Annotated in this window: 48 protein-coding genes and 1 tRNA gene (2 of these 49 cut by a window edge); 39 read left to right on the plus strand and 10 right to left on the minus strand. The window is 58.3% G+C overall.

Annotation, left to right across the window (positions count from 1 at the left end; all coding sequences use genetic code 11):
- Positions 1–2,351, plus strand: the 3' portion of a protein-coding gene (locus I7X13_RS06110; RefSeq protein WP_198074786.1) for a PAS domain S-box protein. Its footprint begins 844 nt before the window's first position; 2,351 of the gene's 3,195 nt are visible here — the last part of the coding sequence; the start codon falls outside the window, past its left edge; it ends in the stop codon at positions 2,349–2,351.
- 112 nt (positions 2,352–2,463) lie between these two features.
- Here I7X13_RS06110 and I7X13_RS06115 read toward each other — a convergent pair whose 3' ends face one another.
- Entirely contained in the window at positions 2,464–2,808 is a 345-nt protein-coding gene (locus tag I7X13_RS06115) for a cupin domain-containing protein (protein WP_198066927.1), read from the minus strand.
- Between the two features lie 163 nt (positions 2,809–2,971).
- Here I7X13_RS06115 and I7X13_RS06120 point away from each other — a divergent pair, with 163 nt between their 5' ends.
- On the plus strand, positions 2,972–3,820 hold the full coding sequence (locus tag I7X13_RS06120) for a serine O-acetyltransferase (RefSeq protein ID WP_198074787.1): 849 nt from the start codon (positions 2,972–2,974) through the stop codon (positions 3,818–3,820).
- 123 nt (positions 3,821–3,943) lie between these two features.
- Entirely contained in the window at positions 3,944–4,867 is a 924-nt protein-coding gene (gene cysK / locus I7X13_RS06125) for a cysteine synthase A (protein ID WP_198074788.1), read from the plus strand.
- 128 nt (positions 4,868–4,995) lie between these two features.
- On the opposite strand, the gene I7X13_RS06130 is transcribed toward cysK, so the two are convergent.
- The 4 genes from I7X13_RS06130 to I7X13_RS06145 form a co-directional block, all read right to left on the minus strand.
- A tRNA-Ala gene (locus I7X13_RS06130) sits at positions 4,996–5,069 on the minus strand.
- A 210-nt stretch (positions 5,070–5,279) separates the two neighbouring features.
- A complete protein-coding gene (locus tag I7X13_RS06135) occupies positions 5,280–5,813 on the minus strand; it encodes a hypothetical protein (RefSeq protein WP_198066924.1) in 534 nt (177 codons plus the stop codon).
- Positions 5,814–5,846: 33 nt separating this feature from the next.
- Positions 5,847–9,344 carry a TonB-dependent receptor gene (locus I7X13_RS06140; RefSeq protein WP_198074789.1) on the minus strand — a complete coding sequence of 1,166 codons (3,498 nt, stop codon included), beginning with the start codon at positions 9,342–9,344 and terminating at the stop codon, positions 5,847–5,849.
- Between the two features lie 148 nt (positions 9,345–9,492).
- The gene (locus I7X13_RS06145; protein ID WP_233454692.1) at positions 9,493–10,074 is read right to left on the minus strand and encodes a C40 family peptidase; all 582 of its coding nucleotides are present in this window, start codon (positions 10,072–10,074) and stop codon (positions 9,493–9,495) included.
- A gap of 89 nt (positions 10,075–10,163) precedes the next feature.
- On the opposite strand from I7X13_RS06145, the gene I7X13_RS06150 reads away from it, so the two are divergent.
- Positions 10,164–11,585, plus strand: coding sequence for an FAD-binding oxidoreductase (locus tag I7X13_RS06150; RefSeq protein WP_198074790.1), 1,422 nt, complete (start codon positions 10,164–10,166; stop codon positions 11,583–11,585).
- Between the two features lie 56 nt (positions 11,586–11,641).
- Here the strand turns inward: I7X13_RS06150 and I7X13_RS06155 are convergent, their stop codons facing one another.
- A complete protein-coding gene (locus I7X13_RS06155) occupies positions 11,642–13,297 on the minus strand; it encodes an amidase (protein WP_198074791.1) in 1,656 nt (551 codons plus the stop codon).
- A 203-nt stretch (positions 13,298–13,500) separates the two neighbouring features.
- On the minus strand, positions 13,501–13,932 hold the full coding sequence (locus I7X13_RS06160) for an acyl-CoA-binding protein (protein WP_198074792.1): 432 nt from the start codon (positions 13,930–13,932) through the stop codon (positions 13,501–13,503).
- A 138-nt stretch (positions 13,933–14,070) separates the two neighbouring features.
- Here I7X13_RS06160 and asnB point away from each other — a divergent pair, with 138 nt between their 5' ends.
- The 27 genes from asnB to I7X13_RS06295 all read left to right on the plus strand — a co-directional run bounded on the left by asnB (position 14,071) and on the right by I7X13_RS06295 (position 45,700).
- Positions 14,071–15,975, plus strand: a complete 1,905-nt coding sequence (asnB, locus tag I7X13_RS06165) for an asparagine synthase (glutamine-hydrolyzing) (RefSeq protein ID WP_198074793.1) — start codon at positions 14,071–14,073, stop codon at positions 15,973–15,975.
- A gap of 28 nt (positions 15,976–16,003) precedes the next feature.
- Positions 16,004–17,554, plus strand: coding sequence for a hypothetical protein (locus I7X13_RS06170; protein WP_198074794.1), 1,551 nt, complete (start codon positions 16,004–16,006; stop codon positions 17,552–17,554).
- Positions 17,555–17,697: 143 nt separating this feature from the next.
- Positions 17,698–19,035, plus strand: coding sequence for a UDP-glucose dehydrogenase family protein (locus I7X13_RS06175; RefSeq protein ID WP_198066917.1), 1,338 nt, complete (start codon positions 17,698–17,700; stop codon positions 19,033–19,035).
- A 128-nt stretch (positions 19,036–19,163) separates the two neighbouring features.
- The gene (locus I7X13_RS06180; RefSeq protein WP_198066916.1) at positions 19,164–20,120 is read left to right on the plus strand and encodes a UDP-glucuronic acid decarboxylase family protein; all 957 of its coding nucleotides are present in this window, start codon (positions 19,164–19,166) and stop codon (positions 20,118–20,120) included.
- Between the two features lie 6 nt (positions 20,121–20,126).
- Positions 20,127–20,549 (plus strand): sugar 3,4-ketoisomerase, encoded by a 423-nt coding sequence (locus I7X13_RS06185; RefSeq protein WP_198066915.1) that lies wholly within the window; start codon positions 20,127–20,129, stop codon positions 20,547–20,549.
- Positions 20,531–21,490: a GNAT family protein gene (locus I7X13_RS06190; RefSeq protein WP_198074795.1), complete on the plus strand. Its 960-nt coding sequence runs from the start codon at positions 20,531–20,533 to the stop codon at positions 21,488–21,490. Before I7X13_RS06185 ends, I7X13_RS06190 begins: the two co-directional genes overlap by 19 nt.
- A gap of 25 nt (positions 21,491–21,515) precedes the next feature.
- The gene (locus I7X13_RS06195) at positions 21,516–22,616 is read left to right on the plus strand and encodes a DegT/DnrJ/EryC1/StrS family aminotransferase (RefSeq protein WP_198066913.1); all 1,101 of its coding nucleotides are present in this window, start codon (positions 21,516–21,518) and stop codon (positions 22,614–22,616) included.
- A 65-nt stretch (positions 22,617–22,681) separates the two neighbouring features.
- Positions 22,682–23,611, plus strand: a complete 930-nt coding sequence (locus tag I7X13_RS06200) for a glycosyltransferase family 2 protein (protein ID WP_198066912.1) — start codon at positions 22,682–22,684, stop codon at positions 23,609–23,611.
- 175 nt (positions 23,612–23,786) lie between these two features.
- Positions 23,787–24,515: a WbqC family protein gene (locus tag I7X13_RS06205; RefSeq protein WP_232342234.1), complete on the plus strand. Its 729-nt coding sequence runs from the start codon at positions 23,787–23,789 to the stop codon at positions 24,513–24,515.
- Positions 24,515–25,453, plus strand: coding sequence for a glycosyltransferase family 2 protein (locus I7X13_RS06210; protein WP_198066911.1), 939 nt, complete (start codon positions 24,515–24,517; stop codon positions 25,451–25,453). The genes I7X13_RS06205 and I7X13_RS06210 overlap by 1 nt, the downstream gene beginning before the upstream one ends.
- The gene (locus tag I7X13_RS06215) at positions 25,446–26,120 is read left to right on the plus strand and encodes an acetyltransferase (protein WP_198066910.1); all 675 of its coding nucleotides are present in this window, start codon (positions 25,446–25,448) and stop codon (positions 26,118–26,120) included. Before I7X13_RS06210 ends, I7X13_RS06215 begins: the two co-directional genes overlap by 8 nt.
- 108 nt (positions 26,121–26,228) lie before the next feature.
- Entirely contained in the window at positions 26,229–27,365 is a 1,137-nt protein-coding gene (rffA, locus tag I7X13_RS06220; protein WP_198066909.1) for a dTDP-4-amino-4,6-dideoxygalactose transaminase, read from the plus strand.
- Between the two features lie 11 nt (positions 27,366–27,376).
- Entirely contained in the window at positions 27,377–29,230 is a 1,854-nt protein-coding gene (locus I7X13_RS06225) for a hypothetical protein (RefSeq protein ID WP_198066908.1), read from the plus strand.
- Between the two features lie 159 nt (positions 29,231–29,389).
- Entirely contained in the window at positions 29,390–31,165 is a 1,776-nt protein-coding gene (locus I7X13_RS06230) for an ABC transporter ATP-binding protein (RefSeq protein ID WP_198066907.1), read from the plus strand.
- Between the two features lie 33 nt (positions 31,166–31,198).
- Positions 31,199–32,275, plus strand: a complete 1,077-nt coding sequence (locus tag I7X13_RS06235) for a DegT/DnrJ/EryC1/StrS family aminotransferase (RefSeq protein WP_198066906.1) — start codon at positions 31,199–31,201, stop codon at positions 32,273–32,275.
- Positions 32,276–32,278: 3 nt separating this feature from the next.
- The gene (locus tag I7X13_RS06240; protein ID WP_198074796.1) at positions 32,279–32,908 is read left to right on the plus strand and encodes a NeuD/PglB/VioB family sugar acetyltransferase; all 630 of its coding nucleotides are present in this window, start codon (positions 32,279–32,281) and stop codon (positions 32,906–32,908) included.
- Between the two features lie 140 nt (positions 32,909–33,048).
- Positions 33,049–34,020: a glycosyltransferase family 2 protein gene (locus I7X13_RS06245; protein WP_198066904.1), complete on the plus strand. Its 972-nt coding sequence runs from the start codon at positions 33,049–33,051 to the stop codon at positions 34,018–34,020.
- A 125-nt stretch (positions 34,021–34,145) separates the two neighbouring features.
- The gene (locus I7X13_RS06250) at positions 34,146–35,144 is read left to right on the plus strand and encodes an NAD-dependent epimerase/dehydratase family protein (protein ID WP_198066903.1); all 999 of its coding nucleotides are present in this window, start codon (positions 34,146–34,148) and stop codon (positions 35,142–35,144) included.
- Between the two features lie 75 nt (positions 35,145–35,219).
- The gene (locus I7X13_RS06255) at positions 35,220–36,296 is read left to right on the plus strand and encodes an acyltransferase family protein (protein ID WP_233454707.1); all 1,077 of its coding nucleotides are present in this window, start codon (positions 35,220–35,222) and stop codon (positions 36,294–36,296) included.
- Between the two features lie 250 nt (positions 36,297–36,546).
- Complete coding sequence (locus I7X13_RS06260) at positions 36,547–37,353, plus strand: glycosyltransferase family 25 protein (RefSeq protein WP_198066901.1); 807 nt, start codon at positions 36,547–36,549, stop codon at positions 37,351–37,353.
- 40 nt (positions 37,354–37,393) lie between these two features.
- Positions 37,394–38,596, plus strand: coding sequence for a glycosyltransferase family 4 protein (locus tag I7X13_RS06265; protein WP_198066900.1), 1,203 nt, complete (start codon positions 37,394–37,396; stop codon positions 38,594–38,596).
- Between the two features lie 36 nt (positions 38,597–38,632).
- Positions 38,633–39,901, plus strand: coding sequence for a glycosyltransferase (locus I7X13_RS06270; RefSeq protein ID WP_198074798.1), 1,269 nt, complete (start codon positions 38,633–38,635; stop codon positions 39,899–39,901).
- Positions 39,902–39,971: 70 nt separating this feature from the next.
- Positions 39,972–41,072, plus strand: coding sequence for a glycosyltransferase family 4 protein (locus tag I7X13_RS06275; RefSeq protein WP_198074799.1), 1,101 nt, complete (start codon positions 39,972–39,974; stop codon positions 41,070–41,072).
- An 8-nt stretch (positions 41,073–41,080) separates the two neighbouring features.
- Positions 41,081–42,601 carry a glycosyltransferase family 39 protein gene (locus I7X13_RS06280; protein ID WP_198074800.1) on the plus strand — a complete coding sequence of 507 codons (1,521 nt, stop codon included), beginning with the start codon at positions 41,081–41,083 and terminating at the stop codon, positions 42,599–42,601.
- A 29-nt stretch (positions 42,602–42,630) separates the two neighbouring features.
- Positions 42,631–43,557, plus strand: a complete 927-nt coding sequence (locus I7X13_RS06285; RefSeq protein WP_198074801.1) for a glycosyltransferase family 2 protein — start codon at positions 42,631–42,633, stop codon at positions 43,555–43,557.
- 60 nt (positions 43,558–43,617) lie between these two features.
- The gene (locus I7X13_RS06290) at positions 43,618–44,469 is read left to right on the plus strand and encodes a methionyl-tRNA formyltransferase (RefSeq protein ID WP_198074802.1); all 852 of its coding nucleotides are present in this window, start codon (positions 43,618–43,620) and stop codon (positions 44,467–44,469) included.
- A 160-nt stretch (positions 44,470–44,629) separates the two neighbouring features.
- Entirely contained in the window at positions 44,630–45,700 is a 1,071-nt protein-coding gene (locus I7X13_RS06295) for a glycosyltransferase family 4 protein (RefSeq protein ID WP_198074803.1), read from the plus strand.
- Positions 45,701–45,711: 11 nt separating this feature from the next.
- Here the strand turns inward: I7X13_RS06295 and I7X13_RS06300 are convergent, their stop codons facing one another.
- Positions 45,712–47,073, minus strand: a complete 1,362-nt coding sequence (locus I7X13_RS06300) for a hypothetical protein (RefSeq protein ID WP_198066893.1) — start codon at positions 47,071–47,073, stop codon at positions 45,712–45,714.
- Between the two features lie 10 nt (positions 47,074–47,083).
- Entirely contained in the window at positions 47,084–48,298 is a 1,215-nt protein-coding gene (locus I7X13_RS06305) for a tetratricopeptide repeat protein (protein WP_211531829.1), read from the minus strand.
- A 159-nt stretch (positions 48,299–48,457) separates the two neighbouring features.
- Here I7X13_RS06305 and I7X13_RS06310 point away from each other — a divergent pair, with 159 nt between their 5' ends.
- From I7X13_RS06310 to obgE, 6 genes are all read left to right on the plus strand, one after another.
- Entirely contained in the window at positions 48,458–49,372 is a 915-nt protein-coding gene (locus I7X13_RS06310) for an aminopeptidase (protein ID WP_198074804.1), read from the plus strand.
- A gap of 100 nt (positions 49,373–49,472) precedes the next feature.
- Positions 49,473–50,597, plus strand: coding sequence for an acyltransferase family protein (locus I7X13_RS06315; protein ID WP_198074805.1), 1,125 nt, complete (start codon positions 49,473–49,475; stop codon positions 50,595–50,597).
- Positions 50,598–50,693: 96 nt separating this feature from the next.
- A complete protein-coding gene (locus I7X13_RS06320) occupies positions 50,694–52,934 on the plus strand; it encodes a sodium-translocating pyrophosphatase (protein WP_198074806.1) in 2,241 nt (746 codons plus the stop codon).
- Positions 52,935–53,161: 227 nt separating this feature from the next.
- Complete coding sequence (locus I7X13_RS06325) at positions 53,162–53,701, plus strand: phosphoribosyltransferase (RefSeq protein WP_198074807.1); 540 nt, start codon at positions 53,162–53,164, stop codon at positions 53,699–53,701.
- A gap of 76 nt (positions 53,702–53,777) precedes the next feature.
- Positions 53,778–54,401 carry an adenylate kinase gene (locus tag I7X13_RS06330; protein ID WP_198074808.1) on the plus strand — a complete coding sequence of 208 codons (624 nt, stop codon included), beginning with the start codon at positions 53,778–53,780 and terminating at the stop codon, positions 54,399–54,401.
- Positions 54,402–54,551: 150 nt separating this feature from the next.
- On the plus strand, positions 54,552–55,613 hold the full coding sequence (obgE, locus tag I7X13_RS06335; protein ID WP_198074809.1) for a GTPase ObgE: 1,062 nt from the start codon (positions 54,552–54,554) through the stop codon (positions 55,611–55,613).
- 13 nt (positions 55,614–55,626) lie between these two features.
- Here the strand turns inward: obgE and I7X13_RS06340 are convergent, their stop codons facing one another.
- Positions 55,627–55,983 (minus strand): hypothetical protein, encoded by a 357-nt coding sequence (locus I7X13_RS06340; RefSeq protein WP_198074810.1) that lies wholly within the window; start codon positions 55,981–55,983, stop codon positions 55,627–55,629.
- Positions 55,984–56,153: 170 nt separating this feature from the next.
- Here I7X13_RS06340 and I7X13_RS06345 point away from each other — a divergent pair, with 170 nt between their 5' ends.
- A complete protein-coding gene (locus I7X13_RS06345; protein WP_198074811.1) occupies positions 56,154–56,735 on the plus strand; it encodes a nucleotide exchange factor GrpE in 582 nt (193 codons plus the stop codon).
- Positions 56,736–56,881: 146 nt separating this feature from the next.
- On the plus strand, positions 56,882–57,671 hold the 5' portion of the coding sequence (dnaJ, locus tag I7X13_RS06350) for a molecular chaperone DnaJ (protein ID WP_198066883.1). The gene runs 353 nt beyond the window's last position; the window shows 790 of its 1,143 coding nt (coding positions 1–790); it begins with the start codon at positions 56,882–56,884; its stop codon lies beyond the right edge, outside the window.

Raw genomic sequence — 57,671 nt, forward strand, 5'->3', positions numbered from 1 at the left:
AGCTGGCCGAAAGTGCCCTGCGCGAAAGCGACTTGCGCCTGGGGCTGGCCATGGAAGGCTTCGGCGATGGGGCTTGGGAGCTGAATCTGCGCACCCATCAAATTTCGTTTTCGTCGGAGTACAAGGCCATGCTGGGCTATGAGGATGCCGAGTTTTCGAACGAATACGAAACTTGGCTCACCCACGTGCACCCCGATGACCTGCCGCAGGTACTGGAGCTGTTGCGCAAATACGTGCAAAATGGCGGCAAAATGGCCACCGCCGAATACCGGATGCGCTGCCACGACGGCAACTACAAGTGGGTGCTGAGCCGCGCCGCCATCACGGCGTGGGGTGCCAACAGCCAGCCCCTGATGCTCAGCGGGCTACATAGCGACATTTCGGCCCAGAAAGATGCCGAGAAAGCCCTCGGTACCTCCAACCAGCAGCTGGCTGCCGTGATTGCGCACTTCCAGGACGGCTTGGTGCTGGAAGATGAAAACCGTCGCATTGTGTTCACCAACGAGGCCTTTTGCCAGCTGCTGGAGCTGCCCGTGGCACCCGCCCGGTTTCATGGCCGCAACGGGGCTTGGCTCACCGAAAGCTCCCGCAAATATGTGAAAAAGCCGCACCAGTACGTGGCCCGCATTGCGGCCCTGCTGCGCCGCCGCCAGCCCGTCACCGGCGACATTATCCCGCTGCGCGACGGCCGCACCCTGGAGCGGGCCTTCACGCCCATTTTCGACGGCACCCGTTACATCGGCCACCTCTGGAAGTACGAAGACGTCACGGCCCGCATCAAAGCCGAAGAAGACCTGAAGCGCCGCGAAGAAAAGTACCGGGGCATCATCGAAAACATGTCGCTGGGGCTGGTGGAGGCCGATTTGAACGACCATTTGCTCTACGCCAACCAAAGCTTTTGCGACATGACCGGCTACTGCACCGACGAGCTGGCCGGCCAGCGCCTGTCGCCGCTGCTGCTCACCGGCCACGACCTGGCGCTGGTAGAAGGTAAGCTCCGCACCCGCGAGCACGGCATTTCCGACTCCTACGAAATTGTGGTGACCACCAAGGATGGTGAACGCAAGTGGCTGCTGGTAAGCGGCGCTCCGCTCTACGACGAGCATCAGCGGCACATCGGGTCCATTGGCATCTACCTCGATGTGACGCCCCAGAAACACCTCGAAACCAGCCTGCGCGAAGCCAAAATGCAGGCCGAAAGCAGCACCCGCGCCAAGCAGGAATTTTTGGCCAACATGAGCCACGAAATTCGCACGCCCATGAACGCCATTCTGGGTATGAGCCAGCTGCTGGCCAAAACCCCGCTGGCGGCCCCGCAGGCCAGCTACCTGCACGCTATTACGGCCTCGGCCGAAAACCTGCTCGTTATCATCAACGACATTCTCGACCTCTCGAAGATTGATGCCGGCCAGCTGGCCATCGAGCACATTGGGTTCAGCCCCGGTAACATCTGTGCACAGGTCAGGAAAACCCTGCAATACAAAGCCGAGGAAAAGGGGCTCAGCTTTCTTATCTACCTCGACCCCGCCATGCCCGAAGTCGTGCTCGGCGACCCCTACCGTCTCACCCAGGTGCTGCTGAACCTGGTTGGTAATTCCGTTAAATTCACGGAGCGAGGCACGGTAAGCGTTAGGTGTCAGCTGCTTGAGCACCTAAGCCCGGACGAAGTGCTGGTTGAGTTTACGGTGGAGGATACCGGCATTGGCATCGAGGCGGAGTACCTGAACCACATTTTTGATGATTTCAGCCAGGAAGATTCGACCGTGACGCGACAATACGGCGGCACGGGCCTGGGCCTGGGCATCAGCAAAAAGCTGGTGCACCTAATGGGCGGCGAGCTGCGAATCGAAAGCCGGAAAAACCACGGTACTATTAGCCGCTTCAGCCTGCGCCTGCCCGTGGGCAATGCGCGGCACCTCTCGCAGAAAGACTCCGGCGACCTCGAAGGCATGCAGCAGGAACTGCACGGCAAGCGCATTTTGCTGGTCGAAGACAACCTGTTCAACCGCATGCTGGCCACCAGTTTCCTCTCCAACGCCGGCATGAGCGTGACGGAAGCCACCAACGGCCAGGCTGCCGTGGAGCTGGCCCGCAGCGAGGCTTTCGACTTGATTCTAATGGATGTGCAGATGCCCATCAAAAATGGCTACGAAGCCACCCGCATTCTGCGCCAGGAACTGGGCCTTGCCGTGCCCATTATTGCCCTTACCGCCAATGCCATCACCGGCGAGCGGGACAAGTGCCTCGCCGCCGGTATGAACGACTACCTGACCAAGCCCTTTCAGGAATTCTCTCTCCTGAAAATGGTGCACGACTGGGCCGTGGCCGCCCCGCGCAACTCTGTCGGCTAAACCCGGAAGGGCCGTAGCTCGGCGTAGTCACGGCCTCGCGCTCATTGCTGGGCCCGAAACGAGTTGGCCAGTGCGGCCAACTCGTGGGTTGTCATTGATTCAACTCAGCTGTTTATTTCTCTTCGCGGCCGTGTACCTGCGCTGGCGGCGAGGTAGCTTCCACCGCCGAAAAGCTCTCCAGAATTTTATAGGTGTGCTCCGTATTCTTCGGCACTACCCACGAGTTGCCGGGCTCCAGAATAACCATTTGGCCGGCCAGGTGTAGCTCGGCGCGGCCGCTGAGCACGTAGCCCACCGTTTCGTAGGGCCGGGTAGCCGGGGCTTTGGGCTCGCCGGGTTGCTCGTTTTCCCACATCCGCATGGCAATGTGCGTGCCCGAGGCCAGGTATTTCTCGCCGTCGGGGCCGGTAGGAGAGTGCTGCGAATCGACTTTGGTAATGGAGGTATCGGCTGCCATAATGGTATTGAAAAAGTGAAGCAGAGGAAAAGAAGAGTATCTTTTGGCCCGGCGGCCACAGTGGCGGTGGGGCACGGGCTAAACGGCGAAGGCCGCGCTGCCGTTGCCTTCCGCTCAAAACCTTCCCCAGCCTTGCTGGTTAATTCCACTGGTTCTTTTGCTTATGTTTTCAGCCCCCGTGCTTCCCCATTCCTTCGCCGAAGAGCTGGCTCACGCCCACTCCGTGGCCCCTGACGCTCTGCCCGGCGCGGCTTTTTGTGCCCTTGCCGATGGCCTGCTCGCCCTGCTCTTTCCGCAGCGCGCCGAGCGGCCCCTGGCCAACGCCGATGCTGTCGAGGCTGAGCTACAGTATTTCCGGGCCGAGCTGGCCGCGCTGCTGGCCGGGGTGCCGGCCTTGCCTGCCTCGCCGGCCGCCCTGGCCGATGAGTTCACGGCCCAACTGCCGGCGCTGCGGGCAGCCTTGCTGCGCGATGCCAGCGCCATTCTGGCCAGCGACCCTGCCGCCCAGGGCCTGGGCGAAATCATCAGCTCCTATCCGGGCTTCTACGCCACGGCGCTCTACCGACTGGCCCATGCCCTGTACCAGCGGGGCCTGCCGCGCCTGCCGCGCCTGCTGAGTGAGTATGCCCACCAGCGCACCGGCGTCGATATTCACCCCGGCGCGTACATCGGGCCCGCTTTCTGCATCGACCATGGCACGGGCCTGGTTATTGGCGAAACGGCCATCATCGGAGCCAATGTGCAGATTTACCAAGGCGTTACGCTGGGCGCCCTCAGCGTTACCAAGGGCTTGCAGGGCACCAAGCGCCACCCCACCATTGAGGACCATGTGGTTATCTACGCTGGTGCTACCATTCTGGGGGGCAGCACGGTGGTGGGAGCGCACAGCATCATCGGCGGCAACGTGTGGCTGACCGAAAGCGTACCCTCGCATTCGCGGGTGTATCACCGGGCCCACATCCAGATTTCGCGCAACGTCGACCCGGCGGCCGAACTGGTTTTTTCGATATAGGGTCTTGGGGACTTAGGAACTTTGGGGCTTGGTTTTCAGCGCCAAACTGCAGTTCTTAGCTCCGAGCCAAGCCCAGATTCTCATTAAGTACCCAGGACCCCAAGACCCCAAGTCCCCATTAGTATGAAAGCCAATTCTATTCTTGATACCATCGGCAACACGCCGCTGGTGCGCCTCAACCGCATTTTTGCTGCCACCCGCCCCGATGTGGAAGTGTGGGTAAAGCTGGAACGCGCCAACCCCGGCGGGTCCATCAAAGACCGCATTGCCCTGAGCATGATTGAGCAAGCCGAGAAGGACGGCACCATCACCAAAGACAGCCTGATTGTGGAGCCTACTTCCGGCAACACTGGCGTGGGCCTGGCCCTGGTTGCCGCCGTAAAAGGCTACAAGCTCACCCTCGTAATGCCCGAAAGCATGAGCATCGAGCGTCGCCGCCTCATGGCCGCCTATGGCGCTACCCTGGAACTCACGCCCCGCGAAAAGGGTATGAAAGGGGCCATTGAGAAAGCCCGCGAAATAGTGGCCAATACGCCCGGCGCCTGGATGCCTATGCAGTTCTCCAACCCCGCCAACCCCAAAATTCACGCCGAAACCACCGCTCAGGAAATCCTGCGCGATGCCCCCGAGGGCTTCGACTTCCACATCACCGGCGTGGGTACCGGCGGCCACATCACGGCCGTTACGGAAACCCTGAAGCCGCATTTCCCCAACCTGAAAACCTTTGCCGTCGAGCCCGAAGCGTCACCCGTCATCAGTGGCGGTGCGCCGGGACCGCATCCCATTCAGGGCATTGGGGCCGGCTTCATCCCCGACAACCTGCACGTCGACGTCCTCGACGGCACCATCCAGGTATCGCAGCAGGAAGCCTACGAGATGACCCGCCGCGCCGCCCGCGAGGAAGGGATATTTGTGGGCGTATCGTCGGGCGCGTCTTTGGCAGCCATTGCCAAAAAGCTGCCCGATATGCCCCAAGGCAGCCGCGTGCTCACCTTCTGCTACGATACCGGCGAGCGTTACCTCTCGGTCGAAGGCCTGTTTGTATAGCGCCACCAATAGAAATGCCCTTGGAAATATTGTCCAAGGGCATTTTTATTGAATCAGGCGGCAAAAAAAGAAAAAGAAAAAGCCCATTCAGTTTCCTGAACGGGCTTTTTCTTTTTTCACTTCTTCAGTGGAGAATATCGGAGTCGAACCGATGACCTCTTGCATGCCATGCAAGCGCTCTAGCCAGCTGAGCTAATCCCCCTGATTTGTTGTTTACCGCCGTGCCATTTGCGCTTTGGTTCGACAAAAGTACGGGCAGATTTTGATTGCGCAAGCGCCAAAGGATAGATTTTAGCTAAATGGCGCAGCATCAGGCTGAAAAATTTAGCTTTCTCTGTTTTTGGCTAGCTTAAAAAACAACGGCCAGCTTCTCGAAGGAAACTGGCCGTTGAAAAAGCGCTAGCGGGTTAGGTTAATAAGCCGCAATGCTCAAATCGGTTTGCTTACGGAAAGGAGCTACCGACTTCTTGGTAAAGTCCAGGCCGCTGTATGTAGTGGTGGCACGCACCGTCGTGGTGTTGTTCACATACAAGGCGGTTGTGATGCGCTCCCCAACGGTGGTCGAACCCGATTTTTTCAGGCCGGGCAGGTTGTCGCTGGTAAACACCAGGCGCACGATGGGGGCCGGCTGGCCATCCGTCAGCGTTACCGGGGGAATGGTAAGCGTCTGGCTCGTGCGGGTGGGCGTAACGGTGGCCAACGGGGTTGCCGTGGTGGTGAGGGGATAGAACGTGCTGCCGTCGCTCTGCACATCGGGGCTGAGCAGGTACACCGCAATTTTGGGGTTTACCAGCAATGTATCGGTGGCCAGTGCCGAGCCGGCCAGGCTATAGGTCAGGCTGGCCGTGTTGGTGCGGGTGAGCCGGGTAGGGGCCGGGTCAGTGCTGATTTCCGAGCACGACGCCAGGGTCAGTCCCGCGAACAGCATGAGGAGGATATTTTTCATGGCTTAAAAAGCGTTTGAGGCGAGTGAACTGAACTAGTTGAACGTGTAGCGCAGGCCCAACTGGATGCGGTAGCGCGACGTTTCGCCGGTGTTGTAACGGTCGGTCACGTTCAGGGTTTGTACCGTCGTGTTCACCGAGCGGTCCAGGTTCACGTTGCGCGTGCTGGTGATGGGGTTGAACTGGTAGTTGGCTTTGCCAGTGGTCTGGTCAAAGTTGACGAAAGTCAGCGGGGAAGCCCGCTGCACCGACTGCGACACACCCCAGTTGCTGTTAATCAGGTTGCCGATGTTGAAGATGTCGAGGCTGAACTGCAGCGAGTTGCGGTTCTTGCCGATGTTGGTGAAAACATCCTGCAACAGACGAGCATCCACGAAGGCAAACCAGGGGTTCACACCGCCGTTACGCTCGGCGTACTCGCCGCGGCGCTTGCTCAGGTATTTGTCTTGGTTGATGTAGTTGTCGAGGTCGGTCCACTGCTGGTCGGCGGAGTAGATGGCGGCCTGCGGCGTATTCGGGAACAAGGTCAGGTTGGTCAGCTGAATCTCGCTGCGGTCACGCGGAATGTACATCAGGTCGTTCTGCGTGCCACCGTCGCCGTTCATGTCGCCGTTGTACACGTAGGAGTAGCGGCCGTTGGGGCCTGCATCGAGGAAGCCCGAGATGGTGGTGGCCAAGTGGCCGAGGTATTCTTTGCGGTACGAGAGCGAAGCCACCACGCGGTGCGACTGCAGGTACTGCGAGTAGCTCAGGTTTTGCTCATTCGGGTCGCCCGAGATGGCGCGGGTAGCCCACAGCGGGAAAGGAGTCGAACCCTGAATGCTCACGTCGCGGGCATCGGCGTAGGTGTAGGCCAGGCTGGCCGAGATGCCGTTGCTGAACGATTTCTGCAGCTGGCCCGTCAGGGTGTAAGAGTAGCCCTTGTTAGAGTTGCGCATCACGATGGCACCGTCGTTGTTCACGATTTTGGGGCTTACCTGGAAAACTTTCGTGTTCAAAGCGGCAGGGTCGCGGTACAGCGGGCGCTGGTCGGCACCGGCCGAGCGGGCCGAAGCATTGGGCAGGTTCACGTTGTCGAAGAACACCGAGTTGATGTCTTTCGTGTAGATAGCGTCAAGGGTGAACACCACGTCGCCGGGCAGGCGCTGGTCAATGCCCAGGCTGGTACGCCACACCTGCGGGAACTTGAAATTCTTATCCGTAACGGCCAGGTTGTAGGTCGCGGGCGTTTTGGTGGGGTCCAGCGGCACCGTGGTCGAGTTAGCGTTGGGCAGGTAGTTCGGATTGGGGTTGAAAGCCACGGCGTTGGGGTTTACCGTGGTCACGTTGTTCACGGTGTTGAAACCGTTGATGCTTTGCGTACCGAACAGCAGGCCGTTGTTCGAGGCCTGGTTCGAAATCAGCACGAAGGGCACGCGGCCGGTGAAGATGCCCGTACCACCGCGCACTTGGGTTTTCTGGTCGTCGTTCACGTCCCAGTTCACGCCGATGCGGGGCGAGAACAGTACAGAAGACTTCTGGAACTGGTCGGTGTAGATGTGCTCGCCGTTGCGGAAGCTGATGGCGGCGGCATCCTCGTTGCGGGGCAGCGTGGTGTTCACGATGGGCACGTCGATGCGCAGGCCACCGGTCACTTTGATGTTGGGGCGAGCCGACCATTCATCCTGCAGGAAGAAGCCCAACTGCATGGCCTTGATGGTGGCGTAGGGCAACTCCAGGTTCGGGTTCTGGCCGTTGATGTTCAGTATGTAGCGATTCGAGTAGTTGTTGGTAGCCGAAGCCAGTGGAACTCCCTTAGCGGTTAGGTCGGTGTTGGCAGTACCATCGGCATTGCGGGGGGCGAGCACGCCCTGTGCGTTGAAGGTATAGCCGGCCGAAGCGTAAAAGTCGCTCAGCGAGTTGAAGTTGTAGCGGCCATACAGGTCCGGAGCAAAACCGTTGCGGAACTTGTAGAACTCGTTGTAAGTGCCCAGCGTGAACAAGTGCTTGCCAGCCGTATACGTCAGGTTGTCCGACAACTGGTAGATGTCCGAGTCCAGCAGGTTGCCAGGCGTGAACAGCTCGTAGCCAAACGAAGTGAGCGAAGTGCCCGCGTTGCTGGTTGCGTCGGTGTTGCGGATGTCAACAAAAGGGAAAGGGCTGCCGCCCAACGAGTAGCGGTAGTCGCGCTGAGCCGTGTAGCCTGCCTGGAACTGGTTGGAGAAGCGCGAGCTGATGCTCGAGTTCAGTTCGCCGATAATCGACTGCACGTCGTTGTGAATCTGGTAATACGCCGACAGCGAAGGCAGCGTGTTCTGCGAGATACCACGGCCGCCGGTGGGCGAGGGAGTGCCGCTGCCGCTGGGAGCTACGTCGCGGTACGCCTTCAGGTAGTTGTACTTGATGCTAAAGGTGTTTTTGGCGTTGACGTTCCAGTCAATCTTGGCCGTAATCTTATCCGAGTTCTGGGCCAGCTGGTAGTTCTCGTAGGCGCCAATGTTGTAGCCGTACTTGTCTTTAACAAAGCTGCCGAGCACGTCCAGGTCGGAGGCGTTTACGCGGGTCGTGTTCGAGCCCACGCCAGGAGCCGGCAGGCCTTCGCGGTTGGCCACAAAAGTGCCGGGGGGGTCCTTGCGGCGCTCACCTTCCACGCTCACGAAGAAGAACAGCTTGTCTTTGATGATGGGGCCGCCGATGCGGGCACCCAGCTGGTAGAGGCTAAACGCGGGGAAGTCCTGCTTCAGGTCGCGCACCTTGCTGCCCACCAGCTTCTCATTGCGCTGGAAGCCGTAGACCGAAGCCGAGAAGTTGTTGGTGCCGCTGCGGGTGATGGCGTTGATGCCGGCACCCGTAAACGAGCCCTGACGCACGTCGTAAGGGGCCAGGTTCACCTGTATTTCCTGTACGGCATCCAGCGAGATGGGCTGGGCGTTGGACTGGCCACCCACCGTCGACGACAGGCCGAACGAGTTGTTGAAGATGGCACCGTCAATGGTTACGTTGTTATAGTTGCCACTGCGGCCGGCAAAGCTCTGGTTGTTAGCGCTGCTGGCCTGAGGCGTGAGGCGAGTGAAGTCAGCAAACGAACGGCTCAGTGAAGGCAGACGCTCAATTTGCTCGCGCTGTACCGTGGTGCTGGCACCGGTGCGGCCGGCGTTCACCACCGGGTCGCGGCGGCCACTCACGGTTACTTCGGCCAGTTCCGTCGTAGCGTCGTCCAGCTTCACGTCAACACGCTGGTTTTGGCCCAGGTTCAGGTTAATTCCTTCCCGGGTAACATCCTTGTAGCCCACAAACGTAACGCGAACTGTGTAGGGGCCGCCCACGCGCATGTTTTGAATGTTGAAGCGGCCATCGGAGTTGGTGGGCGCTACGTACTGCGTGTTGGTGGGCGTATGAATGGCAATTACGGTAGCGCCGGGCAGGCCCGCGCCGGTCTTATCGGAGATGACTCCGCTCATTGCTGCTGTGGTCGCGCCTTGGCTCCAGCCCAGACGGGCCGTCAGGAGCATCAGCGCCAGCAGTAGCAGGTGGCGTAAACGTAAATTATTCATGTTGAAAAAGGTTGGTGGAAACAGTGAGCTTGGTAAAAGCGGGACAAAGGTACGACGGGGCCGAAAGGGCCAATATTACGTAAATTTTACCATTGATTAATATCGCCGGAATCAGGTATTTGTCCGGCAAAGGTAAGGGGGCGATACCTCACAGGCGGGGCCGCACGGCCCGAATGAAACGACTGAGATAATAGTCTGATTCTAAGCTATTTTCAACCACGCCTAACGAGGTTGACGCGTGAATAAAATCCACTCCTTCCTCATCAGCCACCGTCACCAAACCCACGTGCGTGATGGTGCGGCTGCCGGGCGAAGCTCCAAAAAATACTAAATCGCCGGGCCGTAAGTCGGTGGATTTCACGGGGTCGCCCCACACGGCCTGCTCATTGGACGAACGCGGAATAGTGACACCCGCCTCGCCAAAAGATAATTGCAGCAGCCCCGAGCAATCCAGGCCCAGGCGCGTGGTGCCGCCGTATAGATAAGGAGTGCCCTGATAGGAACGGGCAGCCTCAATCACCGAGGCCAGGGTGCCGGTGGCGTTGCCCACGCGGGCAGGGCGCTTGGTCACTACTTTGGTTTTGGCGCCGTTGGCAGTACCCACCACAACCTTGGATTTGCCTGTCGGGCTCACCCGGCCGCCCTTTTTCAGGCGCACCATTTCGCGGGCCGAGCGGTACTGGCCGTCGCGATAGTTAAGCTTGCGGTGGCAGCTGGCTAGCAAGACCAAAGTCAGCAGCAGCAGCGGTAGTATCTTCGTTGTCACCCTACCCATCGGCCGCAAAGATAGTTTACGCGGCCTTCTCAGCTTAACCGCTCATGAATTTTAACGCCCTGACCCCCGAATTAATTGTTGCTTTCGAGGCCATCGTCGGCCCGGCACACGTCCTCACCGCGCAGCGCGCTGAGGCTGCCGCCATGGCCGATGCCTACGCTGACTACGGCCGCGACCACACCGAAGACTTCCATTTTACGCCCGATGTAGTGCTGCGCCCGGCCGATGCCGAGGAAATCAGCCGGATTATGCAGCTGTGCCACGCGCACCGCATTCCCGTCACGCCGCGCGGGGCAGGTACGGGCCTGAGCGGCGGGGCGCTTCCCATTCACAACGGCGTAGTATTGAGCACCGAGCGGCTCAATAAAATCATCCAGATTGACGAGCGTAACCTGCAAGCCACCGTGGAGCCCGGCGTGGTGAACGAGACGTTTCAGAACGCGGTGAAGGAAGTGGGCCTGTTCTACCCGCCCGACCCGGCCAGCAAGGGCAGCTGCTTTTTGGGCGGGAATCTGGCCCACAGCAGCGGCGGCCCCAAAGCCGTGAAATACGGCACTACGAAGGACTACGTGCTGAACTTACAGGTGGTGCTGCCCACCGGCGAAATCATCTGGACAGCCGCCAACACCCTCAAAAATTCCACCGGCTACAACCTCACCCAGCTCATGGTGGGCTCGGAGGGTACGCTGGGCATCATCACCAAAGTGGTGTTTCGCTTGCTGCCCTTCCCGCAGCATAATATTCTGATGCTGGTGCCCTTCCGGCAGGAGGCCCAGGCGGCCGATGCGGTTTCAGCGGTGTTTCGGGCGGGCATCATCCCATCGGGCATGGAGTTTATGGAGCGCGAGGCCATTGCCTGGTCGTCGGATTACCTGAAAATCCCGCTCACGCTGCCCGAGGATATCAAAGCCCACCTGCTCATCGAGCTTGATGGCCAGGATTTGGACCAGCTTTATAAGGAAGCCGAGCAAGTGTACGGCGTGCTGGAGCCCTACGACGTAGGCGAAATCCTCCTCGCCGATACGGCTGGGCAGAAAGACGACCTCTGGCGCATCCGCCGCAACATCGGCAATTCGGTGCGCTATAACTCTGTGTACAAAGAGGAAGACACCGTGGTGCCCCGCGCCGAGCTGCCCACGCTGCTCAAAGGCGTGAAGGAAATCGGCGCCCGCTACGGCTTCAAGAGCGTGTGCTACGGCCACGCCGGCGATGGCAACCTGCACGTCAACATCATCCGGGGCGAGCTGGACGACGAGATGTGGAACGTGGGCCTGCGCCAGCCCATCTCCGAAATTTTCGAACTCTGCGTAAAGCTGGGGGGCACCATTTCCGGCGAGCACGGCATCGGGCTGGTGCAGAAAGGCTACATCGGCATCGCCCTGGCCGAGGCTAATTTGAATCTGATGCGTGGCATCAAAGGCGTGTTCGACCCGCACGGGATTCTGAACCCGGGCAAGATTTTCTAGCGCTTGGCTGTCAGTGGGCGTGGAGCGCGACACTCCACGCCCACTGACAGCCAAGCTTATACGTGCACGGTAGGCAGCATTTTTGGCGCTTCCCGCTTGTGCGTGGCTTGCTCGTAAGCATAGCCCAGGGCCAGTAGCAGCCTCTCGTGGTAGGCCGAGCCCACAAACGACAGGCCCACCGGTAGCCCCAGCACCTGCCCCATGGGCACGGTGAGGTGCGGGTAGCCCGCCATGGCCGCCGGCGACGAAAAATCCACGCCCGTCGAGTAGTCGCCGTTCGCCCAGTCGATGCACCACGCCGGACCGGTGGTCACCCCGATGATGGCTGCGAGCTGGTGCGTTTTCAGCAAGCCATCGATAGCCTGGCGGGCGCCGGCCACGGTTTGCTGCACAGCGGCCTTGTATTTGGCGTTGTTCAGCCTATCGGTGGCTTCGGCCCGGATAAGGGTTTCCTGCTGGAAAAACGGCATAGCCTCGGCCGCGTGGGCTTTGTTGTAGGCGATGACGTCGGCCAGATTCTTCACCGTTGCACCCGCATTAGCCAGATAGGCATTCACGCCTGCCTTGAACTCGTAGAGCAGCACGTCAAACTCCGCCTCGCCGAGCGGATTGACCAGTTTGTTCAACTCCACTTCCACGATGGTCGCGCCCCGCGCCTTCAGCGCAGCCACGGCTTGCCTCAGCAGCGCGGCCACGGCCGGCGGGCCATTGAGGTGGGCTTTTTCTACGCCCAGCCGCTGGCCCTGCAGGGCGTCCGACTTGAGGAAAGTTGTGTAATCGGTCAGCGCGCCCTTGGGGATGGGTAGTTTGGCCGGGTCGGCCGGGTCGGGGCCGGCCAGTGCGCTCAGTAAAATAGCGGCATCGCGCACGGTGCGGGCCATGGGGCCGGCCGTGTCCTGTGTACTCGAAATTGGGATGATACCACTGCGGCTCAGCAAGCCCACCGTAGGCTTGAGGCCCACCAGCCCGTTGCAGGACGACGGCGACACTACCGAGCCATCCGTCTCGGTACCAATGGCTACGGTACACAAATTGGCGGCCACTGCCGCCCCCGAGCCCGAGCTGCTACCGCTGGTGCTACGGTCCAGTACATAGGGGTTACGGCTTTGGCGGCCCCGGCTGCTCCAGCCGCTCACCGAGTGCGACGACCGGAAATTGGCCCATTCGCTGAGGTTGGTTTTTCCCAGCAGCACGGCCCCGGCTGCCCGCAGCTTCTGCACGATGAACGCATCCTGCTTCGCCTTGTGGCCAATAAGCGCCGAAGCCCCGGCCGTGGTCATCATCTGGTCGCCGCTGTCGATGTTGTCCTTTATCAGTACCGGAATGCCGTGCAGCGGGCCGCGCAGCTTGCCGGCCTTGCGCTCCTGGTCGAGGCCATCGGCAATGGTCAGCGCATCGGGGTTGGTTTCGATGACGGCACGCAGCATGGGCCCGGCCTCGTTCAAGGCCTTGATGCGGGCCAGGTATTTTTCGCTCAGGCTGCGGGCGGTTTCGGTGCCTTTGGCCATGCGGTCCTGTAAGTCAGTCACGGTGAGTTCCTGCAGCTCGAAATTATCGGCCGTGCTGGCCCGTGCTGTTTCTTCCGCCCCCGGAACTCCGGCCGGCACATCCGTTACGGGCTTGCCGGGAGTGGTTTGGCAGGCTATGGCGGGTAGGAGAGCGGCCGTGAGTGCCACGCGCGTGCTCTGGTTCAGGAAAAGGCGGCGGTCCATAAAAAGCAGAAACGAAGTAGGAGGAAGCAGATAGCTGTTGTTGGCAGGCAATAATACTGCTCGCCAGAACTTCGACAGCTACCGCAATGCCAATAACTTTTTGGCCGTTGATTTCCAATTAAAAACAACAGCCAGCCCCGTGAAGGACTGGCTGTTATCGTGTCAACTAAATGAGCATTATGACGCTGGAATAGTCCTGCTTGTTATGCCTGCTGGCCTTTCAGCTTGTCTTCGCCGCCATAAGGTGCGCCGGCCGTAATGTCGCCGCGTAGCCCACCGTGGTCGGTGGTTTTGGGAGCGCCGGTCTGGTTGTCGGTGGGCACTTCGTTGGCTTCCGTGGCCGCGTGGTTACCGCCGGTAATTTCGGCCGCTTTGGCCACGTAGCGCTGCTTTGCTTCCTCTTCCGACACGCCCTTGAACTGGTTCCACGAGTCCCATTGCGCCTGCGAGAGGCCGGAGGGGCCGTTGGCTTGGTCGGCGGCGGTGGCGTCTACCTCGTCGCTTTTCATATTTACGTCGCCCTCGGTAGCCTGCTTGTAAAGGCCGTAAAGCTCGGTCATGTGCTTGGCGGCCACGTCGCTGGGTAGATTATTTACTTGCTGGGCCGCCGCCTGGAATTGTTCGTTGAGGTTCATGGTGATAAAAGGAGGAATGGAAAAAGAGCAGCAGAGGCGCTACAGCCGGTTCTTGGTAGAAATTCGGGGCCATTTGCGCTAATGACAATACCCCGCGGTGGGCCTTTAGGTTGCGGAGTTGTACTTTTGCAGCCGACTATGTGTGGAATAACCGGAGTATTTGCCTTTACTGAAACGGGTCGCCAGTCGCTGGCCAACCTGCAAGCGTCCACCGACGCCATCATTCGCCGCGGACCCGACTCGCAGGGCCATTTCGTCTACGACCAATGCGGTCTGGGCTTCCGCCGGCTGGCCATCCTCGACCTTTCGGCCGACGGCAACCAGCCGATGACCGACGAGTCGGGGCGCTACACCATCGTCTTCAACGGCGAAATCTTTAACTACCGCGAGTTGCGCGAAAAGCTCATCAAGCGCGGCTGCAAGTTTCATTCGCAGACCGATACGGAGGTTATTCTCCAGCTCTACATCACCGAGGGCCGCAGCTTTATCAAGAAGCTGAACGGCTTTTTCGCCTTCTCCATCTACGATAAGGAAGAAAACTCGCTGCTTATTGCCCGCGACCGGTTTGGCGTGAAGCCCCTGCTCATCTACCGCGACGAGGACAAGCTGTTTCTGGCTTCGGAGATGAAGTCCATTATGGCCCTGGGTGTGCCACGCAAGCTCGATTACGTGGCCCTGAGCCAGTATCTGCAGCTCAACTACATCCCTGGACCCGCCAGCATTTTCAAGGGCGTGAAGAAGATGCTGCCCGGCCACTACCTGTACATCAAGAACAACAAGGTGGTGGGCAAGGCCTGGTATAAAATTCCCTACGACCCCAAGAAAGTCGCCAAAAACAAGCTCAGCTACGAGCAGCAGCAAAAAAAGCTGGTCGACCTGATGGACGGGGCTGTGCAGCGCCGCCTCGTGGCTGATGTGCCCCTCGGTGCCTTCCTCAGCGGTGGTATTGATTCCAGTGTGATTACCGCGCTGGCTGCCCGCCACACGCCGCACCTTAACACGTTCAGCATCGGCTTCAAAGACGAGCCGTTCTTCGACGAAACCAAGTACGCCAACCTCGTGGCCGCCCGCCACAAGACCAACCACACGGTTTTCTCGCTCACCAACGACGACCTCTACGAGCACATCCACAGCATGTTGGACTACCTCGATGAGCCGTTTGCCGACTCTTCGGCCCTGGCCGTGTACATCCTCAGCCAGCGCACCCGCCAGCACGTCACCGTGGCCCTGAGCGGCGACGGGGCCGACGAAATGTTCGGCGGCTACAACAAGCACATGGGCGAGTTTAAGGTACGTCAGGGCGGCGTGAAAGCCGAAGCCGTGACGGCCCTCGGCTTCGTGTGGGACGCTTTGCCCAAGTCGCGCAACAGCTTCTTCGGCAACCGTGTGCGGCAGCTCCAGCGCTTTTCGCGCGGCATGACGGCCGGCGTGAAAGACCGGTACTGGGACTGGGCCAGCTTCGCCTCGGCCACTGATGCTAACACCCTGCTCAGCGCCGAAAGCCGCCGCAAAGTGGGCAAGAAAGCCGCCGCCAAGCGCCGCAAAGACATCCTAGAGCACCTGCACGCCGATGGCGACCTCAACGAGGTGCTGCTCACCGACATGAGCCTAGTGCTGCCCTACGACATGCTCACGAAAGTGGACATGATGAGCATGGCCAACTCGCTGGAAGTGCGCACGCCCTTCCTCGACTACAAAGTGGTCAACTTCGCCTTCTCGCTCCCCGTCGCCAGCAAGGTCGACGCTACGATGAAGAAGAAAATTGTGCAAGATGCCTTCCGCTCCGAACTGCCCGCTGAGCTTTACGACCGCCCCAAGCACGGCTTCGAAGTGCCCCTGCTGAAGTGGATGCGCGGCGAGCTACGCTCCTTGATTGAAGACGACCTACTGCGCGATGAGTTCATCGAAGCCCAGGGCATTTTTGACGTTCAGGCCATCCGCGCCCTCAAAGCGCAGCTGTTTTCGCGCAGCCCCGGCGACGTGCACGCCCGCATCTGGGGCCTCATCGTCTTCCAAACCTGGTGGAAGCAGTACATGGCCTAAGCTCTTGACGGCGAATACACGCTGGCGCTTGCGCCATTGGTGGCACCAGGTGGGCCGGCCGCAACGGCTGGCCCTTTTGGTTGGCGTGCTGGTCACGCTGGCGCGCTTCTGCCTGATTGGCAAAGGCACCATGGCCTTCGTCGATGAGTCGCGCTACGTGAATGCCATGCTGGGCCTGCGTGCCCTCAGTGAAGGCCACGGGCAGGAATTTCTGCGCTACATCAATTCCATGGGTGCCCGCCCAGGCGACGGCATCTGGCGCGCCATCCCCGGGCTGGGCCAGGCTTTGCTGCTGTTGGTCTTCGACCTGAACCCCAATGCCCCGCCGTCGCTGCAAGTGCCGCAAGCCTTCAACGTGCTCATCGTGAGCCTGAATGCGTTGCTGCTGTACCACATTTACCGGCGCTTCTTTAGCGTGGGCCTGGCGTTGTTGGGCCTCGCGCTTTATTCGAGCCTGGTAAATACCAACCTTTACCTGCGCCACCTGCTGCCCTACGACCATTCGCTGTTTTTCTTTTTCCTGGCGCTCACGGTGCTGCTCCGGCCTAAAACAACAGCCAACCTAAAGTTGCAGGCGGTAGTGGGGATATTGGCTGGGCTCAGCTATGCTATTTATCCCGGTTATTTCATGGGCCCCATCCTGCTGCTGGCCGTGGCGCTACTGGCGGAGCTCGATACCGCACGCAGCAGCTTATCGGCCGCTCTGAAACCAGCTGCCGTCCAGCTGGTCGGCCTGCTAGTGGTGTTGCTGGGTTTTGAAGGGCTGGCGCGGTTGGGCCACACGTCGTACTGGGCCAGCAGCCGCTACATTGCCACTACCGTCACGCAGGGCAGCTTTGCCGAGGGGTTTAGCTTTATCGGTAGCTATTTCTGGCAGGTGGAAGGCTGGCTCGGCATCAGCCTGCTGCTGCTTTTTGGGGTAGGAGTGGGGCTCAGCTGGCGAGCGGGCTTAACCGCCAGTTCCGGAACCCAACGAATACTTGTACGCCTGCTCACGGTTGGTTTTCTGACGTGGCTGGGCTATGCCTTAGCCGTCCAGGTGGGCCATAAGCTGGTATTCTACGGGCGCACCCTACACTTTTTCGTACCCATTATCATCATAGGCGCGCTGGTGACGCTACGCGCATTGGGTCGAGCCAAGGGGGGGCGCGCCTGGCATTACCTGGGCATTGGGGGCGTTGTTCTGGCTCATTTTGGAATATTCCTGGCCGGCTACCTACCCATCGATTACCCTTGCGACGTGGCCTACCGCGCGGGCATATACGATTATCCGCAAATTGCCGCCAGCCAAGTGAGCGTATGCAACAAACACCTCATGGCGTACCGGTTATTCGGCCCGCGCCTGCGCAGCCAATTGGCGCAAAAGCACCCAACGCCCACCTTTCAGTTACTGAACTTTGCCTACCTGTATCCAGTCAGCTGTTACCAGCCTGCTCATCTGCGGCCCGGTAAAGTAGTGGCCGATGTTCCTTACTTCATGAAGTATCCTGCCTATCAGTTTGAAGGCCATAGCGCTCGAGAGCGGGCGATTCTGCAAAATCATGAAGTTGATTTTCAGATTGTCGCCAATGGTAATTAGCTTGTAATCAGTAGTTATGCCCTTGCGCGCTGCCATTTGTAAAGTGACGCAAGGGCAGGGGCCAGCCGCGAGTGTCGATAGAGTGGCCCGTAAAGGCCTAAATTTGCTCCATTAATTACTAGTCTTCGCGCATTCCGCATCTTATGAAAATAGCAGTTGTAGGCACCGGCTACGTCGGTTTGGTCACGGGCACGTGCTTTGCCGAAGTTGGCATCGATGTGACGTGTATTGATATCGACCAGAAAAAAATCGATAATCTGCACCAGGGCATTTTGCCGATTTATGAGCCGGGTCTGGAAGAAATGGTGACCCGCAACGTGGAAAAAGGGCGGCTGCACTTCTCCACCAACCTTGCCGAAGCCATCAAAGACTGCGACGTAGCCTTTATCGCTGTAGGCACCCCCCCCGGCGAAGACGGCTCGGCCGACCTGAAATACGTGCTGGCCGTGGCCCGTGGCATTGGCGAAAACATGAGCAATTACGGGGTCATCGTGACCAAAAGCACCGTGCCCGTAGGCACCGCTGCCAAGGTGCGCACCGAAATTGAACAGGCGCTGGCCAAGCGCAATGCCAACATCGAGTTCGACGTCGCTTCCAACCCCGAGTTCCTGAAAGAGGGCGCGGCTATTGACGACTTCCTCAAGCCCGACCGCATCGTGGTCGGCATTGCCTCCGACCGTGCCGAGGAAGTGATGCGCCGCCTCTACAAGCCCTTCCTGCTCAATGGCCACCCGATTATCTTCATGGATATCCCGTCGGCCGAAATGACGAAATACGCGGCTAACTCCATGCTGGCCACCAAAATCAGCTTCATGAACGACGTGGCCAACCTGTGCGAAATCATGGGGGCTGACGTGAACATGGTGCGCAAAGGCATCGGTTCCGACGCTCGCATCGGTACCAAGTTCATTTACCCTGGCATCGGCTACGGCGGCTCTTGCTTTCCCAAGGACGTGAAGGCGCTCATCAAAACCGCCCAGGAAAACGGCTACGACATGCAGGTGCTTCGCGCCGTGGAAAGCGTGAACGAAGACCAGAAATCGGTGCTGTTTAACAAAGTAAGTAAGCACTTTGGCGGCGACCTGCGTGGCTTGAAAATTGCCGTGTGGGGCCTGTCCTTCAAGCCCAAGACCGACGATATGCGCGAGGCGCCTTCGCTGGTTATCATCGAGAAGCTGCTGGCCGCCGGTTGCACCGTTACGGCCTACGACCCCGTGGCCATGCCCGAAGCCAAGCACTCGCTCGGCGACAGCATCACCTACGCCAAAGACGAATTTGCGGCCCTCATCGACGCTGATGCCCTGCTGGTGGTCACGGAATGGCCCGATTTCCGAGCCCCTAACTTTGAAGTGGTGGGCCGCCTGATGAAGCAAAAAACCATTTTCGACGGCCGCAACATCTACGATGTGAAGGAGTTGAAAGAACTGGGTTTTGTGTATCACTGCATCGGCATCAAAACCGACCACAAGGAGCCGGCTTAACTCCTAATTTGTCATCCTGAGCGCAGCGAAGGACCTTATCGCGGCTGCATTTTTCAGGATTACTGTTTACCCGAGCGGCGCGGACGTGATAAGGTCCTTCGCTGCGCTCAGGATGACAAAAGCATTTTATGACCAATACTTCCGAAGAAAAAAAGCGTGTCCTTATCACCGGCGGGGCCGGCTTTTTGGGCTCGCACCTTTGCGACCGGTTCCTGAAAGAGGGCTACCACGTGGTGGCGATGGACAACCTGATTACGGGTTCCATCCAGAACATCGAGCACCTGTTTGGCCGGCCCGATTTCGAGTTTCATCAGGCCGATGTGAGCAAGTTCGTGTTCGTGCCCGGCAAGCTCGATTACATCCTGCACTTCGCCTCCCCGGCCTCGCCGATTGACTACCTCAAAATTCCGATTCAGACCCTGAAAGTGGGTTCGCTAGGCACGCACAACCTGCTGGGCTTGGCCCGCGTGAAAGGTGCCCGCATGCTGATTGCCAGCACTTCGGAAGTGTACGGCGACCCCGAAATCCACCCGCAGGTGGAAGAGTATTTCGGCAACGTGAACCCCGTAGGCCCGCGCGGTTGCTACGACGAAGCCAAGCGCTTTCAGGAGGCCATCACCATGGCCTACCACAACCACCACGGCCTGGAAACGCGCATTATCCGCATTTTCAACACCTACGGCCCGCGCATGCGCCTCGACGACGGCCGCGTGTTGCCGGCTTTCCTCTCGCAGGCCCTGCGCGGCGAGAACCTGACGGTGTTCGGCGACGGTTCGCAAACCCGCTCGTTCTGCTACGTGGACGACCTGGTGGAAGGCATTTACCGCCTGTTGCTGAGCGACTACCACCTGCCCGTGAACATCGGCAATCCGTCGGAAATCACCATCAAGGAGTTCGGCGAAGAAATTGCCCGCCTGACCGGCGTCGAGTTTAAGCCGACTTACCAGGCCCTGCCCGAAAACGACCCCATGAAGCGCCGCCCAGACATCACCAAAGCCAAGGAAATCCTGGGCTGGGAGCCCAAAGTGGACCGGGCCGAGGGCCTGCGCCGCACGCTGGAGTATTTCAAAGAACACGTTAAGTAGTTTCCAATGGCCGATTATCCTGCTCCATACCTTATCGAGTTCCCCAAGCTTGGAGCACCGGGTATTGGCTATATTTCCGTGGGTGAAAACGCCAAAGACCCGCTGCCCTTCACGGTGCAGCGGGTCTTCTGGACGTACTACACGCCCGAAAGCATTGTGCGGGGCCGTCATGCCCATCACCGTACCGAGCAGATATTGGTTGCCGTGGCAGGACGCATTATCGTCACGACAGAAACAGCCGACGGGGATATCCAACTTTTCCGCCTCGAAGACCCGAATGTAGGGTTGTACGTGCCGCCTTCCGCCTGGCATACCATGCAATATTCGCACACCGCGGTGCAGCTTGTGCTGGCCTCTCAGGCGTATGAGGAAGGAGATTATATTCGTGATTACGAATTGTTTCGTCAGCTATGGGCGCCCAAAGCCTGAGCCAGCTGGTGGCCGCCCGCCGCGCTGAGCTAGCATATTATTCGCCCTACTACTTTCTGCGGCAGTTCCCCATTGAACGGCAACAGGAACTGTTTGGCACCGGAGCAGCCGCCCGGTGGGAGCAGGAGGCTGGGGCCGAAATTGTGGCAGCCGCCTCGGCGGACGTGAAATGGCTGCTTCAGCACCTGGCCTGGGATTCCGGCTATTTTGGTGCCCCGATGTACCGGCTGTTCACCGCATTGTTTGATGGGCTGACCAGCCCGGCCCAACTGCTGCAAGCGGCGGCTGAGCTGCGCCAACAATTGGCAACCCGGCACGGGGCATCGTATTATGCGTTTAGTGTGGTGCCGGCCGAGGACGTTCGACTGTTGCAGGCCCTGACCGGGGCCGGCTGGCAATTGGTGGAAACCCGCCTGACATATTACCGCGACCAACTGCCGGGCTTCGACTATCCTCGGCATCCGGTACGGGCTGCCAGAGTCGACGAGGCTGCGCACATTGGCCAGGTAGCTGCTATGGCCCGCAACGCCTACGACCGGTTTCACGCCGACGCATGGTTTGGCGATGCCCGGGCCGATGCATACCTGGCTCGCTACGCCGAAAACACCGTTGCGGCCGGCTTGGCGGCCACCGTGCTGGTGCCGGATGCGCCAGAGCTGCCAATTGATTCGTTTCTGGCTATCAGCGACTTGAAGGGTGATGCTATTGCTCTGGGCACGCAGCTGTCGCGAGTATTGCTCACCGCGGTTGGCCCCGCCAACCGGGGCTGGCATGTGAAGCTGGTAGCCGAAACCCTGCACCGTGCCAAAGAGCTGGAGCACGAAGCCGTGCTGATGACCACCCAAGCCACCAACCACGCCGTGTTTCGCACCTGCGAGAAGCTGGGCTTCCGGCTGGGAGCCACCAGCCATGTGCTGGCCTGTAACGGCCTGAATGCTTAATTTTTACCCGCTACCAAGTACTCCGATGAACATCCCTTTCCTGAGCTTTGAGCCACAACATGCCCCGTTGCGCGACGCTATGACCGCCGCTTTCAGCCGGGTCTACGACTCCTACTGGTATGTGCTGGGCGGAGAAGTAAAGCAATTTGAGCAGGAGTACGCGGCTTTCAACCAAGTGGCGCACGCTGTGGGTGTGGCCAACGGCCTCGACGCCTTGGTGCTGGCCCTGCGCGTACTGGGCGTTGGCCCCGGCGATGAGGTAATTGTGCCCTCCAACACGTACATCGCTACTTGGCTGGCCGTGACGCAGGTAGGAGCCACGCCCGTTCCCGTCGAGCCCGACCCCGCCACCAGCAACCTCGACCCAACCCTCATTGCTGCCGCTCTCACGCCGCGCACCCGCGCCATTATGCCGGTGCATCTCTATGGGCAGGCATGTCGCATGACGGAAATCATGGCCCTGGCCGCGCAGCACAACCTGTACGTGGTCGAGGACAATGCCCAATCGCAGGGCGCGGCCTTCGAGGGCGGGCTCACCGGCAGTTTCGGGCACGTGAATGGCACCAGCTTCTATCCCGGCAAAAACCTGGGTGCCCTCGGCGATGCCGGGGCTGTAACAACCAATGATGCCGGCCTGGCCCACAAAGTGCAGGTGCTGCGCAACTACGGCTCGCAGCAGAAATACTACAACGAAGTGGTGGGCTATAACTCCCGTTTGGACGAGCTACAGGCTGCCTTGCTCCGCGTGAAGCTGCCGCACCTGTCGGAATGGACACACCAGCGCCAGCAAGTAGCCGCCTGGTATGACCAGCACCTGGCAGGTATTGCCGACCTGCGACTGCCAGCCGTAGCCGAGGGTGCCACTCACGTCTACCACCTCTACGTGGTGCACACGCCCCGGCGCGCTGCCCTGCAGGAGCACCTCACGGCCCAAGGCATCGGCAGTCTGATTCATTACCCGGTGCCCCCGCACTTGCAGCAGGCCTACCAGGCACTTGGGTTTGCACTCGGCAGCTTTCCCATTGCCGAAGAACTGGCCAATACCTGCCTGAGCCTGCCCATGTGGCCGGGCATGACCGAAGCACACGTAGCTGCCGTGGCCGATGCCATCCGGGCATTCCATTAAACTGCTGCTCCTCTCACCGTTCTTCCCGAACGCACTCGTGCGACCCTGATTCAAGCAAGTAGCCCATGCCTAAGCTTTCCGTCATCGTCCCCTGCTACTTCAACGAGGATAATATCCCGGTGACGACCCGTGAGCTGATTGCGAACGAGGCTAATTTCCCGCCCGAAGTCACTTTCGAGTACATCTTCGTGAACGATGGTTCCGGCGACGACACCCTCGGAGCCCTGCGCCGGGCCCAGGACCTCTACCCCGGCCGCATCCGCATCGTTGACCTGGCGGGCAACGTAGGCTCTTACAATGCCATCGTGGCCGGCATGGCCTACGCCACCGGCGACTGCCTGTCCGTTATCACCGCCGACCTGCAGGACCCGCCCGAGCTGATGGTGCAGATGTACAGCCATTGGCAGCAGGGTTACAAGCTGGTTATCGGCAACCGTCAGGACCGCGAAGAGAAAGGCCTTTCTGAGGCCATGGCCAAGCTGTTTCATTGGCTGATGAAGAACCTGGCCCTGCGTAACATTCCCGACGGCGGGTTCGATTTCGTGTTCTTTGACCGCCAGGTGGCCACCGAGGTGCTGAAGCTGCACGAACGCAATTCCAATGTGTTCTACCTCATGGTGTGGCTGGGCTTCGCCTATGTCAACATTCCCTACACCCGCCGCAAGCGCGAAATCGGCAAGTCGCGCTGGACGCTGAACAAGAAAATCAAGCTGCTCATTGACTCGCTGATGGCCTTCTCCTTTGTGCCCATCCGCGCTATTTCGGTGCTGGGGCTGGGGCTGGGATTAGTTGCGCTCATTTACGGCCTTTATGTGATTGCCCTCAAGGTGGCCCGTCCTGATGAGCCTGCCGGCTGGACTACGCTCATGGTAGTCATGCTGTTCGTGTCGGCTTTCCAAATGATTGCGCTGGGCGTAATTGGCGAGTACGTCTGGCGCGGGCTGGATGCGGCCCGCAAACGGCCATTGTACGTGGTACGGGAGGTGTATTCTTAAGCAGTATTAAGGCAATTGCCTGGCTGTTAGGCAAATATTGTGGATAATGTGGTGCTGATTGCCTAATGCCCAACTGGTATTAGCATATTATGGCGGTTTCTTCAGTGCTCTGATAAAGGCTTTAACCCGGTGTTCTTGCCTAACTTTGCCTTCGTTATACCAATCTATTTCTGTTTTGTCTGAGCTAGCCCTGCCAAAAAAAGTTGCCATTCTCCAGTCGAATTATATCCCCTGGAAAGGGTTTTTTGATATGGTCAACATGGTTGATGAATTCATATTGTACGACGATATGCAATACACAACCCGCGACTGGAGAAACCGGAATAAAATCAAAACGCCGACCGGCACTTCGTGGCTGGTCATTCCGGTTCGCCACGATTCGCGGGACCAGAAAATCAACGAGAGCGTGGTTTCAGAGGCTAAATGGGCGATAAAGCATTGGCGCAGCATTGCTCAGACTTACGCCAAGGCCCCATTTTTCAAGCAGTATAAAGACGAGTTGGAGGCTATTTACCTCAATCCGGGTTCCGACTACCTGAGCCTGATTAACCACCGCTTCATTCAGTTTGTGTGCAAAGAGCTGGGAATCAATACAAAAATTTCCTGGTCTTCTGATTATACGCTGGTCCCGGGCAAAACCGAGCGCCTGGTGCAATTAGTACTTGACGCAGGCGGAACGGAATACTTGTCTGGCCCGGCCGCACAGGACTACATTGTGCCCTCCGTATTTGCCGATGCCGGGGTGAAATTAGAATGGATGGATTATAGTGGGTATCCGGAATACCAGCAGCTCGGTCCGGCTCCTTTTGAGCACGGCGTTACGGCGCTGGACCTGCTGTTCAACACTGGTTCCGAGGCGCCACGATTCATGAAATCTTTCGCGTCATCGGATAATCCCGCGTAATGGACGGCGCCCCCCAATACTCCGTTGTGGTGCCCACTTACCGGGGGCAGGACACGATACGGCCGCTCACTCAGCAGTTGCGAGCATTCTTTGACGGAGCCGGGCTGACGTTTGAGGTTATTTTCGTGAACGACAATGGCCCCGACCAGTCATGGCAGGTGATGCAAGCCTTGCAGCGGGAACTGGGAGCCAACTTGGTGAAAATTGTGCGGCTGGCCCGAAACTTTGGCCAGCACAACGCCCTGATTTGCGGCTTTGCCCACGCCCGGGGCCGTTTTATTATTACGATGGACGAAGACCTGCAGCATAGTCCAGCCGACATTGGCCGGCTGATTGCGACTCAGGCCCAGGGCAACTTCGACGTGGTATATGGCAAGTACGAAACGCTGCAGCATTCGGGCTTTCGCAACGTTACGTCTATGCTGCTTAAGAAGCTGCTACGCGTTAGCATTCCCGACCTGCATCCCGATTACACGGCGTTTCGGCTCATTCGGACCAGCATTGCCCGGCATTGCCTGCAAATGAGCAATTCCTACACGTTTCTGGATGGTTACCTCACCTGGATAACAAATAACGTAGCCAGCGTAGTCGTGACGCACGGCGAGCGCGCCGCCGGCGAAAGCTCCTATACGGTGCGCAAGCTCATCGAGCATTCCATCAATATTTTCGTTACGTTCTCCGACTTGCCGATTCGAATATTCTCGCTGACATCGGTGGGTATATTCTTCCTGACGACATGCTACGCCCTTTACGTGCTGGTCCGGAAGCTGCTTTTCAACGACCTGAGCGCGGGCTTTGCTACCCTAGCCATTTTGCTAGGATTTGGGGTGGGCCTAATCCTATTAGGCATAGGCATCTTGGGTGAATACATCCACCGCATCAACTTGAAAACAACCCGTCGCCCCATCTTTGTTGAGGCCGAAACTGAAAATGAATAAGCCCGTTCTCACGCCCGGTGCCACCGTTCGGGTTGCCATTATTGGGGCTGGCAGCCTGGGACAACAAATAGCGCAGCACTTGCAACAAACCGCCGGCTGGGCTGTGGCCGGTTTTTTCGACGATTTTGCGGCCCCCGCTACTGTCACCCCGCACGGGCCGGTACTGGGCCGGGTCGACGCCATCGAAGCCGCATACGCGGGGGATGCCTTCGACGCGATGCTCATGGGCATTGGCTATCATCACCTTGCCGTCAGACAGCAATTATTCGAGCGGCTTGTGGCGCGGGTTCCTTTTGCCACCTTCGTGCACCCGGCCTCCTACCTCGACAGTAGCGCGGTAGTCGAACCTGGCTGTTTCGTGTCGCCGGGCTGCATTTTGGATTTGAACGTCCACCTCGGCCCGAATACCTTTTTGTATCCGGGGTGTGTACTGGCGCACGATACCACGGTTGTTGGGCATTCGTTTCTGGCTCCGTCGGTGCGTTTGGCCGGGCATGTAACGGTGCAGCCCCGGTGCTTCCTGGGCATCGGCACCACTGTTATTGATAGTTTGGAACTGGGCGAAGATGTCCGGACGGGTGGGGGAGCAACCGTCGTGCACAATCTCACTGGGCCCGGTACCTACGTAGGCACCCCGGCCAAGAAAATACTCTCTTCCGGTAAATAAGTCACTTTTAAAAGTGAGGCCGGTGCTCCGGCAACATCTTGGAGAGTCTATATTTCCCACCGGTTTAAAAGCAACGGGTGTAACTTTGCCCGAATTCAAGCTTAGCTAATGCAATACGCCATCCCTTTCAACAAGCCCTATCTTTCCGGGAACGAAGCCCGGTACATCGAAGAAGCAGTTCGTTCCGGTAAGATTTCCGGCGACGGCATTTTCACCAAGCGCTGCCACACGTTCTTCGAGCAGCAGCTGGGGTTTCAGAAGGTGCTGTTGACGACTTCCTGCACCGACGCCTTGGAACTGGCAGCGCTGTTGCTCGATTTGCAGCCCGGAGATGAGGTGATTATGCCGTCGTTCACATTCGTGAGCACGCCCAATGCCTTCGTCCTGCGCGGGGCCAAAATCGTGTTTGCCGACAGCACGGCCGAGAACCCCAACATGGACGTGGCCGCGCTCGAAAGCCTGGTTACGCCGCGCACCCGCGCCATTGTGCCGGTGCACTATGCCGGCATTGCCTGCGACATGGATGCCATTCAGGCCGTGGCGGCCCGCCACAACCTGACCGTGGTGGAAGATGCAGCACAAGCCATCGACAGTTTTTATAAAGGCCGGCCACTGGGCACCATTGGTGCGCTGGGGGCCTTCTCCTTCCACGAAACCAAGAACATTACCTCGGGCGAGGGCGGCATGCTGGCCATCAATGACAAGCAGTACGCCAACCGCGCCGAAATCATCCGCGAGAAGGGTACCAACCGCTCATCGTTTTTCCGGGGCGAAGTCGACAAGTACGGCTGGGTTGAGGTAGGCTCCAGCTTCTTGCCTTCCGATATCATTGCCGCGTTCCTCTGGGCTCAGATTGAGAACATGGCCGTTATTCAGCAGCGGCGCAAAGACATCTGGGAGCGTTACTATACCGCCCTGCAGCCCCTGATGGCGCAGGGGGTGGGCCTACCCATTGTGCCCGACTACGCCACAAACAACGGCCACATGTTTTACCTCGTGTGCCGCAACCTGGCCGAGCGCAGTGCCCTCATCACACACATGCGGCAGTTGCAAATCTCACCGGTATTCCACTACCTCTCGTTGCACAAAAGCCCGTTCTACGCCGATAAACACGATGGCCGTGAGTTGCCCTGGTCCGACCACTACACCGATTGCCTCGTGCGCCTGCCCCTCTACCACGAGCTCAACGAAAGCCTGCAACAGCGCGTGATTGATGGCGTGCTGAGCTTTTACAAAGGGCGCTAAGCCGAGTACTCATGCACGCATCAGGCGAACAGGGCCGCGTCGCTGGCACGGCTTCGCGCTGGCTTGGGCCAATGGTTCAGGTGGTTGTAGGGTTGTTGGCTCTGGCGGTACTGGCCGTGATGGTGTGGGCTTTGCCCCGCGGCTTCGATATTACTGATGAAGGCTTTTACCTGCTGAATTTCCGCTACCCGGCCGAGTACGAAGCCAGCTTTTCTACTTTCCATCTGATTGTGGCCCGTATGCTGGGCCTGGCCAATGCCTCGGTATTCACCACCCGGGCGGTGGGACTGGGAGCCGCAGTGTTTGGGGCCGTCGTATTCGGCCTGAGCCTGGCTGCTTGGCTGCGGGCCACCACAACTACTGGTGCTCGGCGTTGGGCGAGCCAGCCGGGCCTGGCGGTATGCTTTGTGTTGCTGGGCTCACTGCTGGTATTTTCTATTTTCCCCCGGGCTATTTCTTACAACGGCATTACCAGTTTGTCGCTGCTGCTATCAGCTGCTGCCGTACTGTCCGCCTTGCGGCGCGGTCCTTTGGCAGCCACTTGGCAGTTGTTGGGCATCGGCTTCGTCCTGGGCATCGATGTATTTGTGAAAGCTTCGTCGGCAGCGCTGCTGTTTGGCGGAGCCGTAGTGGTGCTGGCCTGGTATTGGCGCAGTTTCGGCTGGCAGGTGCTGTTGCGGACAGCAGTGCTGCTGGGCTTGGGCTTGGCTTTGGGCCTCGGGCTCTATTTCGTGGTGGTAGAACCTTTGGGTCTATGGCACCGCAACTTCGTGCAGGAAATGACGGCCTTGCAATCGCAAGGCCGCTATGGCATGGCCGACCTATTGCCCAAATACATCAGCAGTGCTTTCAGGACGCTGCTTTTTCTTGTGTTCCCGTTAGGGCCTGTGGTTGCGGTGCTGGTGGGCCTGGCCTGGTGGTGGCCGCGCCGCGTACCGGCCGCCTGGCACCGGTTGGCCGTGCTGGCGATAGGGGGGGGCATGGGTACTTTCTTGTTAATGGAAGCCCTGCGGCGGCGTTGGTATTCCAACGCCATTTCCAACGGCCTGGAAACCCTGCCGCTGCTGTTGGCTTTGGTCGTGATAACCGCGCTGGTAATGGCCGCCTTAGCTGTCCAGCCCAAGAGCCGCGAAACTCCCGCCACGTCCGGGCCTGCCGCTCTGGCCCAGCAGTGGCCCGTGGGGCTGTGGCTGCTCTCGCTGCCGCTGCTGGCTGCCGCCGGCACCATCAACGACCTGCGGCTAAACCTGCTTGTCGACATGGCCCCGTGGTTTGGTCTGCTGCTGATTTTGGTTTCGCAGGTCCGGCTGGCTCTGCTACCGGCCTGGGTGCCCGCCGCCATGCTGCTGGTTCCTGCCAGCTACGCCGCCGAACAAACTATTTGGGGCGTGCTCTGGACGCCCTACAACCTGGCCGCCACCATGGCCGCGCAAACCGAACCCCTGCACGCCGCGGGCGTTACGGGACCCTTACAAGTCGACCCGGCTACCTCCGCATTTATTACCCAGCTCGAAAAACTGCTGGCTGCCGGTGGCTTCCGGCCCGGCGACCCCTTGTTGGCTTTCTATGACCTGCCGGGCGTGGTGTACCTCTGCGGGGGAGTGTCGCCGGGAGCGGCCTGGTATTTTCCGGGCCGCGACGCGCGCAACTGCCACGCGCTCGACATCACGGCCCAGCCTCTGCGCAAAGCCTGTATCCTACTCAATCAGCCCATGGGCAACGAGCTAAAGGCCTGCCTGCACAAGCATGGCCTCGCTTTTCCCGAAAACTATCGGCTGGTGGGCACCGTTCTCAGCAGCTACCAATCCGAGCACCGGCAGATACAGGTATATGCGCCGCAGGATGCCAGTTCCCGACCCAACTAAATCACGTTTTCATTATTCAATTATAGCCCTGCCATGTGCTGAATACTACCTCTAGCTCCCGCGCCCTACCTTTGTGTGTTCAGGCGCGTATGAGTCGCGGTGGACCTCTGGCACTTTCCTTCGTTTGGGGAAATGGCCAAAGTGTAAAAGATATCTCGTATGAATAAAGGAATTATAGGCTATTCACTCGATAGCATCCGCTATTACCTGAACCGGTCGGAAAAGCGTCGAGCAGTTATCATGTTCGTACTGCTGCTGGTTACGTCGTTTCTCGACGTCATCGGCCTGGCGTCTCTCGTACCGGTCATGGTAGTGGCCGCCGAGCCCGGTGGCGTGCAGAAAAGCAAGTTTTTTGCGCCCATCTACCACGGTATGAACTTTGAGTCGGAGCGTAGCTTTCTGCTGATGCTCATTGTGGCCGTATTCGTCTTCTTCTTGGTTAAGAACCTGTTTTCCACTTGGGTTAACTACTTGCAGACCGACTTTACCACCAAGCTCGGCCTGAATATTGTAAAGACGCAGCTCGATAAATACCTCCACTTTCCCTTCTGGGATTTCAACCATTTGGGCTCTTCAAACCTGATTAACAGTGCATTGGAAGTGCCGCGCTACTATGTTTCCATGGTGGTGCGGCCTTTGTTTGTGCTGTTTTCCGAACTTGCCGTGGTGGTGGTGATTGTAATTAGTATCCTCATCTACAAGCCATTACTGCTGGCCTTGCTGGCGTTTGTGCTGGTGCCCACCACGTTGCTCACCTACCGCGCCCTGCGCGCCCGCTCGCAGGCCATCGGCAATCGGGTAAATGAGTTGCGGCCCATTTCTTATGGCATCATCGGTGACCTGTTCACGGGCTTTGTCGAGTTGAAGCTGGCTAATAAGCAGTACCGCTTCCGCGACCGTCTGCTTGAAAACCAGCGCGAGCTCCAAACCCTTGACTCAGAAAGCTACCTCTACTCGCTGCTTCCACTGAAGGTGATTGAAATGGTGGCTATTTTGGGCGTGCTGACCATTTTCCTCTATGCCATTTTTGTCCCCAGCGCTTCCAACAGCCTGATTGCGCTGGTGGGCCTGTTCGCCGCCGCCGCTTACCGCCTCATGCCTTCCGTGAACCGGATGCTTACGGCCCTGATGCAAGTAAAGCAGGCGCAGTCCAGCATCGAAAACCTGGAAACCTACCGCGAGCCCAAATACAATGAGCGGCCCGACCCCAAGCAATTGCCGCTCTCGTTTGAGCACAGTCTCGCGTTCTCCAACGTTACATTCAGCTTCCCGGGCGTAGAAACGCCCACGTTGCGCAGCATTAACCTGGAAATCCGCAAAGGCGAAAAAATTGGCTTCATCGGTAGTTCCGGCTCGGGCAAAACCACGCTGATGAACGTGCTGCTGCGCTTCTATGTCGAGCAGCATGGCCACATTCTGATTGATGGCCAGCCGCTCACCTCGCAGCATATCGAAGCCTGGCATCGTATTGTGGGCTACGTGAAGCAGGACACCTTCCTTATGGAAGCCTCCATTCAGGACAACATCACCCTCGGCGATGCCAATGTGGATGCGGCCCGGCTGGACTATGCCATTGAGCAGGCATCGTTGCGCAACTTCATCGCCGGCTTGCCCGAGGGAGTAAACACGCACATTGGCGAGCGGGGGTCGAAACTCTCGGGCGGGCAGCGCCAGCGCATTGGCATCGCCCGTGCGCTCTACAAGCGCACGCAGGTGCTGGTGCTTGATGAGGCTACCAGTGCCCTCGACAATGAAACCGAGCGCGAAGTAAACGAAGCCATCAACAAGCTCTCCGAAACCGACATTACCATTCTTATTATTGCTCACCGCATCACCACGCTGCGCGAGTGTGACCGGATTTATGAGCTTAGCCAGGGCAATGTTATTGCTGAGCATCAATACGAAAGCTTGATGCAGCAAATTGTGCAAGCCTAACCCAACCAGCGTACCGAAAGACACCAAAATCCAATGCCGATAAACGTAACCCAATCCTATCTGCCGCCGCTGGAAGACTATGTTAAATACCTGACCGGAATCTGGGAGCGGGTTTACCTGACCAATGCCGGACCGCTGGTTGTGGAGCTAGAGCAGCGCCTAAAGGACGAGTTGGGCGTGAAACACCTTTTTTTCGTTAACAACGGCACAATTGCCCTGCAGATTGCCATCAAGGCGCTTGACCTAAAAGGAGAGGTGCTGACTACGCCGTTTTCGTACGTGGCCACCACATCAAGCCTGGTATGGGAGGGCTGCACCCCAGTATTTGTCGACATCGACCCTGCCACGCTCTGCATTAACCCAGCGCTGTTGGAAGCCGCTATCACGCCGCGTACGGTGGGCATCATGGCCACCCACGTCTACGGCAACCCTTGCGACCTGGAAGCCATTGAGGCCATTGCCAAGCGCCACAACCTGAAGGTGATTTACGATGCTGCCCACGCATTCGGTGTGACCTATAAGAATAGTTCGGTGCTGAACTACGGCGATATTTCCACGCTAAGCTTCCACGCCACCAAGCTGTTCCACACGGGCGAGGGCGGGGCCATTGTCACCAACGACGACGAGCTGGCCCACCGTATTGCCTACATGCGCAACTTCGGCCACAACGGCCCCGAAGCCTTCTGGGGGGTGGGTGTCAACGGTAAAAGCTCGGAGCTGCACGCCGCCATGGGCTTGTGTGTGCTGCCTAAAGTGCCGGAGCTGATTGCCAAGCGCCGCATTTTGAGCGAGCGCTACGACGCCTTGCTGGACGGCACGAAATGCGTGCGGCCCACCATTCAGCCCCACACGGCCTACAATTTCTCGTACCACCCCATTGTATTGCCTTCTGAGGAAGTACTGCTGAGGGTGCGCGATAACCTTAATGCTCACGAAATCACGCCGCGCCGCTATTTCTATCCTTCGCTGAATACGCTCAATTACGTGGCTCCGCAGGAAGCGCCGGTTTCGGAGGATATTTCCCGGCGCGTGCTGTGCCTGCCGTTGTACTACGACTTGCAAATCAGTCAGGTAGAGCAGGTGGCCCAACTCATCAACGAAGTGCTCTAAGCCATGCTGGTATTGGGTGCCCGGGGCCATGCCATTGAGCTGCTGCAAGTGCTGGAAGACATTGGCGAAACGGACTTGTACTTCTACGACGATGTGAGCCCGGATGCCCCTGCCCAGCTGTTTGGCCGCTACCCCGTGCTCCGGTCGCCGGCCGAAGCCATGCAGCACCTGCACCACGACCCCCGCGCCGCGCTGGGCATCGGCGGTGGGCGGCTGCGCGCGCAGTTGGCCGGCCGGGTACGGCAGTGGGGAGGACAACTGCACTCCGTAGTTGCGCATTCGGCCAACGTAGGGCGGCACGCGGTAGTGCTGGAGCCTGGCCTCAACGTGATGCAGAACGTAATGGTTAGTAATGAAGTATTTGTTGGCGAGGGCAGCCTGATAAATGCCCGTGCCGCATTGCACCACAACGTAGTGGTGGGCCGCTACTGTGAAGTATCGCCCGGTGCCCAACTGTTGGGCCACGTGCGGGTAGGCAACTACTCGCAGGTGGGAGCCGGAGCTGTGGTGTTGCCACGCATCACCATTGGGCAGGGGGCCACGGTGGGAGCCGGCGCGGTGGTTACCCGCCATGTGGCCGATAATGAGGTAGTGGCCGGGGTGCCGGCACGGCCGCTGCTACGCAAAGCATAGCTGGGCATTGGCCGAAAACACACTGCCCGTCAACTGCCCGTTTCGAAGCGAGTTGATTAAACAAGCAGCCAGTGGGTCTTCATATGCTGCCGGCCATTTGCAAGTTAACTAACTGATAATCTATTTCTTACCCCGCTGCCATGTCACAAGAATCTGCTTCCAACCCGCCGCTCGTGAGCGTGATGATGGTGACTTACAACCAGGAAGCGTACGTGGCTACGGCGCTGGATAGCATTCTTAATCAAGAAGTTGATTTTGATTATGAAATTGTTATTGGCGAGGACTACTCCAAGGACCGTACCCGCGCTATTATTTCGGAATACCAGCAGCGCTATGGCAGCCGGATACGGCCGCTGTTTCACGAGAAAAACCTCGGGGTTTCACATAACTGGGAATTTACGTCGGCCCAGTGCCGGGGTAAGTACGTAGCCTTGCTGGAAGGCGATGATTACTGGACGAACCCGCACAAGCTGCAAAAGCAGGTCGACTTTATGGAGTCGCATCCGGACTTCAGCATGTGCTTCCACAATGCCCGGGTGCTGTACGAAGGCGGGGCCAATCCGCCCGCCAGCCACCTGATGACGCAGATTCAAAAGGCTGAGCTTACCCTTGACGAGGTGACCCGGGACTGGCACATTGCCACGGGTTCGGTAATGTACCGCCGAGCCATGCTGCCGGAACTGCCCGCTTGGGTACACGATTCGGTGGTAGTGGACTTGCCCCTGTTGGCTTCATTGGCCAAAGCCGGCCGGGTGGGTTTCCTGAACGAAGAAATGGGCGTGTACCGCGTGAATTCTGGCGGCGTGTCCCAAACTGCTAAAAAGGAAGCGTACTTGTTGGGCCTCGTGCGGATGTATGCCCGCCTGGACGAGCACCTGGGCTACGGGCAGCACCGCAATTTCATGGTGAAAACGGCTGATGCCTACCTGGCTCTGGCCAGCTCCTTAAATTCGCAACACCGCCACGCCGAAGCCCGCAAGTATCTGCTGCGTTCGTTGCGCAGCCGTGTGTCGGTGGGCGTGGCACCGCGGAGCAATTCCTTCAAGGCGCTTGCCATTAGTCTATTGCCGGGATTGTATAATCGGTTTTATCCGCAGCGTACCGGCATATAACGGCGGGTTTTGGGGTGTTGAAACTCCCTGGCTTGGCTCCGCAGCGGGCAGAATCCACTTATATTTACCACAATGTGAAACGCTGACAGTGTGGCAATTCTCAAAAGTATTTTTCTTTCTTAATCGTGGCCGATACCCTAACTACCAGCACTCTTATGGGCTCCGTAGCAGTAACCTGTGTGATAGGCGGAGCCGGATTTATTGGCCGGGCGGTGGTCGATGAGCTTTTGCAGCAAGGACGTCGGGTGGTAGTGGTGGGCCGCGAGGCCACGCCAGTGCCCGCGCTGCCGGCCGGGGTGGAGTACGTAGCCAATCCAACCGGCAACGACGATGAGTTACTGCGCCGGGTATTGAGTAAAGTGAACGAGGTAATAGACCTGGCCTACGCCACGGTGCCCAAAACCAGCTTTCAGGACCCGGTACACGACATTCTGGTGAACCTGCCCACTGCCGTGCGCTTGTTTGAACTGGCCGCCTCGCTGCCGATTCGCAAGTTTGTCTGGATATCGTCGGGTGGCACGGTGTACGGTCGCACCAAAGCGCCTTTCCTCACCGAAGAGCACCTGACCGAGCCGATTTCGCCCTATGGCATCACCAAGCTGGCTATCGAAAAATACGCGCACATGTATTTCGAGTCGCAGGGTCTGCCAGTAGTATGCGTAAGGCCTTCCAATGCTTTTGGCGAGGGCCAACGCACGTACTCGGGGCAGGGCTTCATCGCCACGGCCATTGCCTCCATCCTCGATGGACGCGAGTTGAGCTTATACGGCGAGGAGGGCACCGTGCGCGATTATCTCTATGTGCAGGATGTGGCCCGAGGCATTGTGGCTGCCCTCATCAATGGCCAGCCCGGTCAGGTGTACAACCTTGGCAGTGGCCACGGCCTCACCAACCGGCAGGTGCTGGATGCCCTGGCCCCATTGGCCGAGGCCACGGGGCACGCCATTCAGCTCCGGGTGTTGCCCGTGCGTCCGTTCGACGTACCGCTCAACGTACTCAACAGCGAAAAGCTGACCGCACACACGCAGTGGCGCCCGCAATTGGACTTTGCCGAAGGCTTGGCGCGCACCTGGGCCTGGTACGTAGCGCATTACCAAACAGCCGCTGCCCGGGCTACGGCCTAGCTGCCAATGCGTTAATCGGCAAGCAGTAGCCGCTGCTTCAAGTACATAGTCTTATCTGATTTATTACTGTTAATGATGCATACAATACCCTCAGAAAGTCATTTAGCAAACCCGGTAGCATTGCCTGAGTCAGCTGCCGCGCCAGTCACTGGCGAAGCGAAGCCCCGCAAGAGCTACCTGCCCGGGCTCGATACGCTCCGGGCCGTGGCTGCGCTGAGTGTCTGCTTTTTTCACTTCAGCGGCGGCATGATGCCCAAGCTGGTAGTGCCCGCCGCGAAAAGCGCGTTTTCGCAGGGCTATCTGGGGGTTGATATCTTTTTCGTTATCTCGGGTTTCATCATTCCCTACAGCCTGGTGGGCAAAAACCACCGGGTTGCCGGTTTCTTTGCTTACCTGAAAAAGCGTGTCATGCGCATCAACCCGCCAGCGTATGTGTCCCTGCTGCTGGTGTTGGGGCAGTGGTTTTTCATCGATAAGTTTATCAACAAAACCTCCTTTTATACCAAGGATTTGAGCTTGGGTCAGGTGGTGCACAATCTGTTGTTTACTATCCCTTTCACGAACTATAAATGGATAAGCGGCATCTTCTGGACGTTGGCTATTGAATTTCAGTTTTACCTGTTTATCGGCCTTCTGTTCAACATCTTGTTTGGCCGGAATCTGGTTTGGTTCGTGACGCTCTATGTGCTAATGGGACTGGCGCAGTTTGTGCCAGCACTTGCAGCGGCCGAGTTCTTTCACTACAGCACATTGTTTGCGCTGGGCGGCGTGGCGCTGTTGTGGCAGCAGCAGCGGATTCCGGCGTGGCTGTACGCGGCTGGATTGGTGGCGTTTGGCGGGCTTGCGCTTTGGCAACTGGGCCTGTACGCGGCCTTGGTGGGGGTGGGTACGGCCGTGGCCATTAACACAATTAAAGTGAGTATCCCGGGCTTTTCATTTTTGGGTAAAATATCGTATTCGCTCTATCTACTGCACGGCCTTATTGGTACTACCGCCGAATTTGCCTTGGTGAAGCTATTGCCACCGACTTCGGACGCGCGCAAGCTTTTGCTAACGGCGGTATGCCTGGGCCTGGCGATTGCAGGTGCGTATGTATTCTACCTGATAGTAGAAAAACCCTTTATGCGCCTGGCCTCCCAAAACCGCCGTTAGCGACTGGCCAATCATACCAGCCGCCCGATTTCGGGCAAATACGTTAGTGACAGGGCCATTGTACCTTTGCCGGGCACTGGCGAGTAGCACCTGCTTAAGATACTGGCCAAATTGACCTAGGGATGAATGTACTTTTCAATTCTTTGGGTTAATAATGTGCCGTTTGCTCTCCCTTGGGCTGGCAGCGTTGGACGCTATTGGTCTGGCCAATGTCTATTGTCGGCAAGTTAAATTCACGTATTCCTAACTGATGAAAATTTTTGTTGTAAGCCTGTCGAGGGTAGAAGCGAGAACCAAGTACATAAAAGCTCATCTGGATTCTCTGAAAGTTGATTATGAGTTGATTGACGCGGTTGACTACATTAATCTTACCCCGGCCGACTTCGACGTACTGTCCGACCAGGAGGCGGTGAGCAAGAATCCCTACCTGACCAAAGGCGTTATTGCGTGCTCGCTTTCGCACGTGAAGATTTACAAGCATATCGTAGCCAACAACGTGGGCGTGAGCCTGGTGATTGAGGACGACGCCGCGCTGCCCAAAAACATCAAGAAGATTCTGGACATCGTGGAGCGCGAGATTAAGGACGACGAGATTATCTCGCTGTCTTACTTTAATCACCACCAGGCCAAGGATACCACCGACATGAGCAAGTACGAGCGCAAGCCGGTGGGGGAGGGTTGCGAGCTGGTGTATCCCGTTGATTTGCACGAAATTGCTTCGTCGATGGCCTATGTCATCACCAAAAAGGTGGCCGAGCGGATGATTGACGTGCTGATGCCCATCTGGGTGCAGACGGACTACTGGGGCGACTATTACGACAAGCACGGGTTTAGCTCGTTCCGCTGCTTGTATCCGGTGCAGGTGCTGGCCGCTCCCATCCGTTCCTCCATCGAATACGACACGGCTAAGACGTTGACCAGCCGGGTAGCTTCGCTAGTGCGGAAGTACAAAGTGCCTGTCCTGATGTCGTATCTGGAAAAGCGGGCCAGCAAAATTCAGGGCGAAAAATATCACTTCCGGTTTGTCGACCGTCCGCCTTTCAATAAGGCCCAATAGGCTGAGAGAGCGTTAATTAGTGTCGAATGAGCTGCTATTTATGAAACTACTGCTGGCCATTGAGGATTTGCGCACCGGGGGAGCCCAGGTGTTTGGGATGCGGCTGGCCCAGGCGCTACACCAGCGCGGGCATCAGGTATGGCTGTACAGCCATTACCCCAGCTACACCAACCACCCCTTGGTGAAGCAGGTAGCGCCGGATGTACCGGTTCTGGGCTTCGAGGCCGGCGTGCCGGGCCTGGAGTGGCTGAGCCGCAAGGTGCAGGGCGTGCTCCGCCGGTTTGGGAAGCCGTTTCCGCTACGCGAGCAGTTGGTGGAGCGCCACCTGCGACAGACCATGGAGCAGCTAGGCGTGCAGCTGATTAACTCGCACATGATTAAGTCGGACTACGTGGCGGCAGCTGCCGGTGCCGCCGCCCGGCCAAAGGTGCCGCTCGTGATTACGATGCATGGCTGCTACGAAGACTTTCTGCACAAGACCACGGAGCCGGAAGTCACGATGAAGTCGCGCGAGGCGCTACGGCAAGCTGCCGCAGTGGTGTATCTGACACAGAAGAACTTAGAGATTTTTTCGGTGCCCGGCGTGCGGTCGTTCGATGATATTCCGCACGCGCAGATTTACAACGGGTTCGATGGTCATTTCTCCGCACCCGATAAGCTGCCCACGCGGGCGCAGCTGGGCATTGGCGAGCAGGACATCGTGTTTGGCATGGTGGCCCGCGGCATTGCCGAGAAAGGCTGGGCGTATGCCCTGCGTTCGTTTGCCGAAATCAGCGCCGCCCACCCCAACGCGCACCTGGTGCTGGTGGGCAGCAGCGACTACCTCACCGGCCTGAAAGCGGCCAATACCAACCCGCGTATCCATTTTGTCGGCTTTGCCTCCAATCCCATCGACTGGGTGCGGCTGTTTGATGTGGGCCTGCTGCCGAGCTACTTCGCCTCCGAAAGCCTGCCCAACTCCATTGCCGAATACCTGTTTTGCGGGGCTCCGGTCATAGCTACCCGCATCGGCGAGATTCCGCAGATGCTGGACGTGCCCGGGCAGGGCCTGGCCGGCGTACTGCTGGAGCAGAACGGGCACGGCCTTACCAACCCCGAGGCCCTGACGGCCGCCTTGCTGGCATATCTCACCGACCCGGCTTTGCTGGCTGCCCACAAGGCCCGCGCGGCCCTCTGCTTCGATAAATTCCGTATGGAGCGCTGCGTGGCAGCCTACGAAGCCATTTTTGCGGAGGCCCTATAAGCCGCCTCACGTATTGATTTTGATAGTGAATACCTTATGAGTAATTCTGATTCGCGGCCCCGGCTGCTGATTGTTATCCCGAACCGAGGCATGGGCGGGGCCCAACGTGCGTTTCATGACCACAGCGTGGAACTGGGCAAATATTATCAGGTAACGGAAGTTATTTTCAATGAAGATGAGGCCGACATGTACCCCAGCGGCAACCCTGTGCGCAGCCTCGGGGTGCCGGGCGGTGGCTCGCCGCTGGCCAAAATTCAGAACTTCTGGCAGCGCGTGACGCGGCTACGGGAGTTAAAAAAGGAGTTGAATTGTGACGTATCGGTGAGCCATCTGGAAGGAGCCGACTACATCAATCTGCTGAGCAAAGGCCAGGAAAAGGCCATTGTGCTCATTCAGGGCTCGAAAGTGCACGACCGCAACATCAACGGGGCCGTGGGGATGCTGCGTAAAAAGGTGCTTATGCCCTGGCTTTACCAACGGGCCGACAAAATGGTGACCGTGAGCCGCGACATCATACCGGAAATGACCGAGACGTTTGGGGTGCCGCGCCACAAGCTGTTGGCCATCAACAACTCGTTTGAGGTGGAACACGTGCGCCAACTGAGTTTGGAGCCGCTGGATGCCGCCATGCAGGCGGTGTACGAATCCGCGCCGGTATTGGTGACCTCGGGCCGACTGGCCATTCAGAAAAATCAAGCCCCGCTGCTCGACGTATTTGCGGCCCTGCTCAAGCGGAAGCCCGCCAAGTTGGTGTTCATCGGCGATGGGGAACTGCGCCAGGACCTGCTGGACCACGCCCGTAAGCTCGGCCTGCGCGTGTACCAGGCCATGGACCAGCCGGCCCCGCTCACGCCGGATTTTGACGTGTACTTCGTGGGTTTGCAGCAGAACCCATTCAAATTCATTCGGCCAGCCACGGCGTTTGTATTTCCCTCGGCTTGGGAGGGGTTCCCGCTGGCGCTGGGCGAGGCCATGACCTGTGGAGTGCCCGTAGTGTCGACCGACTGCCCGACCGGCCCGCGCGAAATGCTGGCCCCCACAGTGGAAGCCCCCAAAACGCCCCTGCGGCAGGCCGAATGGGCCGAATTCGGCATCCTGATGCCCATGCTAACCGAGCCCGCCAGCCTCTCTGCTGATATCGCATGCTGGACTGATACCCTGGAGCAACTACTGAATGATGCACCCGCCCGGCAGCGCCTGGGCGAAGCTGCCCGCTTGCGGTCCAACGACTTCACGCACAAGCGTATTTTTGGGCAATGGAAGGAGTTGATTGACGGGCTGCTAAACCGCAAAGCCCGTGCTTAGTGAAACGCGGGGGGTACCGACCGCCACAAATAGCCGCTCTCTTATTCTGCTGGTAGACAACTCCCGGGCCGTGACCGGGGCACTCAATGCCTTGCGCCACGCGACCAGCCCGCTGCGCGACCGGTTCAACTTTGCCTACGTGCTGCCCACCGGCAGCACCGGCCGGGCCGTGCTGGAAGCTGATGGCTACCGCGTGCACGAGCTGCCCTTTGTGGAAATAAGCCGCCGACCGGCCGACCTGCTGCTCTACCTGCCCATGCTGTTATTGAACGGCTGGCGGCTGCGGCAACTGGCTCGGCGCGAGCGGGCGAAAATGCTGCATTTGAATGACTTCTATAACCTGACCGGTTACGTGGCTCGCTGGCTGAGCTTGGGCCGGCTGCCAGTGCTCACACACGTGCGGTTTCTGCCGCAGGTGCTGCCGCAGCTATTTGCCCGGCCGTGGCGCTGGCTGGCCGAAAATGCCGCCCAGCAGGTGCTGTGTGTGTCGGAGGCTGTACGCGTCTACTTTGCGCCCGGCAACGCCGGCGTTCGCACCGTGTACGACCCCTTACCGGCCCGCGGTGAGGCAATGCCGGCTTATGCTGTGACTTCTACTGCTAATAGGGCAGTACGGCTGTTGTACCTCAGTAACTACATCCGGGGCAAGGGGCAAAATTTTGCATTGGAAGCTTTTCAACTTGCCCACGCCCGCAACCCCAATCTGCACCTGCACTTTGTGGGCGGCGATATGGGCATGGTGAAAAACCAGGAGTTCCGGCAGGAGCTTGAAAATGCCGCCAAAGCCGCCGGCTTGGTCGAGGTGGTGCATTTCGACGGTTTCGCGGCCAATACGGAAGCGGCCATGAAAGCGCACGACATCGTGTTGAACTTCTCCGAGGCCGAGTCCTTTTCTCTCACCTGCCTCGATGCCCTGTATTACGGTGTCCCGCTGATTGCCACCGATTGCGGCGGCCCTGCCGAGCTTTTTGAAAACGGAAAATCGGGCCTGCTGGTGCCCAACCGCGACGTACCCGCCATGGCCGACGCAATGGTTGCGCTGGCCGGCAATGAAGCTTTGCGGCAGCAGTTTTCACTAGCCAGCCGCGCTTTCGTACGACAAAAATTTGCGCCGGCACACACCTATGAATTGCTGGCAGGGTGCTACCAACAGGCGTTGGCCCGCGTGTAATTACCCTCATGGCAACAACTGCTTCTACTCGCATTGCTTTCGGCTGGTTGTTCGGAATTATGCTGCTGGGGCTGGCGCTGCGCATCGCATTCGTGCTCAAGGGCACGGCGGCGTTCTATCACAGTCCCGGTCCGTTTGTGCTGAATGGCGACTCCTTTTCTTATACACTGGCGTTCGAAAACCTATGGCTCAGGGGGCGCTATACGTTTGATTTCCTGGAGCCTGACGCGTCTTTTGGGCGGTTGCCAGGCTACCCGTTCTTTTATGGAGCACACTGGATAGTATTTGGCAGTGCGCGGGCTGCGGCAGCCACTGCCTGGAGCCAGGTGCTGCTGGATACCGGAGCCATTGCGCTCGTGTTTGCCATTCTGCGGCGGCTGGAGCCGAACCAGCCCCGCACGGCATACTTGGGGGCCTTGCTGTATGCTGCCTATCCGTTTATCATTGTTTGGGTACCCATCATTGGTACCGAAATTCTTGCTACTGACCTCACACTGTTGTGGTTCTGGGTAATGCTGCAATGGCGACCCACACCGCTCTACCTGTTGGGGATAGGTGCTTTGGCTGCACTGGTATTGCTGGTGCGGGCATACATGGGAGTATTGTTACCCATCACCGTAATGTGGGTGCTGTGGCAAACCCGTAAGGCAACTTGGCATTCGATAGCGCGTAACATTGGGCTGGCCATGCTGGGCTTTGGGCTGCTCTACGGCGGATGGCCAGTACGCAACTATCTGCTGGCCCATCGCCTAGTACTGCTTAAGCCGAAGACGGCTGGCTACGCCAATCAGACCGTGGACGTAGACGAATTTTATCAATGGGTACACTGCTGGACAACCAACGAAAACCCGTGGCTCGACTCGGTTCTCATCGGTAAAGGCCGCATCCATTTTCCGGCTGCGGCCTTCAGCTCCGCAGCGGAAGAAAACCAGGCTCAGCAGTTGGTGGCGTGCGCCCGGCAGTGCGGGTCTGGGTTCTGGGTATTGCGCAATGGCATTAGCAACAGTGCCAGCTACTATCGTGATACCGCTGCTGTATTAGCTGATACTGCTTATCAGAAGCATCATTTTCGGTCCTGTAATGAAGAAATAGGGGCCGGCTTCCAGAGTTTGCGGCGCCGGTTTGCGGCGGAGCACCCATTCCGTTTCTGGCTGGATGTTCCATTGCAGAATGTTCAAAAAGCCTTATTCAAATCGACCATGGCTAAGGCCCCGGTTCTGGAAAAACGGGCTGCCCCGCCTCGTGTTGGCCTGATGCAGCTGCTATTTGGCTATCGCACCGTGTTGGTGCTGCTGGGGTGGGGGGGGATACTCGTAGGAATACGACGGCAACCGGCTCTGGGGCTGGTTGCGGCGGTGGCAGGGCTTATATACCTGTACATTTGCTTCTTATACCGGGGGTTGGAAATGCGCTACCTCTTGCAGGCAGATGTGCTACTGCTTATACCCGCGGCCCTTTGGCTGGGGCGCTGGCTGCCGGCTGGGCCTGCCAACGCAAGTCGCTCATCGGGGCCAGTGCTTCCTGCCTAATATTTGCTACGCATTAAGGTTTGCTGTCCATGACACCCGCTGCCCCTTTGCTGCTTTCCGTAGTGAGCCCCGTGTACCGGGCCGACGTGCTGGTGGCCGAGCTGGTGCAACGGCTGGTGCGGGTGCTGGAGCCCCTTGCGGCCGATTTTGAAATCATTCTGGTCGACGACCGCAGTCCCGATGAATCCTGGCAGCGGATTCAGACCGAAATGACCCGCGACCCGCGGGTGCACGGCCTGCGCCTGAGCCGCAACTTTGGCCAACACGCGGCCATCACGGCTGGGCTCGACCGCAGCCGGGGCGAGTGGGTAGTGGTGATGGATTGCGACCTGCAGGACCTTCCCGAGGAAATTCCGGCCCTGCTGGCCCTCGCCCGCCAAGGCTACGACCTAGTACTGGCCCAGCGCACCAACCGCCAGGACTCCTGGAGCAAGAAAATGCTCTCGCGTACCTTCTACCGCATCCTTACTTACCTCACCGAAACCCCGCAAGACCCCACCGTGGCCAACTTCGGCATCTACCACCGCAAGGTGATTGCAGCCGTGCTGGCCATGCGCGAAAGCATCCAATATTTTCCCACCATGGTGCGCTGGGTGGGGTTTCGGCGCGCCTACCTTCCCGTTCAGCACGCCCGCCGCGCTGCCGGCCGCAGCAGCTACAGCCTCAGCCGCCGCCTTAGCCAGGCTCTGGGAATTATCATGGTCAATACCGATAAGCCCTTGCGCCTTCTCGTGAAGCTGGGCATGCTGCTTACTGGCGGTGCACTCCTGTGTGCGGGTGTCCTATTGGCTCGCTGCTGGGTAGGGAAAGTCTATCGTCCGGGTTATGCCAGCCTCATTATTTCCAGTTGGTTTCTAGCCGGGATGCTGATGGCAGCACTCGGATTGGTGGGCCTGTACCTGGGCAAAACGTTCGAGCAAGTAAAAAAACGTCCCCTCTATATTGTCGACGAATAAACGCGCTGACCCAGGCCAATAGCAACCATGACGACGATGCCGGGAATAACCCTGTTTCTGATGACCGAAAAAGGTTACCGCGTGCTTCAGCACATCGTAACGCACCTCGACTTTTCGGTGGTGGCGCTGGTAGTGAGCACACCGGACCCCCATTTGGTAAATGATTTCTTTGTTGATATCAAGGATTTATGTGCTGAGTTCGGTATTCCTTTCCAGAGCCGCGCCACGCCCCGTACCGCGCCCACGGCCTACGCGCTGGCAGTGTCGTGGCGTTGGCTTATTACCGATGCGACTACTCTCATTGTGCTGCACGATAGCCTGCTACCGCGCTACCGTGGCTTTGCGCCCTTGGTCAATTGCCTGATTAATGGCGAGCCTACTATTGGTGTGACGGCCTTATATGGTGGAACCGAATATGATGAAGGGCCTATACTGGGGCAGGCCGCCCGCTCTGTTCACTACCCCATGCGTATCGCCGATGCGATTCAGCTGGCGGTGGAGTGCTATTTAGAGTTGGTAACGCAGCTATGGAATGGACTTCGGACGGGCAAATTGCCCCCCGGTCAGCGTCAGCTTGAGGCTGACGCCACCTACAGTCTATGGCGCGACGAGCAGGACTACCGGATTGACTGGCAGACCGATAGCGCCGCCATTAGCCGCTTCGTCGATGCGCTGGGCTGGCCGTACCAGGGAGCCAGCACTTTGCTCAACGGCCAGTTGCTCCGGGTGCTGGCCGCTACCCCCGAAGCCGACGTACACATCGAAAACCGGACACCGGGCAAAGTCATTTTCGTGCGCGATGGGCAGCCGGTAGTAGTGTGCGGCACCGGGCTGATTCGCCTCACGGCGCTGCGCACTCACGACGGCAACGACGCCATGCCACTGTCTCAGTTTCGTTCGCGCTTCGAATAGGGGGCGCGCTGGCCGTACCTTTGCAGGCTCTCCGGCGGCTTATTCCTCTTCCATTCCCTCTAATAGCTTGTGTTAGGAAAGCCCGTGTCACGTTTGTGAGGCCGACCAACACCGCTCCCGTTTGAGGTGCCGGACTCTTATCCGACGTATTATCCTCTGTATGCGCATTTTATTTCTTGTGCCCTATCCACCCGGTCGGGCACCGTCTCAACGCTTCCGCTTCGAGCAATACCTGGATGCGCTGACGGCCGCGGGGCATACCTACCACTTGGCCCCGTTCATTTCCGTCGCTACCTGGAACATTTTGTATCAACCGGGCCGGGCCGGAGCCAAGGCGTTAGGTATTTTGGGCGGGTTTGCCCGTCGGTTCGGGCTGATGTTTCGCGTGCCCAATTACGATTTTGTCTTCGTCCACCGCGAGGCCGCGCCCGTGGGGCCGCCCGTATTTGAGTGGATTATTAGCAAAGTACTGCGCAAAAGGATAATATACGATTTTGACGATGCCATTTGGCTGGCCAATACCTCTGAAGCCAACAAAATTGCTGCCGGTGTGAAATGGCATCATAAGGTGGCTGATATCTGCCGCTGGGCCTACAAAAACAGCTGTGGCAACGGCTACCTGGCTGACTATGCCCGCCAGTTCAATCCCCGCGCCGTGGTCAACCCCACCACCATTGACACCGTTCACCTGCACAACCAAGTGCGCGACCAGGCTGCGCCCGGCCGCCTCGTTATCGGCTGGACCGGCACGCACTCCACCCTCAAGTACCTCGACCAGGTGGTGCCGGTACTGGCCAAGCTGGAAGCTGAGGGACTGGACTTTGAATTTCGCGTTATTTCCAACCAACCGCCGGCCTTCCCACTAAACTCGTTGGTGTACCTGCCTTGGCGGAAGGATACCGAAATAGCCGATTTGCTGGGTTTTCATGTGGGCCTGATGCCGCTGGAAGACGACCCATGGGCCAAAGGCAAATGTGCTTTCAAGGCCTTGCAATACATGGCTTTGGGCGTGCCCGCGCTGGTATCCCCCGTTGGAATGAATACCGAAGTCGTACAACACGGTTATAATGGTTTTGTGTGCGCCAACTCCGCCGAATGGGAAGCAAGCCTGCGCCAACTTCTGGCCGATGCCAGGTTGCGGCAACACCTCGGCGCTGCCGCCCGTGCCACCATTGAGCAACGCTATTCGGTGCGAGCCAATACGCCCAACTTCCTGAACCTGTTTAGCTAAGCCGGCTAGGATTATGCCTGCGCCAGGCGTGGTACGCCCGCTACGCGGCGTTGTCCTGCCCGGGCGGCCGCCTGCGGCACCGTTATGCTCTGCAAAATGTACAAGCCGCTGAGGTAGAAGGGCATCAGCGGAATCTTGTAGCGCACCAGCGTGCCAAAATTGCCGCTGGAAATGCCCACGGAAATCGCGAAAATCAGGCTAAATACGAAGCAAAGCGTGAGTACGGGCACGCTGCCGATTGCGCCAATGGTCTTGAAAAACCCTACGCGCCAGAAGATGCGCATCGTGAGCAACAGAAAGTACGTGGCTTCGAGGGCCGAGAGCAGCATGGTTGGGTTGCGGGCTTCCCACAGGAAGGGTCGGAATAGCGCCACAATAATGGCCTGAGGCGCAAGCTTGGCCATGCCCCCAAGGGTACCGTCCTGGGCACCGATGTTATAGCCGGAACCCTGCTCTGTTTTACTAACGCGTTGGAGGTAGTCAGCGGTGACTTTGCTTTGTTCACCTATCTTATCCAGATTAAAACGCTCATCGGCAGCAGCCAGTTGCGACATTGCAAAAACCGCGACCACTGCTCCTACACCCAGAAACAATGGCTTGGCCACCCAGCGCACCGCTGCGCTTTTGATGTTGCGCGTGTTTTCATTGAATACCCACAGTAGGGCTGGCGGCATAAAAGCGAGAAGAATATACGTCTTCATCGACAGAATAACTGCGCCCATAAGCAAGCCTACTAACAGGCAGCGAAGAATATTCTTACGCTCAATGGCCCCCCGGTAAAAGCAGTAGAAAAGCCAGCCCAATGCCCCCAGGCATAGTGAGTCTTTCAGCAGCCCCGACCCCCAGAAAAAAACAGAAGGCAGAAAAAACACGGAAATGGCTAATTCCTTGTACACCTGCGGCCGAATTTTGGCAAACGTCATGTACATCATCCACATACCGCTGAAAGTTATGGCTGCGAACAGCACAGCGATAACCGTATAGGTATCAAAGCTTAATAAAGCTAATACAGCCGCTACCCGAATTACGAAGTACTCGTTACTACCGTGACCAAACCAGTATAGCTGGCCGGTATATTTAGCAATAGCCGGAGTTATATCGCCCGAACTGGTGACCAGTTCTAGGCCTGCAGCAAAGGAGTCGCCGAAGGCGTGATAGACCACACTGGCCTGTTTGTAGTAGTTGTTAGTATCTCCGCCGTACAGGGTGTGGTACAGAATGCCGAGTGCAATGGCACCCACTACTTTGACTGTCAGAGCAGGAATAAAATACTTTTTGGTGTACACGTTCGTCACCGAACTGCGCATCCCGTAGGCTATGCCATAAATAAGGGCCAGGTAAAACGGGGTAATATATAAATCCTTTAGCTCCATAATGCGCTGGCTAGGCTTTGCCGTTCTTTTTCAGCCACGCCTTAGCCTCTTTGTATTGTTCCGATTTGTGGTCGGCTTTGTCGGCCACTACTTCATAATATCGTTTGGCGGCCGGTAGGTCCTTGTCCTTCACCGCAAGGCGCGCCAGGTTGGCATTGGCAAACAAATAAAACCCACCGGAAGTGTCGCCCGTGCTTTCGGCAAATACGATGCACCGCTGATAATAATCTTTGGCTTTGGCGATGTCGCGGTAGCGGTTCTGCATCAGGTAGCCCAGGAAATAGCTGGCGTAGCGCCCGCTGATGCCTTCGTAGCCCGGCATGCCTTTGTTAATCTTATCCAGGATTTCGCGGCTCACCCGCTCGCAGTCCGTGAATTCGCCCTGGTCGTAGGCCAGCAGGGCATAGAATCGCTGGAAATAGCCGTTATCCGGAAACTTATTGGCTAAGTATTTGGCCACGGGCATGGCTTCTTCGGCGTTATTTTCCTCGTTTTTGAGGATGCCCATGAGAAACACCCGCGCCTCGGTGGCAGTGTAAAAGCCATTGACGGCCACGCTTCGCAATTGCTCCAGCCCGAGCTTCTTGTCACCCTTCGGGAAGAACAATAATACGGGCTTGAGCAGCGGATAATTATCGGGAATCCAGACGGCGTAATAATTAAACAGGGCTTGTCCGAACTGAAATTCCGGGCTCAGTCCATTCGCTTCCTGGCTCTTTTTTAGATAGTTGAGCGAGCGTCGGGCACCTACTGTGGCCTTACGCCAGTCGTGCCGTTCGGCGTGTAGGCGGGCATCGAAGCCGTAAGCGGCCGAGAGAAAGAAACTGGCTTCGTAGTTGTGATTATCCGCGTCGTAGAGGGCTTGGGCCTTGGTGATGGCCGTGTCCATGTAGGCGAAAAAAGGCTTGTCGTACTGCGTGCTCTGGAAATTGGTAGGGCGAATTTTCCACCAAGTGCTCAGCCCCAGCATAAAATACGCCATGGGGTGGTTGGGGTAGCGGCGGCGCAACGAGCGGAATTGCTTTTCGGCTTTGTCGAACTTGAAGTTGTAAATATTATAGACGGCTCCGTCCAGTTCCATCTGGATATCCTTATCCATCAACAGCCAGCCTTTGGTATCGATGGCCGATGGCAGTACGCCCACCGAGTCGAGTGCCACCGTCTTCATCGGGGGCGGGGTGCGGATTGTATCGGGCGTTTGGGCCCTGCCCAGGAATGGCAGCATGAGCAACCCCAAGCAGATACAAAACAGCGAACGCAGCATAGAATGAGAGTAGATAGCAGTCCCAAACCGTTGTTCTTCCGGCACGGATTGGGAAGTGGAGGGAACGGGCCTGCTAAAGTACGGAGTTTGCCCTAGCTTTGGCCGTACTTCCTCCTGCTTATGCACCTGCTCCACTCGCTTTGCCGCCTGCCGGCCCCCGCCGGCAACGAAGCTGCGCTCACCCAATTTGTACTCAATTATGTCCGGCAGCAGCAGGGCACCTGGCGGTACCAGCCCCAGATTATCGCCGATGAGCGGTTCCAGGACTGTATTCTGCTGGTCTTCGGGCAGCCGCGCACGGCTGTTTTTGCCCACCTCGATAGTATCGGCTTCACGGTGCGCTATGGCCGGCAGCTGGTCCGAATTGGCGGCCCGCAGGCCGAAGCGGGGTACCGCCTGGTAGGAAAGGATTCGCAAGGAGAAGTAGACTGTACGTTAACCGTTGACGAAGAAACGGGTGAACTGGGTTACGCGTTCCACCGCGATATTGACCGGGGCACCGAGCTGACTTTCTACTGCGACTTCCGCGAAACGGCCACCACCGTGCAAAGCTGCTACCTCGACAACCGCCTCGGCGTGTGGAATGCCCTGCGCCTGTGCGAAACCCTGGAGCACGGCATTGTCGCCTTCTCGTGCTGGGAAGAGCACGGCGGGGGCTCGGTGGCCTACCTGGCCCGGTACATCTACGAAACCTACGGTGTGCGCCAGGCCCTGATTTCGGACATCACCTGGGTCACCGAGGGCGTACACGCTGGCCAGGGCTGCGCCATCTCACTGCGCGACTCACTCATTCCGCGACGGGCTTATGTCGACCGCATCCGGGCCATCGCGGCCAGCTCAGGCATTCCTTATCAGTTGGAGGTTGAAGGTAGCGGCGGCTCCGATGCCAAGGAGCTACAGCACGCCGCCGCACCCTGGGACTGGTGTTTTGTCGGCGCGCCCGAAGACCACGTGCATACGCCTAATGAGCTAGTAGTCAAGCATGATATCGAGAGCATGCTGGCGCTATACCAGGTCTTGCTGCGTGAACTATAGGAGCACGGACGTACCTTTGCCCTATATGTCTATAATCGTACCTGCGTCCCCTTTATTAAAAGATAAACCCGTCGTTCCTCGCTTGCTTAGCTATCAGGAATTGGATATTCTCCACGCGTTGCGGGGATTTTGTGCCTTCTACGTCGTCGTTTTTCACGCCAAGTTTTTGTTGTGGTCGGGTGGTACTGAGTACCTGCGGGCCTTTCCCCGGGCGGGCTGGAGTCCGCTGCAGTACATTGCCTTTATCGGCGATATGCTCAGCTCGGCAGGCTACGAAATGGTGATTTTCTTTTTTGTGCTTTCGGGGTTTTTCATCCGGTATGCGCAGCTCAAAAAGCACCGCCCGGCTTTCCGGTTCTACCTCAACCGCATTGTGCGTATTTATCCTCCTTATCTGGCCTCGCTGGTGCTGGGAGGCGTGGTGCTGGCCTACGTGGCCTCAGCGCATCCGGCGCTGATGACCAACTCCATCGGCCGCGAGCTCAACGCAGGCCTGCTCGGGGCGTGGCACGAGCTGCACCCGCTTACGCTGCGGGCCGTGGGCCGCGCCATCCTGTTTCTGAAGCCCGGCGAACACTACTTCGGCTACAATGGCGTGTACTGGTCGTTGTTGCCCGAGGCCCTTTTTTACTTGGCAGTACCCCTGGCTTTCTGGCGTATTCGGTACTACTACGCGCTATCGGCGGCCTTTTACGCGTTCGGCGTTGTGGCCAGTGTGCTGCACCTAGACACCGGGTTTTTAGGTGATTTCCTGTTTCTGTTTAATGGCTATTTTGCTTTGGGCGTGGGGCTTTATGATGTGGTCGTAACGCGCTCCAACTGGCTGCCGGCATTCCGGCGGGTTTCTGGCTTCTGGCTGGTGCTGGGCACTGGCGCGCTGATGCTGTTGCTCATTGCCATGGCCGCGTTGCACCTGCGGCTGTTGTCGGGGCCGGTGGCTTCTGTGCTGGCCGTGCTCAGTGTGTCGGCGTTGCTGGCAGGGCGCGTCAGCCGGCAAAACCTACTGGTGCGGGCATTCCATGAAGTCGGCATTTTCAGCTTTTCGCTCTATCTGTATCACTTCCCACTACTCATTCTGGGTTATGTTGGCATTGTCGCACTTACGGGAGAATTAGTGAGCTACACCCGCTACTATTGGGTAACGCTGCCGCTGATAACGGCCGGTTGTTTCGCCCTCTATTACATCACAGAGCGGGCCGCAGTGCGGTTTTTTCGAGGCACTTGATTATGAAGTGGATGGGAAAGTAGTTTTCGCAGCAATTTCCGCTATTTTGCGAGCCGAAAACCGCTTAACTCACTTTTTCCCACCCATTTCATTTTTATGACCCCATACCTTTACGCCGTGCCCGCCCTGGGCATTTTTGCCTTGCTCTACACCTGGCTGCGTGCCGGTTGGGTAACCAAGCAGGATGCTGGTGATGCGCGCATGACCACCATTGCCGGCTACATTGCCGATGGGGCCATTGCTTTCCTCAAAGCCGAATACAAGGTGCTGGCCCTGTTCGGACTCATTGCGGGGGCATTCCTCTTCTACCTGGGTACTACGAGTGGCAACTCCAGCCCCATCATCGTCATCGCGTTTGTGATTGGGGCCGTGTTTTCGGCGCTGGCGGGCTTCATTGGGATGAAGATTGCCACCAAAGCCAACGTGCGCACCGCACAGGCGGCCAAAACCAGCCTCAGCACCGCGCTCAACGTATCGTTTTCGGGTGGCTCGGTGATGGGCATGGGTGTGGCCGGCCTGGCCGTGCTGGGCCTGGGTTCGTTGTTCATTGTCTTCTATAAAATGTTCGTGCCCAGCGGCCTCGCCAATGGTACGGAAATGGAAAAAGCCCTCGAAGTCCTCACCGGCTTCTCGCTCGGAGCCGAAAGCATTGCCCTGTTTGCCCGCGTGGGCGGCGGCATCTACACCAAAGCGGCCGACGTAGGAGCCGACCTCGTAGGCAAAGTCGAAGCCGGCATTCCTGAAGACGACCCCCGCAACCCTGCCACCATTGCCGACAACGTGGGCGACAACGTGGGCGACGTTGCCGGCATGGGTGCCGACTTGTTCGGCTCCTATGTGGCTACCATCCTGGCTACCATGGTGCTGGGTCGTGAAGTAACCGTAACCAACGACCAGTTTGGCGGGCTCTCGCCCATCTTCCTGCCGATGGCCATTGCGGGCATGGGCATTCTCGCCTCGCTCATCGGCATTTTGTTTGTGCGGGTGAAGGAAGGCGGCAACGTGCAGGGCGCCCTCAATACCGGCAACTACATTTCGGTTTTTGTGTCGGCAATCGGCGCTTACGGCCTCATCAAGTGGATTTTGCCGGAAGGTACCTTCACCATCCGCGGCATCAGCTTCGATGCCATGCACGTGTTCTATGCCGTGGTAGTGGGCCTCATCGTTGGCACGCTGATGAGCATTATCACCGAGTATTACACGGCCATGGGCAAGCGGCCAGTGATGAGCATCGTGCAGCAAAGCAGCACCGGCCATGCTACCACCGTCATTGGCGGCCTAGCTGTGGGCATGGAATCTACGGTACTACCCATTCTGGTACTGGCAGCCGGCATCGTATTTAGCTTCAAGGCGGCCGGCCTCTACGGGGTGGCCATTGCCGCCGCGGGTATGATGGCCACCACCGCCATGCAGCTGGCCATCGACGCTTTCGGTCCCATCGCCGACAACGCCGGCGGCATCGCCGAAATGAGCGAGTTGCCCAAGGAAGTACGTGAGCGCACCGACATACTGGATGCTGTGGGCAATACCACCGCCGCTACCGGCAAAGGCTTCGCCATCGCCTCGGCTGCCCTCACGTCGCTGGCCCTGTTTGCCGCCTTCATGGGCACGGCCCACATCGACACCATCGACATCTCGAATGCCGAAGTGTTGGCCGGCCTGTTTGTGGGTGCGATGATTCCGTTCATCTTCTCGGCGCTGGCCATTGCGGCGGTGGGCCGCGCGGCCATGGCCATGGTGCAGGAGGTGCGTCGACAATTCCGCGAAATTCCGGGCATTATGGAAGGCACCGGTCGGCCCGAGTACGAGAAGTGCGTAGCTATTTCGACCACCGCCGCCATTCGGGAGATGATTCTGCCGGGTGCCATTGCGCTACTCACGCCCATCATCATCGGTTTTCTGTTCGGTCCGAAAGTACTGGGCGGGCTACTCGCCGGCGTTACGGTGAGTGGCGTACTGATGGCCATGTTCCAGAGCAACGCCGGCGGGGCCTGGGATAACGCCAAAAAGTCTTTCGAGAAAGGCGTGATGGTGAACGGCGTGATGCAGTACAAAGGCTCCGATGCGCACAAGGCTTCGGTGACGGGCGACACTGTGGGCGACCCATTCAAGGACACATCCGGACCGAGCATGAACATCCTCATCAAACTGATGAGCATCGTGTCGCTGGTCATCGCGCCCCACATTGCCGAGAAAAGCGGCGAACGTGGCATGGCTCCCGTGCAGCTCGAAAAGGAGCGCCTTGAAGCCAACGTGCAACCCCACGTTCGCTACGCCGAAGCCTTTGCGCCAACGGCATTTCGGGTGATTTACACGGTGCTGCACGAGGTGCGGTAGGGGAGAGCGGCCACAGGTAGATATCCCCAGGAGAATTCAACACATTGGTTAGTAAGGATGAAAAGCCGCGACATTTGTCGCGGCTTTTTTCATGCGCTCTGTTGTGTCTCCAGCCTGCTGATGAAACCCTTTCCTCTGCATCGTGGGAGAGAAGGGGAGGAGAGCATGAATGCCGCGCCCGATTCCGTGAGTAGCTTTGCACCCTCATTACACCCTCTCCGCGCCGCATGGGCCATCCCCACATCACCATCCACAACAAGGAATTTCGGCCGTATCTATCGGCTGCTCAGCTGGATGAAGTAGTGGCCGCTCTGGCTGCCCGCCTCAGTGCCGATTATGCCGGGCAGAAGCCGTTGTTTGTCGTTGTGCTTACCGGCGGGTTCATGTTTGCTGCCGATTTGCTGAAGCGCTTCGTGGGCGAATGCGAAATTGTCTTCATCCGGGTGGCTTCCTATGATGGCACCGGCAGCACCGGCGTGGTGCAGGAAATTCTGGGCCTGCGCGAAGAAGTGCAGGACCGCCACCTCATCATCGTAGAGGACATTGTGGACACAGGTACCACCATGCACCACCTCATGCCCACGCTGCTGGAAAAAGGCCCGGCTTCGGTCGAGATTGCGGCGCTGTTTTTCAAGCCTGCCAGCCTGAAGCACGAGCTCACGGTGCGCTACGTAGCCAAGGAAATCCCCAACGACTTTGTGGTCGGATACGGCCTTGACTACGACGGCCTGGGCCGCAATCTGCCCGATGTGTACGTTGCCGTGTAGCAACGTTTCTGGTCACGATTGAGTAACTTGCCCAAACCCACCTAAAATCACCTCCCTCGCGCAACGCGTCTTCTACATGTTGAATATCGTGCTGTTCGGCCCTCCCGGCGCCGGCAAAGGAACCCAGAGCCAAAAACTCATTACCCATTATAACCTTGTGCACCTGAGCACCGGCGACCTGCTGCGCGCCCAGATTGCGCAAGGCACCGAGCTGGGCCTCACCGCCAAAAAGCTGATGGACGAAGGCCTGCTCGTGCCCGATGCCGTGGTTATCGGGATGATTGGCAGCGCCCTGAAGGATAACCCCCAGGCCGGCGGTTTCATTTTTGATGGTTTCCCCCGCACCGTGGCCCAGGCCGAAAGCCTCGACCATCTCATGGCTGCGCATAACACGCACATTGGCTGCATGATTGCGCTGGAAGTGCAGGAAGAAGAGCTGGTGAAGCGCCTGCTGGAACGCGGCAAAACCAGCAACCGCCCCGACGACCAAGACGAAACCAAAATCCGCCGCCGCGTAACGGTGTACAACACCGAAACGGCCCAGGTGGCCGGCTACTACGCCGCCCAGAAGAAATTCCACGCCCTCAACGGCATCGGCCCAATCGACGACATCTTTGGCCAAATCTGTGGCCTGATTGACCAGCACCAAGCCGCCAAGCCCGAAGCACCGGCCGAAGCGACCAACGAAGTAAAAGCGTAACTTTACGTTTTAATACGACTGTCATCCTGAGCGTAGCGAAGGACCTTATTACGCTTGCACGGTTTAGCGTTACTGCAAATCGTCCGGTCGTGATAAGGTCCTTCGCCACGCTCAGGATGACCGTTTTTTTACCTTAATACCCCAACCCCCGTGGCCTCCAATAACTTCATCGACTACGTCAAACTCATCTGCCGCTCGGGCAAAGGCGGTGCCGGCTCGCACCACTTCTTCCGGGCCAAAGGCCTGCCCAACGGCGGCCCCGACGGCGGCGACGGCGGCCGCGGTGGCCACATCATCCTCGAAGGCAACTCGCAGCTCTGGACGCTGCTGCACCTGCAGTACCAGAAGCACGTATTTGCCAAAGATGGCGAGGGCGGGGGCGAAAACCTGCGCAGCGGCGCGCAGGGCGAAGACATTGTGCTGCAAGTGCCCCTCGGCACCGTGGCCCGCGACGCCGCCACCGGCGAGCAGCTGCTCGAAATCACGGAGCACGGCCAGCGCCTCATCCTCGTGCCTGGCGGACGCGGTGGCTGGGGCAACGACCATTTCAAGAACTCCATCAACCAGGCCCCGCAGTACGCGCAGCCCGGCGAGCCGGCCGTGGAGGCCATTATCATCTTGGAGCTGAAGCTGCTGGCCGACGTGGGCCTCGTGGGCTTCCCCAACGCGGGCAAGAGCACGCTGCTCTCGGTGGTGTCGGCCGCCAAGCCCAAGATTGCCGACTACGCCTTCACCACCCTCGTGCCCAACCTAGGCGTGGTGGCCTACCGCGACTACAAATCCTTCGTGATGGCCGACATTCCCGGCATCATCGAGGGCGCGGCCGAAGGCAAGGGCCTGGGCACCCGCTTCCTGCGCCACATCGAGCGCAACTCCATGCTGCTCTTCATGATAAGCTGCGACTCACCCGACATCAATGCCGAATACGACGTGCTGGTGGGCGAGCTGGAGCAATTCAACCCCGAGCTACTGGAAAAGAAGCGCCTGCTGGCCATTACCAAGTCCGACATGATTGACGAGGAGCTGGAGGCCGAAATCCGCGCCACGCTGCCGGAAGAAGTACCCGCCATTTTCATTTCCAGCCTCACGAATAAGAACATCGTGCCGCTGAAAGACATGATTTGGAAGGCATTAGAAGAAACCCGTCGCGACGCTGCGCCAACCAAACGCCAAGGACTTGGCGAAGAAGGCCAGGAAGAATGGCCCGCTTAAGGCGGTCTGATTTTTAGCTTGCCTGTTGGTTGAGTAAGTGCGCGTAAATCAGTTCGGGGTCTTGTTGCGTGTGATAGTTGAAATGCAGGTAAAGGGCGCCGTTGCTGAATTTTAATTTTTGCTGCACGGATTCTTCTCCTTGCAACATCTTAGGTTCAGGCCATTGTTGGGCTATGACAGCTACTGTGGTGGAAGAAGTAGCTGACCAAGTTGCTTTGCCACCAGCAATTGAGGCCAAGTAGTTGGAGTGGAAAACATGGCGTATAATTTCCTCAATACTTGCGGAGTCGTGGAGAGTTACTATTCTTTCATGCGGTGCATCGCAGTCGTCGCTCATGGCAACACTGTCGCGTGTCAAACGAATTTCCATGGATGAAAGGAATAATACCGAGGCAAGTTAAACCCACTCCAAAGAGAAACCACTGCCCTGTTACTCGTGCCACTATGGCAGCCCGCGCCCCTTTGGCCCACTCCTTGCGCCCGCAACTTGACTAACCGGCTAACCCCGTGAAAAACCCCTTTCGACGAATATTTCCGCAGATGGCTAACGAAAATAACCTGCCGCAGGACGACAACCTGACCGCCGACCCCAACCACGTAGCTGGCGAAATGGCCGAAAATGCCGACGGCGAAGTGAACGACCCGAACATGACGGCCACTGGCGCGCCGCAGCCACAAGCCTCGCGCACCGATGCCGAGCTGGCCGACCTTAAAGACAAGTACCTGCGCCTGGCCGCCGAGTTTGAGAACTACAAGCGCCGCACCACCAAGGAGCGCATCGACCTGTTCAAAACTGCCAACCAGGAGTTGATGACGGCCCTGCTGCCCGTGCTCGACGATGTGGAGCGCGCCCGCACCGCCACCGCTACCACCACCGATGCCACCGCCGTGCGCGATGCCCTCGGCATTGTGCAGAACAAGCTGAACAAAACGCTACAGCAAAAGGGTTTGACGTTGATGGAAGCCAAGGGTGGCGACTTCGATGCCGAGCTGCACGAGGCCATCACCCAGATTCCCGCGCCCAGCGACGACCTGAAAGGGAAAATCGTGGATGTGGTGGAGCAGGGCTATTATTTGGGTGACAAGGTTATTCGCCACGCCAAAGTGGTACTGGGGCAGTAATTTTAGGGTTTGATTGGAGGCTGAAAGAATAAAAACGTCTGTCATCCTGAGCGGAGCGAAGGACCTTATCACGCATCAACGACTTGCTCAGTCGCGATAAGGTCCTTCGCTCCGCTCAGGATGACAGACGATTCATACAAAAGAAGATGGCTACGAAGCGCGATTATTACGAGGTATTAGGCATTACCAAAACAGCGGAAGGCGACGTTATCAAGTCGGCTTACCGCAAGATGGCCATCAAGTACCACCCCGACAAAAACCCTGACGACCCCACGGCCGAGGACAAATTCAAGGAAGCCGCCGAGGCATATGAAGTTCTCAGCAACGCCGACAAGCGGGCACGCTACGACCGGTACGGCCACCAGGGCATGGGCGGCGGTGGCGGCGGTGCCCAGAACATGGAGGACATCTTCTCGCAGTTCGGCGATATTTTCGGCGGTGGTGGGGGCTTCGAGGGCTTCTTTGGGGGCGGACGTCAGGGCGGCGGGCGGCGCCAGAAGAAGGGCTCGAACCTGCGTATCAAGCTGAAGCTCGATTTGGAGGAAATCGCCAACGGCGTCGAGAAGAAAATCAAGGTGAAGCGCTACGTGGCCTGCCAGCCGTGCAGCGGCACCGGCGCCAAAAACGGCACCGACCTCAAAACCTGCGCTACCTGCCAGGGCTCGGGCCAGACCAAGCGCGTGGTGAACACCATGCTCGGCCAGATGGTGAGCAGCAGCACCTGCCCCACCTGCAACGGCGAAGGCAAAACCATTGTGAGCACCTGCGACGTGTGCAAAGGCGAAGGCCGCCAACTGCACGAGGAAGTGATTCCCATCAACATCCCCGCTGGCGTAGCCAACGACATGCAGCTGAGCATGAACGGCAAAGGCAACTTCCCCGAGCGCGGCGGCGTGCCCGGCGACCTGCTCATCCAGATTGAGGAGGAGCCGCACG

The sequence above is a fragment of the Hymenobacter negativus genome, assembly GCF_016056375.1.
GTDB lineage: Bacteria > Bacteroidota > Bacteroidia > Cytophagales > Hymenobacteraceae > Hymenobacter > Hymenobacter negativus_A.

Bases quoted from the DNA above. Each gene is read 5' to 3' on its own strand.
- I7X13_RS06230 (WP_198066907.1), top strand. From the start codon at position 29,390: ATGAATAAAGGAATTATAGGCTATTCACTCGATAGCATCCGCTATTAC.
- I7X13_RS06235 (WP_198066906.1), top strand. From the start codon at position 31,199: ATGCCGATAAACGTAACCCAATCCTATCTGCCGCCGCTGGAAGACTAT.
- asnB (WP_198074793.1), top strand. From the start codon at position 14,071: ATGTGTGGAATAACCGGAGTATTTGCCTTTACTGAAACGGGTCGCCAG.
- I7X13_RS06265 (WP_198066900.1), top strand. From the start codon at position 37,394: ATGAAACTACTGCTGGCCATTGAGGATTTGCGCACCGGGGGAGCCCAG.
- I7X13_RS06155 (WP_198074791.1), bottom strand. From the start codon at position 13,297: ATGGACCGCCGCCTTTTCCTGAACCAGAGCACGCGCGTGGCACTCACG.
- I7X13_RS06135 (WP_198066924.1), bottom strand. From the start codon at position 5,813: ATGAAAAATATCCTCCTCATGCTGTTCGCGGGACTGACCCTGGCGTCG.
- I7X13_RS06240 (WP_198074796.1), top strand. From the start codon at position 32,279: ATGCTGGTATTGGGTGCCCGGGGCCATGCCATTGAGCTGCTGCAAGTG.
- I7X13_RS06320 (WP_198074806.1), top strand. From the start codon at position 50,694: ATGACCCCATACCTTTACGCCGTGCCCGCCCTGGGCATTTTTGCCTTG.
- I7X13_RS06175 (WP_198066917.1), top strand. From the start codon at position 17,698: ATGAAAATAGCAGTTGTAGGCACCGGCTACGTCGGTTTGGTCACGGGC.
- I7X13_RS06190 (WP_198074795.1), top strand. From the start codon at position 20,531: ATGGGCGCCCAAAGCCTGAGCCAGCTGGTGGCCGCCCGCCGCGCTGAG.
- I7X13_RS06330 (WP_198074808.1), top strand. From the start codon at position 53,778: ATGTTGAATATCGTGCTGTTCGGCCCTCCCGGCGCCGGCAAAGGAACC.
- I7X13_RS06345 (WP_198074811.1), top strand. From the start codon at position 56,154: ATGGCTAACGAAAATAACCTGCCGCAGGACGACAACCTGACCGCCGAC.
- I7X13_RS06290 (WP_198074802.1), top strand. From the start codon at position 43,618: ATGACCGAAAAAGGTTACCGCGTGCTTCAGCACATCGTAACGCACCTC.
- I7X13_RS06295 (WP_198074803.1), top strand. From the start codon at position 44,630: ATGCGCATTTTATTTCTTGTGCCCTATCCACCCGGTCGGGCACCGTCT.
- rffA (WP_198066909.1), top strand. From the start codon at position 26,229: ATGCAATACGCCATCCCTTTCAACAAGCCCTATCTTTCCGGGAACGAA.
- I7X13_RS06200 (WP_198066912.1), top strand. From the start codon at position 22,682: ATGCCTAAGCTTTCCGTCATCGTCCCCTGCTACTTCAACGAGGATAAT.
- I7X13_RS06305 (WP_211531829.1), bottom strand. From the start codon at position 48,298: ATGCTGCCATTCCTGGGCAGGGCCCAAACGCCCGATACAATCCGCACC.
- I7X13_RS06255 (WP_233454707.1), top strand. From the start codon at position 35,220: ATGCATACAATACCCTCAGAAAGTCATTTAGCAAACCCGGTAGCATTG.
- I7X13_RS06210 (WP_198066911.1), top strand. From the start codon at position 24,515: ATGGACGGCGCCCCCCAATACTCCGTTGTGGTGCCCACTTACCGGGGG.
- I7X13_RS06270 (WP_198074798.1), top strand. From the start codon at position 38,633: ATGAGTAATTCTGATTCGCGGCCCCGGCTGCTGATTGTTATCCCGAAC.
- I7X13_RS06280 (WP_198074800.1), top strand. From the start codon at position 41,081: ATGGCAACAACTGCTTCTACTCGCATTGCTTTCGGCTGGTTGTTCGGA.
- I7X13_RS06260 (WP_198066901.1), top strand. From the start codon at position 36,547: ATGAAAATTTTTGTTGTAAGCCTGTCGAGGGTAGAAGCGAGAACCAAG.
- I7X13_RS06285 (WP_198074801.1), top strand. From the start codon at position 42,631: ATGACACCCGCTGCCCCTTTGCTGCTTTCCGTAGTGAGCCCCGTGTAC.
- I7X13_RS06215 (WP_198066910.1), top strand. From the start codon at position 25,446: ATGAATAAGCCCGTTCTCACGCCCGGTGCCACCGTTCGGGTTGCCATT.
- I7X13_RS06160 (WP_198074792.1), bottom strand. From the start codon at position 13,932: ATGAACCTCAACGAACAATTCCAGGCGGCGGCCCAGCAAGTAAATAAT.
- I7X13_RS06325 (WP_198074807.1), top strand. From the start codon at position 53,162: ATGGGCCATCCCCACATCACCATCCACAACAAGGAATTTCGGCCGTAT.
- I7X13_RS06310 (WP_198074804.1), top strand. From the start codon at position 48,458: ATGCACCTGCTCCACTCGCTTTGCCGCCTGCCGGCCCCCGCCGGCAAC.
- I7X13_RS06340 (WP_198074810.1), bottom strand. From the start codon at position 55,983: ATGGAAATTCGTTTGACACGCGACAGTGTTGCCATGAGCGACGACTGC.
- I7X13_RS06150 (WP_198074790.1), top strand. From the start codon at position 10,164: ATGAATTTTAACGCCCTGACCCCCGAATTAATTGTTGCTTTCGAGGCC.
- I7X13_RS06245 (WP_198066904.1), top strand. From the start codon at position 33,049: ATGTCACAAGAATCTGCTTCCAACCCGCCGCTCGTGAGCGTGATGATG.
- I7X13_RS06140 (WP_198074789.1), bottom strand. From the start codon at position 9,344: ATGAATAATTTACGTTTACGCCACCTGCTACTGCTGGCGCTGATGCTC.
- I7X13_RS06115 (WP_198066927.1), bottom strand. From the start codon at position 2,808: ATGGCAGCCGATACCTCCATTACCAAAGTCGATTCGCAGCACTCTCCT.
- I7X13_RS06225 (WP_198066908.1), top strand. From the start codon at position 27,377: ATGCACGCATCAGGCGAACAGGGCCGCGTCGCTGGCACGGCTTCGCGC.
- I7X13_RS06195 (WP_198066913.1), top strand. From the start codon at position 21,516: ATGAACATCCCTTTCCTGAGCTTTGAGCCACAACATGCCCCGTTGCGC.
- I7X13_RS06180 (WP_198066916.1), top strand. From the start codon at position 19,164: ATGACCAATACTTCCGAAGAAAAAAAGCGTGTCCTTATCACCGGCGGG.
- I7X13_RS06120 (WP_198074787.1), top strand. From the start codon at position 2,972: ATGTTTTCAGCCCCCGTGCTTCCCCATTCCTTCGCCGAAGAGCTGGCT.
- I7X13_RS06300 (WP_198066893.1), bottom strand. From the start codon at position 47,073: ATGGAGCTAAAGGATTTATATATTACCCCGTTTTACCTGGCCCTTATT.
- cysK (WP_198074788.1), top strand. From the start codon at position 3,944: ATGAAAGCCAATTCTATTCTTGATACCATCGGCAACACGCCGCTGGTG.
- I7X13_RS06185 (WP_198066915.1), top strand. From the start codon at position 20,127: ATGGCCGATTATCCTGCTCCATACCTTATCGAGTTCCCCAAGCTTGGA.